This is a genomic window from Citrobacter sp. Cpo074, assembly GCF_030332745.1.
Taxonomy (GTDB): domain Bacteria; phylum Pseudomonadota; class Gammaproteobacteria; order Enterobacterales; family Enterobacteriaceae; genus Citrobacter; species Citrobacter portucalensis.
Genome location: NZ_JAOWHG010000034.1, coordinates 236,901 through 294,571, shown reverse-complemented (window position 1 = coordinate 294,571; position 57,671 = coordinate 236,901). Strand labels below are relative to the sequence as shown.

At 51.3% G+C, this 57,671-nt stretch carries 49 protein-coding genes and 1 pseudogene (3 of these 50 running past the window's edge); 33 read left to right on the top strand and 17 right to left on the bottom strand.

Annotated elements, in window-relative coordinates; translation table 11 throughout:
- Positions 1 to 1,624, top strand: partial view of a YgiQ family radical SAM protein gene (locus OGX83_RS19520; protein ID WP_003024532.1) — the 3' portion only. Its footprint begins 548 nt before the window's first position; the window shows 1,624 of its 2,172 coding nt (coding positions 549-2,172); its start codon lies beyond the left edge, outside the window; it ends in the stop codon at positions 1,622 to 1,624.
- 103 nt (positions 1,625 to 1,727) lie between these two features.
- On the opposite strand, the gene OGX83_RS19515 is transcribed toward OGX83_RS19520, so the two are convergent.
- The 4 genes from OGX83_RS19515 to yqhD all read right to left on the bottom strand — a co-directional run bounded on the left by OGX83_RS19515 (position 1,728) and on the right by yqhD (position 6,086).
- Complete coding sequence (locus OGX83_RS19515; RefSeq protein ID WP_008785817.1) at positions 1,728 to 2,183, bottom strand: HIT family protein; 456 nt, start codon at positions 2,181 to 2,183, stop codon at positions 1,728 to 1,730.
- A gap of 44 nt (positions 2,184 to 2,227) precedes the next feature.
- Entirely contained in the window at positions 2,228 to 3,682 is a 1,455-nt protein-coding gene (locus OGX83_RS19510) for a DASS family sodium-coupled anion symporter (protein ID WP_003828381.1), read from the bottom strand.
- Positions 3,683 to 3,870: 188 nt separating this feature from the next.
- Entirely contained in the window at positions 3,871 to 4,698 is an 828-nt protein-coding gene (gene dkgA, locus OGX83_RS19505) for a 2,5-didehydrogluconate reductase DkgA (protein WP_008785816.1), read from the bottom strand.
- Between the two features lie 224 nt (positions 4,699 to 4,922).
- The gene (gene yqhD, locus OGX83_RS19500) at positions 4,923 to 6,086 is read right to left on the bottom strand and encodes an alcohol dehydrogenase (protein WP_048215537.1); all 1,164 of its coding nucleotides are present in this window, start codon (positions 6,084 to 6,086) and stop codon (positions 4,923 to 4,925) included.
- 194 nt (positions 6,087 to 6,280) lie between these two features.
- Between yqhD and OGX83_RS19495 the strand changes: the two genes are divergently transcribed.
- A complete protein-coding gene (locus OGX83_RS19495; protein ID WP_286588922.1) occupies positions 6,281 to 7,180 on the top strand; it encodes an AraC family transcriptional regulator in 900 nt (299 codons plus the stop codon).
- A 70-nt stretch (positions 7,181 to 7,250) separates the two neighbouring features.
- Here the strand turns inward: OGX83_RS19495 and yghB are convergent, their stop codons facing one another.
- The gene (yghB, locus tag OGX83_RS19490; RefSeq protein ID WP_003024510.1) at positions 7,251 to 7,910 is read right to left on the bottom strand and encodes a DedA family general envelope maintenance protein YghB; all 660 of its coding nucleotides are present in this window, start codon (positions 7,908 to 7,910) and stop codon (positions 7,251 to 7,253) included.
- Between the two features lie 131 nt (positions 7,911 to 8,041).
- Positions 8,042 to 9,229, bottom strand: coding sequence for a cystathionine beta-lyase (metC, locus tag OGX83_RS19485; RefSeq protein ID WP_267442094.1), 1,188 nt, complete (start codon positions 9,227 to 9,229; stop codon positions 8,042 to 8,044).
- Between the two features lie 250 nt (positions 9,230 to 9,479).
- Here metC and exbB point away from each other — a divergent pair, with 250 nt between their 5' ends.
- Together exbB and exbD are read left to right on the top strand one after the other, a co-directional pair.
- Positions 9,480 to 10,214, top strand: a complete 735-nt coding sequence (gene exbB, locus OGX83_RS19480; protein WP_003024507.1) for a tol-pal system-associated acyl-CoA thioesterase — start codon at positions 9,480 to 9,482, stop codon at positions 10,212 to 10,214.
- A gap of 6 nt (positions 10,215 to 10,220) precedes the next feature.
- On the top strand, positions 10,221 to 10,646 hold the full coding sequence (gene exbD, locus OGX83_RS19475) for a TonB system transport protein ExbD (protein ID WP_008785812.1): 426 nt from the start codon (positions 10,221 to 10,223) through the stop codon (positions 10,644 to 10,646).
- A 77-nt stretch (positions 10,647 to 10,723) separates the two neighbouring features.
- Here exbD and OGX83_RS19470 read toward each other — a convergent pair whose 3' ends face one another.
- Both OGX83_RS19470 and OGX83_RS19465 read right to left on the bottom strand, forming a co-directional pair.
- Positions 10,724 to 11,131, bottom strand: coding sequence for a hypothetical protein (locus tag OGX83_RS19470; protein WP_008785811.1), 408 nt, complete (start codon positions 11,129 to 11,131; stop codon positions 10,724 to 10,726).
- Position 11,132: 1 nt separating this feature from the next.
- Entirely contained in the window at positions 11,133 to 11,537 is a 405-nt protein-coding gene (locus tag OGX83_RS19465) for a hypothetical protein (RefSeq protein WP_267448522.1), read from the bottom strand.
- Between the two features lie 104 nt (positions 11,538 to 11,641).
- On the opposite strand from OGX83_RS19465, the gene OGX83_RS19460 reads away from it, so the two are divergent.
- Positions 11,642 to 12,145, top strand: a complete 504-nt coding sequence (locus OGX83_RS19460; RefSeq protein WP_008785809.1) for an ESA_00282 family adhesion-associated protein — start codon at positions 11,642 to 11,644, stop codon at positions 12,143 to 12,145.
- Between the two features lie 68 nt (positions 12,146 to 12,213).
- Here the strand turns inward: OGX83_RS19460 and OGX83_RS19455 are convergent, their stop codons facing one another.
- Complete coding sequence (locus OGX83_RS19455; protein ID WP_286588918.1) at positions 12,214 to 13,254, bottom strand: aldo/keto reductase; 1,041 nt, start codon at positions 13,252 to 13,254, stop codon at positions 12,214 to 12,216.
- A gap of 155 nt (positions 13,255 to 13,409) precedes the next feature.
- Between OGX83_RS19455 and yghX the strand changes: the two genes are divergently transcribed.
- The 11 genes from yghX (at position 13,410) to hybG (ending at position 23,276) form a co-directional block, all read left to right on the top strand.
- Positions 13,410 to 14,297 carry a YghX family hydrolase gene (gene yghX, locus OGX83_RS19450; protein ID WP_020996329.1) on the top strand — a complete coding sequence of 296 codons (888 nt, stop codon included), beginning with the start codon at positions 13,410 to 13,412 and terminating at the stop codon, positions 14,295 to 14,297.
- Positions 14,298 to 14,512: 215 nt separating this feature from the next.
- On the top strand, positions 14,513 to 16,153 hold the full coding sequence (locus OGX83_RS19445; protein ID WP_008785806.1) for a methyl-accepting chemotaxis protein: 1,641 nt from the start codon (positions 14,513 to 14,515) through the stop codon (positions 16,151 to 16,153).
- Between the two features lie 83 nt (positions 16,154 to 16,236).
- A complete protein-coding gene (locus OGX83_RS19440; protein ID WP_003024490.1) occupies positions 16,237 to 16,524 on the top strand; it encodes a DUF2623 family protein in 288 nt (95 codons plus the stop codon).
- A 188-nt stretch (positions 16,525 to 16,712) separates the two neighbouring features.
- Entirely contained in the window at positions 16,713 to 17,831 is a 1,119-nt protein-coding gene (gene hybO, locus OGX83_RS19435) for a hydrogenase 2 small subunit (protein ID WP_003024486.1), read from the top strand.
- Between the two features lie 2 nt (positions 17,832 to 17,833).
- Positions 17,834 to 18,820: a hydrogenase 2 operon protein HybA gene (hybA, locus tag OGX83_RS19430; RefSeq protein ID WP_003828357.1), complete on the top strand. Its 987-nt coding sequence runs from the start codon at positions 17,834 to 17,836 to the stop codon at positions 18,818 to 18,820.
- A complete protein-coding gene (gene hybB, locus OGX83_RS19425) occupies positions 18,810 to 19,988 on the top strand; it encodes a Ni/Fe-hydrogenase cytochrome b subunit (RefSeq protein WP_003828354.1) in 1,179 nt (392 codons plus the stop codon). Before hybA ends, hybB begins: the two co-directional genes overlap by 11 nt.
- Positions 19,985 to 21,688 carry a hydrogenase 2 large subunit gene (gene hybC / locus OGX83_RS19420; protein ID WP_003828353.1) on the top strand — a complete coding sequence of 568 codons (1,704 nt, stop codon included), beginning with the start codon at positions 19,985 to 19,987 and terminating at the stop codon, positions 21,686 to 21,688. Before hybB ends, hybC begins: the two co-directional genes overlap by 4 nt.
- Positions 21,688 to 22,182, top strand: a complete 495-nt coding sequence (locus tag OGX83_RS19415; protein WP_032944999.1) for a HyaD/HybD family hydrogenase maturation endopeptidase — start codon at positions 21,688 to 21,690, stop codon at positions 22,180 to 22,182. Before hybC ends, OGX83_RS19415 begins: the two co-directional genes overlap by 1 nt.
- On the top strand, positions 22,175 to 22,663 hold the full coding sequence (gene hybE / locus OGX83_RS19410) for a hydrogenase-2 assembly chaperone (protein ID WP_003828350.1): 489 nt from the start codon (positions 22,175 to 22,177) through the stop codon (positions 22,661 to 22,663). The genes OGX83_RS19415 and hybE overlap by 8 nt, the downstream gene beginning before the upstream one ends.
- The gene (gene hypA / locus OGX83_RS19405; protein ID WP_003828349.1) at positions 22,656 to 22,997 is read left to right on the top strand and encodes a hydrogenase maturation nickel metallochaperone HypA; all 342 of its coding nucleotides are present in this window, start codon (positions 22,656 to 22,658) and stop codon (positions 22,995 to 22,997) included. Before hybE ends, hypA begins: the two co-directional genes overlap by 8 nt.
- Before the next feature lie 30 nt (positions 22,998 to 23,027).
- Positions 23,028 to 23,276, top strand: coding sequence for a hydrogenase maturation factor HybG (gene hybG, locus OGX83_RS19400; protein WP_003024459.1), 249 nt, complete (start codon positions 23,028 to 23,030; stop codon positions 23,274 to 23,276).
- A 95-nt stretch (positions 23,277 to 23,371) separates the two neighbouring features.
- Here the strand turns inward: hybG and yghU are convergent, their stop codons facing one another.
- A complete protein-coding gene (yghU, locus tag OGX83_RS19395) occupies positions 23,372 to 24,238 on the bottom strand; it encodes a glutathione-dependent disulfide-bond oxidoreductase (RefSeq protein ID WP_008785803.1) in 867 nt (288 codons plus the stop codon).
- A gap of 218 nt (positions 24,239 to 24,456) precedes the next feature.
- On the opposite strand from yghU, the gene OGX83_RS19390 reads away from it, so the two are divergent.
- Positions 24,457 to 26,745 carry an FdhF/YdeP family oxidoreductase gene (locus OGX83_RS19390; RefSeq protein ID WP_286588916.1) on the top strand — a complete coding sequence of 763 codons (2,289 nt, stop codon included), beginning with the start codon at positions 24,457 to 24,459 and terminating at the stop codon, positions 26,743 to 26,745.
- Between the two features lie 153 nt (positions 26,746 to 26,898).
- Complete coding sequence (gene gss, locus OGX83_RS19385; RefSeq protein WP_150388434.1) at positions 26,899 to 28,758, top strand: bifunctional glutathionylspermidine amidase/synthase; 1,860 nt, start codon at positions 26,899 to 26,901, stop codon at positions 28,756 to 28,758.
- 251 nt (positions 28,759 to 29,009) lie between these two features.
- Here the strand turns inward: gss and OGX83_RS19380 are convergent, their stop codons facing one another.
- The 7 genes from OGX83_RS19380 to OGX83_RS19350 all read right to left on the bottom strand — a co-directional run bounded on the left by OGX83_RS19380 (position 29,010) and on the right by OGX83_RS19350 (position 37,861).
- Positions 29,010 to 29,165: a hypothetical protein gene (locus OGX83_RS19380; RefSeq protein ID WP_186805001.1), complete on the bottom strand. Its 156-nt coding sequence runs from the start codon at positions 29,163 to 29,165 to the stop codon at positions 29,010 to 29,012.
- Between the two features lie 122 nt (positions 29,166 to 29,287).
- Positions 29,288 to 30,397 (bottom strand): hypothetical protein, encoded by a 1,110-nt coding sequence (locus tag OGX83_RS19375; RefSeq protein WP_071445523.1) that lies wholly within the window; start codon positions 30,395 to 30,397, stop codon positions 29,288 to 29,290.
- A 1,139-nt stretch (positions 30,398 to 31,536) separates the two neighbouring features.
- Complete coding sequence (locus OGX83_RS19370) at positions 31,537 to 31,926, bottom strand: hypothetical protein (RefSeq protein WP_071445520.1); 390 nt, start codon at positions 31,924 to 31,926, stop codon at positions 31,537 to 31,539.
- 539 nt (positions 31,927 to 32,465) lie between these two features.
- Complete coding sequence (locus OGX83_RS19365; protein WP_286585237.1) at positions 32,466 to 33,527, bottom strand: PAAR domain-containing protein; 1,062 nt, start codon at positions 33,525 to 33,527, stop codon at positions 32,466 to 32,468.
- A gap of 35 nt (positions 33,528 to 33,562) precedes the next feature.
- Positions 33,563 to 35,536: a type VI secretion system Vgr family protein gene (locus OGX83_RS19360; RefSeq protein WP_286588915.1), complete on the bottom strand. Its 1,974-nt coding sequence runs from the start codon at positions 35,534 to 35,536 to the stop codon at positions 33,563 to 33,565.
- A gap of 603 nt (positions 35,537 to 36,139) precedes the next feature.
- Positions 36,140 to 36,868 carry a peptidoglycan recognition protein family protein gene (locus tag OGX83_RS19355; RefSeq protein WP_071445514.1) on the bottom strand — a complete coding sequence of 243 codons (729 nt, stop codon included), beginning with the start codon at positions 36,866 to 36,868 and terminating at the stop codon, positions 36,140 to 36,142.
- Positions 36,869 to 37,342: 474 nt separating this feature from the next.
- Positions 37,343 to 37,861 carry an Hcp family type VI secretion system effector gene (locus OGX83_RS19350; RefSeq protein ID WP_047408665.1) on the bottom strand — a complete coding sequence of 173 codons (519 nt, stop codon included), beginning with the start codon at positions 37,859 to 37,861 and terminating at the stop codon, positions 37,343 to 37,345.
- 673 nt (positions 37,862 to 38,534) lie between these two features.
- Between OGX83_RS19350 and tssB the strand changes: the two genes are divergently transcribed.
- Positions 38,535 to 39,041 carry a type VI secretion system contractile sheath small subunit gene (tssB, locus tag OGX83_RS19345; RefSeq protein WP_071445512.1) on the top strand — a complete coding sequence of 169 codons (507 nt, stop codon included), beginning with the start codon at positions 38,535 to 38,537 and terminating at the stop codon, positions 39,039 to 39,041.
- A gap of 19 nt (positions 39,042 to 39,060) precedes the next feature.
- Positions 39,061 to 40,542 carry a type VI secretion system contractile sheath large subunit gene (tssC, locus tag OGX83_RS19340; protein WP_234096503.1) on the top strand — a complete coding sequence of 494 codons (1,482 nt, stop codon included), beginning with the start codon at positions 39,061 to 39,063 and terminating at the stop codon, positions 40,540 to 40,542.
- A gap of 5 nt (positions 40,543 to 40,547) precedes the next feature.
- Positions 40,548 to 40,970 carry a type VI secretion system baseplate subunit TssE gene (tssE, locus tag OGX83_RS19335; protein ID WP_286588914.1) on the top strand — a complete coding sequence of 141 codons (423 nt, stop codon included), beginning with the start codon at positions 40,548 to 40,550 and terminating at the stop codon, positions 40,968 to 40,970.
- Between the two features lie 5 nt (positions 40,971 to 40,975).
- Entirely contained in the window at positions 40,976 to 42,808 is a 1,833-nt protein-coding gene (gene tssF / locus OGX83_RS19330) for a type VI secretion system baseplate subunit TssF (protein WP_213753051.1), read from the top strand.
- Positions 42,775 to 43,818, top strand: coding sequence for a type VI secretion system baseplate subunit TssG (gene tssG, locus OGX83_RS19325; protein ID WP_071445502.1), 1,044 nt, complete (start codon positions 42,775 to 42,777; stop codon positions 43,816 to 43,818). Before tssF ends, tssG begins: the two co-directional genes overlap by 34 nt.
- A 28-nt stretch (positions 43,819 to 43,846) precedes the next feature.
- Positions 43,847 to 45,121 carry a type VI secretion system-associated FHA domain protein TagH gene (tagH, locus tag OGX83_RS19320; RefSeq protein ID WP_370766617.1) on the top strand — a complete coding sequence of 425 codons (1,275 nt, stop codon included), beginning with the start codon at positions 43,847 to 43,849 and terminating at the stop codon, positions 45,119 to 45,121.
- 23 nt (positions 45,122 to 45,144) lie between these two features.
- Positions 45,145 to 45,651 (top strand): type VI secretion system lipoprotein TssJ, encoded by a 507-nt coding sequence (tssJ, locus tag OGX83_RS19315; RefSeq protein WP_410724586.1) that lies wholly within the window; start codon positions 45,145 to 45,147, stop codon positions 45,649 to 45,651.
- Between the two features lie 2 nt (positions 45,652 to 45,653).
- Entirely contained in the window at positions 45,654 to 46,997 is a 1,344-nt protein-coding gene (gene tssK, locus OGX83_RS19310; protein ID WP_234096508.1) for a type VI secretion system baseplate subunit TssK, read from the top strand.
- 3 nt (positions 46,998 to 47,000) lie between these two features.
- Positions 47,001 to 47,810, top strand: coding sequence for a type IVB secretion system protein IcmH/DotU (gene icmH / locus OGX83_RS19305; RefSeq protein ID WP_286588910.1), 810 nt, complete (start codon positions 47,001 to 47,003; stop codon positions 47,808 to 47,810).
- A gap of 11 nt (positions 47,811 to 47,821) precedes the next feature.
- Complete coding sequence (tssH, locus tag OGX83_RS19300) at positions 47,822 to 50,563, top strand: type VI secretion system ATPase TssH (RefSeq protein WP_286588908.1); 2,742 nt, start codon at positions 47,822 to 47,824, stop codon at positions 50,561 to 50,563.
- Complete coding sequence (gene vasI / locus OGX83_RS19295) at positions 50,560 to 51,306, top strand: type VI secretion system-associated protein VasI (protein ID WP_186412996.1); 747 nt, start codon at positions 50,560 to 50,562, stop codon at positions 51,304 to 51,306. The genes tssH and vasI overlap by 4 nt, the downstream gene beginning before the upstream one ends.
- A 4-nt stretch (positions 51,307 to 51,310) precedes the next feature.
- On the top strand, positions 51,311 to 52,732 hold the full coding sequence (gene tssA, locus OGX83_RS19290) for a type VI secretion system protein TssA (protein WP_502873522.1): 1,422 nt from the start codon (positions 51,311 to 51,313) through the stop codon (positions 52,730 to 52,732).
- 51 nt (positions 52,733 to 52,783) lie between these two features.
- Positions 52,784 to 56,269, top strand: coding sequence for a type VI secretion system membrane subunit TssM (gene tssM / locus OGX83_RS19285; RefSeq protein WP_502873524.1), 3,486 nt, complete (start codon positions 52,784 to 52,786; stop codon positions 56,267 to 56,269).
- A 14-nt stretch (positions 56,270 to 56,283) separates the two neighbouring features.
- Positions 56,284 to 57,671: pseudogene (locus OGX83_RS19280) on the top strand (VasL domain-containing protein) (it continues 65 nt past the right edge of the window).
- Positions 57,648 to 57,671, top strand: partial view of an Hcp family type VI secretion system effector gene (locus OGX83_RS19275; protein ID WP_047408701.1) — the start only. The gene runs 456 nt beyond the window's last position; only the first 24 of its 480 coding nucleotides appear in the window; its start codon is at positions 57,648 to 57,650; its stop codon lies off the right edge, out of view. The pseudogene OGX83_RS19280 and the gene OGX83_RS19275 overlap by 89 nt, the downstream one beginning before the upstream one ends.

Here is a 57,671-nt window from a genome sequence, read left to right as displayed (position 1 = left end):
TCTGGTGGATTCCAAAGCCGACATGCTGATGTTCGGCAACGGCGAACGTCCGCTGGTGGAAGTGGCGCATCGTCTGGCGATGGGCGAAACCATCGATCAGATCCGCGACGTGCGTAACACTGCGATTATGGTTAAAGAAGCGCTGCCGGGCTGGAGTGGGGTGGATTCCACGCGCCTCGACACGCCGGGTAAGATTGACCCGATCCCGCATCCGTATGGTGAAGATCTGCCGTGTGCTGACAACAAGCCGGTCGCACCGAAAAAGCAGGAAGCGAAAGCGGTAACCGTACAGCCGCCGCGCCCGAAACCGTGGGAAAAAACCTACGTGCTGCTGCCGTCCTTCGAAAAAGTGAAGGGCGATAAAGTGCTGTATGCGCATGCGTCGCGTATCCTGCACCACGAAACCAACCCAGGCTGTGCGCGTGCGCTGATGCAAAAGCACGGCGATCGCTACATCTGGATCAACCCGCCAGCCATTCCGCTCTCTACCGAAGAGATGGATAGCGTCTTTGCGCTGCCGTACAAACGCGTGCCGCATCCGGCGTATGGCGACAGCCGCATTCCGGCCTATGAGATGATCCGTTTCTCGATCAACATTATGCGTGGTTGCTTTGGCGGCTGTTCGTTCTGTTCGATCACCGAGCACGAAGGGCGCATCATCCAGAGCCGCTCTGAAGACTCGATCATCAATGAAATCGAAGCCATTCGCGACACCGTTCCAGGCTTTACCGGCGTGATTTCCGACCTCGGCGGCCCAACGGCGAACATGTATATGCTGCGCTGTAAGTCACCGCGCGCGGAGCAAACTTGCCGTCGTCTGTCATGCGTTTACCCGGATATCTGTCCGCATATGGACACCAACCACGAACCGACGATTAACCTTTATCGTCGTGCGCGTGATTTGAAAGGCATTAAAAAGATCCTCATCGCTTCGGGCGTGCGTTACGACATCGCGGTTGAAGACCCGCGTTATATCAAAGAGCTGGCGACCCACCACGTTGGCGGCTACCTGAAGATTGCGCCAGAGCATACCGAAGAAGGCCCGCTGTCGAAGATGATGAAGCCGGGGATGGGCAGCTACGATCGCTTTAAGGAATTGTTCGATACCTACTCTAAGCAAGCGGGTAAAGAGCAATACCTGATCCCGTACTTTATTTCCGCGCACCCGGGTACGCGTGACGAAGATATGGTGAATCTGGCGTTGTGGTTGAAGCAACGTCGTTTCCGTCTGGATCAGGTGCAGAACTTCTATCCATCGCCGTTGGCGAACTCCACAACCATGTATTACACCGGGAAAAACCCGCTGGGTAAAATTGGTTATAAGAGTGAAGACGTGGTGGTGCCGAAAGGTGATAAGCAGCGTCGTTTGCATAAAGCCCTGCTGCGTTACCACGATCCAGCCAACTGGCCGTTAATCCGCCAGGCGCTGGAAGATATGGGTAAAAAGCATCTGATCGGCGGTCGTCGCGAATGTCTGGTCCCGGCGCCTACGCTGGAAGAGATGCGCGAAGCGCGTCGCCAAAACCGTCATACTCGCCCGGCATTGACCAAGCACACACCGGTGGCGCATCAGCGCCAGACGCCTGCCGCAAACAAAAAACGCGGGAAAGTGGCAGGGCGCTAATCTGCCTTGCCCGGTGGTGAAACGCTTATCAGGCCTACAAATAGCACGATTTTGTAGGCCGGATAAGGTGCTTGAACCGCCATCCGGCAGAGAGACTCAGTATTTATGCTTCACGAATTCTGGCCGCTAATGCGGCCAGTTTTGCATCATCCGCTCGTTCATGATCGTGTGACGAAAGATATCCTTCATACTGCTCGAAAAATTTGTTCTGCCGCGCTTCAATCGGTTTCCAGTGGGTTAGATCGCCAGTGCCATGCATGGGGCTTAATTTGCTGTGCACATGGTCTACGCCGAAACCTTCGAAGAACATCCCCGTACGACTGACATCCGGGAAAGCCTTATCCAGTTTCTTAGCCACTTTTTGGGTCGCCAGCATCAGATCAGCCAGTGCCTGCGGCGGCATATCGAAGGCATAGCTGGGATAATGCTTTTTCGGGATCACCACGGTAAAACCGTCGGTGTTCGGGAAAATCGACAGAAAAGCCAGATGATGCTCGTCTTCCCAGACCTTATGGCAGGGTGCTTTACCTTCAACTATTTGACAGAAAATACAGGTCATTCCTTTTCTCCGCAGATAAGGTGATTCGTCAGGACGCAGTCAGTTTAGTACAGACCCAACACCTTCCACCACATCAGACCCACGGTGATAAACACCGCCTGGTTAAACAAGCTGATGATAAATCCTGTACGCCACCAGACGCCTGTTGGAACGTACCCGGCACCAAACAGGATTGGACCGCGAGCGTGGGTGTACTGGGTGAGCGAGCAGTACAAACTGCTGGTGAAGGCCAGCATTAATGCCGTGGGGGCTGCTGGAATATTCAGATGCAGGCCGACACCAAGGAAAACGGCGTACAGCGCGGCAATCTGTGCATTACCGCTGGCAAAAAAGTAGTGGGTATAGAAGTAGGCGGCGTTCAACAGCAGCAGGACGATCACCCAACTGGTACCGTGCATAGTACTGCTCAGGCTATCGCCGATCAGATTGCCAAACCAGGTGGTGAAGCCCAGTTTTTTCAGTTGGTTCGCCATCATCAACAGCGCGGCAAACCAAATCAGTGTGTCCCATGCGCCTTTCTCGCTCTTCACATCTTCCCAGCTCAGAACGCCGCTTAGCAATAAAATGGACAGTCCCACGAACGAAGCAGTGGTGGCGTCGACGCCTAACGTATCGCCAAAAATCCACAGCACCAGCAGCACGCCGACGGTAGCCAGCATCAGCCATTCGCCGCGAGACATACTGCCCATTTCCGCCAGCTCTTTGCGCGCCAGGTTAGGGGCATCCGGCGTGTGTTTAATTTCCGGGCGCACGATCCAGTAGACCAGCAGTGGAACCAGCAGTAATGACACAAGGCATGGCAGCAGCGCCGCCATAAACCAGCCGCCCCAGGTCAGCGTGACGCCCGCATTGGCCGCCAGCTTCACCGCCAACAGGTTGCCGGTATAGCCGGTCATAAAGAGCGCGGCGGTGACGTCGTTGACGTTGCCAATACAGGTGATAAGAAAGGTACCGATTTTACTGCGGGACTCATCTTCCGGGTTCGAATGGAAACTGCGTGCAAGAGAGTCAGCAATCGGATAGATGACGCCGCCGCAGCGTGCTGTATTACTCGGCATTGCCGGGGAGAGGATCAGATCGGCAAAGGCCAGACCATAGGCGAGTCCCAGCGTGCGCTTGCCGAGCAGACGGATCATCTGCAGCGCAATGCGTCGTCCGAGGCCGGTTTTGATAAACCCGCGGGCAATCATAAAAGCCACGACGATAAGCCAGATAAGTGAACTGTTCAGCTCACTCAGTGCCGTGGTGATAGCGCCGCTGGCGGTTTTATCCCCGGCGGCATAGGCGAGTGCAAAAACCGTAATCCCAATAATGCCGACCGCGCCGATGGGTAAAACTTTTGCCACGATAGAGGCAATAGTCGCGACGAAAATGATTGCCGAATGCCAGGCTGGCGCACTTAGCCCGGAAGGTGGAGTAAGCTGCCACAGTCCGGCAGAAATGAATATTATAAGAATTAATGGGAGCCATTTGACTCCGCTACTTTTTTTCTCAGTCACGTTTACGCACCTATGGATATGGTGAATGTATTCATCAAATAAATATATTTATTTAATAATTAACAGGTTATATTGCGTAATGCTGCTCCAGCGACTGCAAGAAATACATCAATATATGTGTGTGAATTGTTTCCTGATATTTCAAATCAGTAAAGGCCCGACGAGAGTGTCGGGCTGGAGGGAAGGGGTTAACCGCCGAACTGATCCGGGTCTGGCCCCAGACGTTTGCCCTGATCGAGTTTCGCGATTTCGCCTAATTCGTCTTTATCCAGGCGGAAGTCCCAGACGTTAAAGTTTTCTGCGATACGCGCAGGGGTGACCGATTTTGGAATCACCACCAGCCCGCTATCTAGGTGCCAGCGGATGACAATCTGCGCCGGTGATTTGCCATATTTCTCAGCGAGGTCACGGATGATCTTTTGATCAAAGACGTCTTTGCCGCCCTGCGCCAGCGGGCTCCAGGATTCGGTCTGGATTTTATGCGTTGCGTTCCAGGCGTGCAGTTGGCGCTGTTGCATAAGCGGATGAAGTTCGATCTGGTTAATCACCGGAGGTACGCCGGTTTCATCCATCAACCGCTGGAGATGATTGATCTGAAAGTTGCACACGCCGATGCTCTTAATCAGCCCTTCTTTTTGCAGGTCGATCATGTTTTCCCACGCTTCAACGTAGTGGTCGATCGCCGGAACCGGCCAGTGCATCAGGTATAGATCGAGGTAATCAAGTTGGAGTTTTTCCATGCTTTCGAGCAAGGCTTCCCGGGGGCGTTTTTGGTCATCATTCCACAGCTTGGTGGTGATGAATAACTCGTCCCGTGGTACGCCAGCATCGCGTATTGCTTTGCCGACACCTTCTTCGTTTTTGTACGCCGCAGCGGTATCAATTGAGCGATACCCTACTTCCAGCGCTTTATGAATGGCGGTGATGACTTCTTCGTTGCTTGCCTTCCAGACCCCCAGGCCCAGTTGTGGCATGACGTTACCATCCTGTAGCTTGATAATGGTTGGACCGGTCATAATTCCCCCCCACACTTAATCCTTCAGGCTGCCTCTTTGTTGGCTGCTTGCGTTTACCCCGGTCACGTACTTATGTACGCTCCCGGGGATTCACTTAATTGCCGCCTCGATGCATCATGAATGATTGGGTGTAAATTGAGTTCACCGGAGCAAGCCCCGGTGAGTTAGGTGTGACTTAAGCCTGGTATAAATACCCAAAAACGAAAGGCGGAGGTTAAAAAACCTTAGCGGGCAGCTTCGTAAATCCGACGGCTGACTTCAAGCGTAATATCCTGATGTTCGCCCAGTTGCGTACCCCCGTGTGCTTCCAGTTTTTCCAGCAATGCCGGGATGGAGCTACCGTCCAGGCCATAGTCAGACAGGCGAGTGGGTACGCCCATTTGTTCGAAGAAAGCACGGGTAGCGGCAATGGCAGCGTCGATGCGCTGGTCGTCGGAACCTTCGGTGATATTCCAGATACGCTCTGCGTATTGCAGCAGTTTGGCACGCTTGGTATCACGTTTTTCATTCCACAGCGCTGGCAGAACGATGGCCAGCGTTTGAGCATGATCCAGACCGTGCATTGCGGTCAGTTCATGGCCCAGCATATGCGTTGCCCAGTCCTGCGGTACGCCTGCGCCAATCAGGCCGTTCAGCGCCTGGGTTGCCGCCCACATGACGTTCGCACGCACGTTGTAGTTTTCCGGCTCCTGCAAGGCTTTCGGACCTTCTTCTACCAGCGTGAGCAGAATGCCTTCGGCAAAGCGATCCTGAATTTTCCCGTCTACCGGATAAGTCACATACTGTTCCACGGTATGAACAAAAGCATCCACAACGCCGTTTGCAACCTGACGCGGCGGCAGGGTGTAGGTGTAAACCGGATCCAGAACGGCAAACACTGGCTGCACAAACGGGGTCATAAAGGCCAGTTTATCGCCGGTGGTTTTACGCGAAATTACCGCGCCGGAGTTAGATTCAGAGCCGGTTGCAGGCAGGGTTAATACGGATCCCATCGGGATGGCGCTTGTTACGTCGTTGCCATGGGTTTCCAGAATGCGCCATGGATCGATGCCGTCAGCGTACTGTGCCGCTGCCGCGATGAATTTGGTGCCGTCCAGCACTGAACCGCCACCTACCGCCAGCAGAAACGTCACTTTCTCATCACGCACGATTTTTACTGCGTTCATCAGCGTTTCGTAAGACGGGTTTGGCTCGATACCGCCAAACTCCAGCACATCCAGGCCTTTCAGCGCGTCCTGAACCTGTGCCAGGACGCCAGTTTTTTTCACGCTGCCGCCGCCATAGGTAACCAGTACGCGAGCGTCCTGAGGAATTTGATCGCGCAGCTCAGCAATCGCGCCTTTACCAAACAAAATACGTGTTGGGGTATGGAGATTAAAGTTGTTCATTGCTCGTTCCCTTTGGTGGGTAATAAAAGAGGGCAGGTGAGTGTCTGCCGGATGATGAACATTGTGGTCGCCCGCCGCGCTGCTCTCAATGCTCATTTCTGCCGATGTCTTGCCCATTTCTACAGACTGCTGGAGAAAACGGATAAATCTGCGCATTATGTCAGGGTCGAAAACCGATGATGAAATGGTGCCCCATGAACCGTGATGAGATCTGTCTTCTGCTGACAGATAAAATTAAGCAGCTGAAAAACAATGAAAATAGACTTAACGAACTGCTGCCAGATGTCCGCCTGCTACACGGTACGGAGCCGGCGGCGCGTACACCGGTCATGTATCAGCCAGGCATCATATTTCTCTTTTCGGGACATAAAATTGGTTACATCAATGAGCGCGTATTTCGCTATGACGCCAACGAATACCTGCTGCTAACCGTACCTTTACCCTTTGAATGTGAAACCTATGCGACGCCGGAGGTTCCTCTGGCCGGTATTTATCTGAATGTCGATATCCTGCAATTGCAGGAGCTGTTGATGGACATTGGGGAAGACGAGCTGTTCCTGCCCGCCATGGCGGCCAGCGGGATTAACTCTGCAACGCTCTCTGACGAAATTCTCTGCGCTGCTGAGCGCCTGCTGGATGTGATGGAGCGACCGCTGGATGCGCGCATCCTGGGGAAACAGATTATTCGCGAGATCCTCTACCATGTGCTGACCGGACCGCGCGGCGGCGCGTTACTTGCGCTGGTCAGTCGCCAGACGCATTTCAGTTTGATAAGCCGGGTACTGAAGCGGATTGAAACCAAGTACACCGAAAACCTCAATGTAGAACAGCTGGCGGCAGAGGCGAACATGAGCGTGTCGGCGTTTCATCATAATTTTAAAGCGGTGACCAGCACGTCGCCGCTGCAATATCTTAAGAGCTATCGCCTGCATAAAGCACGGATGATGATGGTTCACGATGGGATGAAGGCCAGTGCGGCTGCCATGCGCGTCGGCTATGAGAGCGCATCGCAATTCAGTCGGGAGTTCAAACGTTTCTTTGGTGTAACGCCGGGGGAAGATGCGGCAAGAATTCGTATGATGCAGGGGAGTTGATTTCTTGTAGGCCTTAAAGCCGCGCGCCATCAGGCATAATGCCGGGAATTACCCCGGCTACGGATAATACTCAGGCGCTACAGTATTTTTTTTTAATCACCACGAACAATGTTCCCAACAATCCTGCGGTTAACAGGGCAATCGGCAGGATCATTAGAAAGGTCATCACCTGATCTTCATGGCGTTTAACGAACGGGATCATGCTCAGCGCATAGCCGAAACTGGTGACGACGGTGACCCACAGCAGGCCACTCAGCCAGTTAAAAAACTGGAACCGACGGTTAGGAAGCCCTGAAATGCCCGCCATCGTTGGCAGCAAGGTGCGAACAAACGCCAGGAAACGCCCTGCCAGCAGCGCCATCAGACCGTGTTGGTCAAACATGCAGGTCGCGCGCTGATGGTATTTTTCCGGTAATTGCGCCAACCAGCCTTTCACCGTGCGCGTGTTGCCTAGCCAGCGTCCCTGAATATAACTCAGCCAGCAGCCCAGACTGGCTGCGGCCGTCAGAATAGCTATGGTAGGTAAAAAACTCATCACGTCCTGAGCGATCAGCGCTCCTGCCAGTAATAACAGGCTGTCTCCGGGTAAAAAGGAGGCGGGCAGCAGGCCATTTTCTAAAAACAGCGTGGCGAACATGACGAAGTACACCACGCTCACAACGTGCGGATCCGCCAGTGCGGCAAAATCGTGTTGCCAGAGCGCGGAGACAATATCTTGAATGACTACCATGGACTTTCCTGTGGAACAGCGTTTATGTGTGGATTGTACTCCTGAATTGCCCGGGATGCCTTGATCCCGGACGCAACAATTGCAGACTTTTCCACCAGAAGTGTCTGCATATATGTCCATCTGTGGCAATTTTACTCGATTCGGGCAAATCCTGCGGCCAAATCGGCAATCAGATCGTCAACATTCTCTAAACCGATATGTAAACGGATGAGCGTTCCGCTGAAATCCACCTCGCCTTGCGGACGGATTGCCGCAATGTGTTCCGGCTGGTTGGCGAGAATCAGCGACTCAAAACCGCCCCAGGAGTAGGCCATACTGAACAGGCTGAAGTGATCCAGATACGCAGCAAGCTCCTCATTATTGAGCTTCTTATTCAATACAAAGGAGAACAGGCCGCTGCTGCCGGTAAAATCACGCTTCCAGAATTCATGCCCTTTACTGCCGGGCTGTGCCGGGTGGTTCACGCGGGCGACCTGCGGATGGCTGGCCAGCCACTCGGCGACCTTTAAGCTGCTTTCATGGTGCTGACGCAGGCGAACGCTCAGCGTACGCAGTCCACGGCTGGTCATATAGGCGGTATCGGCGTCCAGCATTTGCCCCATCAGATAGGCATTTTCGCGCAGTTGATCCCAGCAGCGGGCATTAGATACCGCCGTGCCGACCATGCCGTCAGAATGACCAATCAGATATTTGGTGCCTGCCTGAATAGAGATATCAATGCCAAAATCCAACGCTTTGAACAGCACCCCGGCAGCCCAGGTGTTATCAATCATGATGATTGCATCCGGCGCGACGCTTCTGACGGCGGCAACAATAGCTGGAACATCATGCACTTCCATAGTGACAGAGCCGGGAGATTCCAGAAATACGACTTTCGTGTTCGGCTGTATGTGCTTAACGATATCGGCGCCAACCAGCGGATCGAACCAGCCGGTGGACACGCCGAGCTTGCCGAGAATTTTGGTGCAGAAATCCTGACTGGGTTCATAGGCGGTATTGGTCATCAGCACATGATCCCCTTGCTCCACAAAGGCAAGGATGGTGTTGGCAACGGCCGCCGCACCGCAGGGGAAGAGCGCGCAACCCGCACCACCTTCCAGTTCGCACATCGCTTCCTGCAGAGAGAAATGCGTCAGGGTTCCGCGACGCCCATAGAAAAGCGCACCGTTCGCCCGGTTGTGCGTGGCCTGTTTTTTGGCTTCTACGGTGTCAAATACCAGCGAAGAAGCGCGCTGGATCACGCTATTTACCGAGCCCAGCGTGTACTTTTTACTGCGTCCTGCGTGAACGAGTTTGGTTTCAAGTTGTTTATCTGCCATGTTGTCTTACCTGTTTTTATACGTCTGGATGTCTAAACTACCATGAATCAAAGATGACGCATCCTGCAGAACGGTCATACAGTAGAAAATAATCTCAAAATGCTTCTGGTGACTTTTTTACTGCGTAAGCGCAAGGAAAAGAAACCAAAGGTGCGGCAATATGTAAATAGTAATGAGAACGACTATCAATTCGACGTCGTTTTGATATGATTACGCTCAGATTTTGTGATTTGCGTCCTGGAGATACAGAGTGGGTAATAATTTGATGCAGACGGATCTTTCCGTCTGGGGTATGTATCAGCACGCCGATATCGTGGTTAAGTGCGTGATGATTGGGCTGATTTTGGCGTCAGTGGTCACCTGGGCTATCTTCTTTAGTAAGAGCCTTGAGTTCTTTACTCAGAAACGCCGCCTTAAGCGTGAACAGCAACTGCTGGCGGAAGCCCGCTCTTTAGATCAGGCAAGTGAAATTGCCGCAGGATTCGATGGCAAAAGCCTGGGCGCACAGTTGATTAACGAAGCGCAGAACGAGCTGGAACTGTCAGAAGGCAGCGACGATAACGAAGGCATTAAAGAGCGTACCGGCTTCCGTCTGGAGCGTCGTGTGGCGGCGGTAGGTCGTCATATGGGCCGCGGTAACGGATACCTGGCCACCATCGGGGCTATCTCTCCATTCGTCGGTCTGTTCGGTACCGTATGGGGCATCATGAATAGCTTCATTGGGATTGCGCAAACCCAAACGACCAACCTCGCCGTTGTTGCGCCGGGTATCGCAGAAGCGCTGTTAGCGACCGCAATTGGTCTGGTCGCAGCAATTCCAGCGGTTGTTATCTACAACATTTTCGCACGTCAGATTGGCAGCTATAAAGCGATGCTGGGCGACGTCGCGGCACAGGTGCTGTTGCTGCAAAGTCGCGATCTGGACCTGAATGCAAGCGCATCCGCGCATCCGGTACGTGCAGCGCAGAAATTACGTGTAGGATAATGTTCCATGGCAATGAGCTTTAATGAAAACCTGGACGATAACGGTGAAATGCATGAAATCAACGTGACGCCGTTTATCGACGTTATGTTGGTTTTATTGATCATCTTTATGGTTGCCGCGCCGTTGGCAACCGTAGATGTGAAGGTGAATCTCCCTGCCTCCACCAGCACGCCGCAGCCGCGTCCGGAAAAACCGGTTTACCTGTCAGTTAAAGCCGATAAGAGTATGTTTATTGGCAACAATCAGGTGACGGATGAAACCATGATTAACGAGCTAAATGCGTTAACTGACGGGAAGAAAGACACCACGATTTTCTTCCGGGCAGATAAAACCGTTGATTATGAGACCATGATGAAGGTGATGGATACGCTGCATCAGGCGGGCTTCCTGAAGATTGGTCTGGTTGGCGAAGAGACAGTGAAAGCGAAGTAATCTTCCTCATTGCCGGGTAATGGTTGCCGCCTTACCCGGCGTGTCTCTCCTGATTCAACTCCCTCGCACACTTGTTCTTATCTGTTCTCATCTAACGCGACCGTAGTTATCCTGGTGGGTTCGTAGTTCCCTTCAGACAGCTTTCGCGTCAGGCGTAAGGTGGCCGTTTCCCGCGCGAGTATATGCTGGTAGGTGCTTTCCAGTCGGGCCATGATTTTGTCCCGCAGTTCTGGTTGCTGCTCCATAATGGCTTCGATCGCGGCACCGTAGATCTCTTCTTTAGCCTGTAGCGAGTAAATTTCACGGCGATTTTGCCATTTCATCCGCACCAGTGCAGCGGGAATAGAGACTATCTCCTGAGCAACGCTTTCCAGTGTCGCGTTTTTATTGGCAATCAACACGGCTAAATTTTGCTTTAAGACAAACTCATCGCTTTTATGGTTATCTAAAGCCAAATAAACATTATTATCCTCAACATCTTTCATTTTATTTCTCTTCCAGAGAATAAAAAATAGGGTCGCTGGTTTCACGGGTAATTAAATTAAGCCAAATTTTGTTGCCCTGTTCATTTATGATGGCTGTTTTTTGAGTCAAAATTTTACTTAATTCTTGTGCATTAATGTCGCCTTCTGCCTGTAGTGAATTGAGCAGGCGAGAGAATGACTCAATTTTTGCTGCACGAAACAGGCGCTCTTTTAAATGGCGGTCGCACTCTTCAAATAGCATATTTCGTGACTGGCCGGTAGCAGCAGAGCTAATCAAAATATCGGATTCGTAATCGCTTAATGTTATCTTCCCCTGAGTCAAATTTTCACTATTATCTGTGGAGGTGATATTGTCAGGTGAACTGGATAAGTGAAAGCGCGAGGGAACAAGATGCTCGGGAAGCATGTTGAAATATCCTTTGATGCTAATGATATGTTGTTTTAAATAAACCATGCCGCGTTGACAATAGCATGGCGTAATTTTAAAATCAAAAAAAATGGAGCCAGTATATGAACAGTATATTTTATTCTGTTATTACCCTGCTATTGCTGACCTGCGGGGTACTTTTGTTGATGCGCAGTGCAAATAAAAACCGTAATGCAGAAAATGGATACGCTGAAAACCAGCCGGAAATACTGAGTAAAGAAGAGGGTGAAGATCATTTCTCGGTACTGATGAATTCGATTACTCCTGTTTGGTATTGGCGTGTCAATCACGAATATATCGATTTTATCCACTCGACGATCAAACGGATGACAATGGTGGAGCTGAATGAGACGCCAGGGCTATTTGATGCACAGCGGCGTTGCAGCGATCTCAACTCTGCGGTGTATAAATATTACGACAATATTAAAAAACGCTGTCTGAGTGGCGAGAAAGTCCCGCATGCCGATTTGGACGTGCTTAACTTACGTCAGTGCTTCAGGGAGTTCAGCCTGGAAGCCTATCCTGCACTTGTCGCGCTGGTGTGGCCGGAATATCAGCGCCCAGAAATCAAAGCAGAAGAGGTGTGAGGGACTGGCTGGCCCGTATTACGTACCGGGGAGGCTAACGCCGCCACCCGGCACGGTGTTACCTACGGTTATTTGTCAGATGAGGCCTGCCACAGGTTCAGCTTACCGTCCGCGACGTGCTTATCGATCTGCGCCAGTTCTTCGGCGCTGAACGTCAGATTCGCCAGCGCCTGAACGTTTTCTTCCAGTTGCCCCGGTCGACTGGCGCCAATCAATACCGACGTTACCCTGTTGTCTTTTAGCAGCCAGCTTAAGGCCATTTGTGCCATCGACTGTCCACGCTGTTGCGCCATCTCATTAAGCAAGCGCAGGCTGGTAAGGTTTTCTTCCGTCAGCATGTTTTCCGTTAACCCACGAACTTTTTTCCCTTCACGCTGCATGCGTGAACCTTCCGGAATACCGTTAAGGTATTTCCCCGTCAGCAGTCCCTGAGCCAGCGGCGTAAATGCGATGCAGCCCATACCGTTGGATTCCAGCGTATCCAGCAGGCCGCTGCTGTCTACCCAGCGGTTAAGCAGGTTGTAAGACGGCTGATGGATCAGCAATGGAATTTTCCATTCCCGCATCAACTCGGCCATTTTCTGCGTACGTTCCGGAGAATAGGATGAGATGCCGACATACAGCGCTTTACCGCTTTGCACGGCGTGGGCCAGCGCCGAGGCGGTCTCTTCCATTGGCGTATTTTCGTCAACGCGGTGAGAGTAGAAGATATCGACATAGTCGAGACCCATGCGTTTCAGACTCTGGTCGAGGCTGGCGAGCAGGTATTTGCGCGAACCGCCAGAACCGTATGGCCCAGGCCACATGTCATAGCCTGCCTTGGTGGAGATAATCAGTTCATCGCGATAGTGTGCAAAATCCTCGTGCAGTAATCGGCCAAAATTCTCTTCTGCGCTGCCTGGTGGCGGCCCATAGTTATTGGCTAAATCAAAATGCGTGATGCCTAAATCAAATGCTTTACGCAACAGGACGCGCTGTGAATCCAGCGCCTGAACGTGCCCAAAACTGTGCCATAAACCCAGCGATAGCGCGGGTAAACGCAAACCGCTGCGCCCACAGTAGCGATAGAGCATCTGCTCGTAACGTTCAGGATTGGCAAACCAGGCCATGAGATCTCCTTAGTGCAGGTGAATTTCGAAACAACGTTTCTATTCTAGCGGGTTCACGGTGAATATCCCGTTCACCAGGTCACACTGAGATGAAAAACTGGGCAAAAACAGGTCACTGTGCTTTGCTTAAAAAAACATCAATCAGGAGTGCGACGATGCCGCGTTTGACTGCCAAAGATTTTCCGCAAGAACTGCTCGACTACTATGACTATTACGCGCATGGCAAAATAACGAAACGCGAGTTTCTCAATCTGGCAGCGAAATATGCAGTGGGTGGCATGACGGCGTTGGCTTTATTCAATTTATTGAAACCCAATTATGCCCTCGCAACGCAGGTAGAATTTACCGATCCCGATATTCTGGCGGAATATATTACCTATCCTTCGCCTGAAGGGCATGGTGATGTGCGGGGATATTTAGTTAAACCTGCGAAGGTGACAGGGAAAGTTCCGGCGGTGGTGGTAGTGCATGAGAATCGTGGGCTGAATCCGTATATTGAAGATGTGGCGAGACGGGTGGCGAAGGCGGGCTTTATGGCACTTGCGCCGGATGGATTAAGTTCGGTAGGGGGATATCCTGGCAATGATGATAAAGGTCGGGAATTGCAGCAGCAGGTTGACCCCGTAAAGTTGATGAACGATTTTTTTGCCGCCATTGAATTTATGCAACATTATTCAGGGACGACGGGAAAGGTAGGTATCACCGGATTTTGCTACGGTGGTGGTGTGTCGAATGCCGCAGCTGTAGCTTTCCCTGAACTGGCCTGCGCGGTGCCTTTTTATGGGCGGCAGGTTCCTGCATCAGATGTCCCCAAAATAAACGCGCCTTTATTACTGCACTATGCGCAATTAGACACACGTATTAATGAGGGATGGCCTGCTTATGAAGCGGCGCTTAAGGCCAATAAGAAAGTCTATGAAGCCTATATCTATCCCGGGGTTAATCATGGCTTTCACAACGATTCGACCCCCCGTTATGATAAAGCTGCCGCTGATTTAGCCTGGGAACGTACTCTTGCATGGTTTAACAAATATTTGCGATAGAAAACAATAGATTATTTAATGCTTATAACTAATTACCTGAATAATAATGCTACCTAATTTCATTAGCATTCATATTGATATAGTGTGGAGAGAGAGTGGATGTACTTAAGAAAGTAAAAAAATAAAGAACGCATTATATCTTCTCTACTGCCTGCCGATAACAAGGATAAGTATCGCCTGATGGCGAATTCCTCATCAACGGCAAGGAAATTATTATGCGTTTGCTGAAAAACTTCACTATTCGTATTGTCATGTTGGCAATACTGGGACTTTTTTGCCTGCTCTGGTCGGGCGTGGGTTTATTCAGTCTTCATTCGTTATCAAAAATATCTGAAGGCAATGATATTGACCGTCATCTTGTCCATCAGATGACGGTTCTCAGTCAGGGCAACGATCAGTACTTTCGCTTCGTAACGCGCTTAAGTCGCGCCATGGATGTCAAAATGAGTGGCGGAACGCCTGATTTTGCGCCAGCGCAACAGTCCCTGGAGAATATGAGCAAAAAACTCCAGGAGATGAAAACATTATCTCCGGGCCCTATGGACCCTGACGTCGCTAACGCAGTACTGACGAAGTGGCAGGCGCTGCTGGACAACGGCGTGATCCCGCAAATGCAACTGGCGCAGCAGGGAACGCTTACGGCCTTTGCTGAGCATGCCAGCACTATTACACCCGCGTTGAGCCGTGAATTTGGCGCCAGTGCCGAGCGTTTTAACGCCACGGCAGGCGAGCGACTCGATACCACCCGCGTGATGGTCGATGGCAAAACCTCTATCATCCGGACGCTAATTATCACCGCCGTGATCCTTGGGATTGCCCTCCTTTTCTTTACCGACCGCTACCTTGTTTCCATGATGGTGAAACCGCTGGGACGTATTCGCCAACAGTTCCAGCAGATTGCGCAGGGCGATCTTAGCCATCCCATCGAAGATTTTGGTCGTAACTGTGTGGGTCAACTGGTGCCGTTATTGTGCGCGATGCAGGATAGCCTGCGTGAAGCCGTCAGTACCATCCGTTCAGGTAGTGACAACATCTGGCGAGGGGCGACGGAAATTTCGACCGGCAATAACGATCTCTCCTCACGTACTGAAGAGCAGGCTGCGGCTCTGGAAGAGACCGCTGCCAGCATGGAGCAACTGACCGCAACGGTAAAACTGAACGCAGAAAATGCGCGTGAAGCCAGCCAGCTTGCCGATACGGCCACAGAAACGGCAGGCAAAGGGAGCACGCTGGTTTCAGAAGTGGTTGAGACGATGGACGGCATTGCCGCCAGCTCTAAACAGATCGCGGAAATCACGTCAGTTATTAATAGCATTGCTTTCCAGACCAACATTCTGGCGCTGAACGCGGCGGTTGAAGCAGCCAGGGCAGGCGAGCAGGGGCGCGGTTTTGCCGTCGTCGCCGGTGAAGTACGTAACCTTGCCAGTCGCAGCGCCGGGGCGGCGAAAGAGATTGAGACGCTGATTGGCGAGTCATCGCGTCGTGTTGATCAGGGCGCTCGTCTGGTTAAAGAAACAGGATTAACCATGGAGGCGATTCTGCGTGGCGCCACCGAAGTGACTGTCATCATGAAGCAAATTGCCTCTGCTTCGGAAGAACAGAATAAGGGTATCTCGCAGGTGAGCGTGGCGATCACGCAGATGGACAGCGTAACGCAACAGAATGCTGCGCTGGTAGAACAAGTTTCCGCCGCGGCAGTGGCGCTGGAACGACAAACAGAGGAGCTGCAACGCTCGGTGCAACAGTTCCGCCTTTCCGCTAATGATGTGCAATACGCAGCCAGCCAAACCACTTCCTCTTCAGCAGACAGCAAAACGTCTGCGGCCGCTAAAACGGATGAATGGGTGTCCTTTTAAGCCGTTATAAAAAGTTGTGATACCTCTGGTCTTTGCTTAAAAAATCGCTATATAATTTATTATATAGCGATTGGAGGTTATGCATGGACAACCATTTTGGTAAAGGCCTGATGGCCGGATTAAACGCCTCAAGTGCGGACAGTGCACGCTCGGTGGCGAATTTTTGTGCGGATTATAAGCGTGGTTTTGTGCTGGGATTTTCACATCGAATGTTTGAAAAAACGGGCGATCGACAGCTCAGCGCGTGGGAAGCGGGGATCCTGACGCGCCGTTATGGGCTGGATAAAGAGATGGTGATGGATTTCTTTAAAGAGAACCAGTCCAGTACAACAATTCGGTTTTTCATGGCTGGCTATCGACTCGAAGCTTGATCCGAAAGGGGTATTATCTTGCTTTAATTAATTACACTATTGACCTACGCCTTCGTTTTGTTGCTCCGCCGAAGTATTATAATGCACATAACCATATAAAAAGTGTGGTAATGGCGCGCCGATCGCAATATGCAACATGCGAATGGTGCAAAATAAAAGCCAGGTCTTCGCAACGGAATAACTATAAAATGACTGGAGATAACTCTCTCATCAATTCGAGCGGCATTAATCGCCGTGATTTCATGAAGCTTTGTGCAGCACTGGCCGCTACCATGGGGCTCAGTAGCAAAGCCGCCGCAGAAATGGCCGAATCAGTTTCTCGTCCTCAGCGCCCACCGGTTATCTGGATTGGTGCTCAGGAGTGTACGGGTTGTACTGAATCGCTGCTTCGCGCGACACACCCTACAGTGGAAAACCTCGTTCTGGAGACAATCTCTCTGGAATACCATGAGGTGCTCTCTGCCGCCTTCGGCCATCAGGTCGAAGAGAACAAACATAACGCTCTGGAGAAGTACAAAGGGCAATATGTTCTGGTAGTAGATGGTTCTATCCCACTGAAAGATAATGGCATTTACTGCATGGTTGCCGGCGAGCCGATCGTGGATCACATCCGCCGGGCCGCAGAAGGCGCAGCCGCTATCATTGCCATCGGCTCTTGCGCCGCGTGGGGTGGTGTTGCTGCCGCTGGCGTTAACCCAACGGGTGCCGTCGGCCTGCAAGAAGTTCTGCCAGGCAAAACCATCATCAACATTCCCGGCTGTCCGCCGAACCCGCATAACTTCCTCGCAACGGTCGCGCATATCATCACTTATGGTAAGCCGCCGAAGCTGGATACCAAAAACCGTCCGACATTCGCCTATGGCCGTTTGATTCACGAACACTGCGAACGTCGCCCGCACTTCGATGCTGGTCGTTTTGCTAAAGAGTTTGGTGATGAAGGCCACCGCGAAGGTTGGTGCCTCTACCATCTGGGCTGTAAAGGACCAGAAACCTACGGCAACTGCTCAACGCTGCAATTCTGCGATGTGGGCGGCGTGTGGCCGGTGGCTATCGGTCACCCTTGCTACGGCTGTAACGAAGAAGGCGTCGGCTTCCATAAAGGTATTCACCAGCTTGCTCACGTGGAAAACCAAACGCCGCGTTCCGAGAAACCTGACGTCAACATGAAAGAAGGCGGCAATGTTTCTGCCGGAGCGATTGGACTGCTGGGTGGCGTAGTAGGACTGGTTGCCGGTGTCAGCGTGATGGCGGTTCGTGAACTGGGGCGTCAGCAGAAGAAAGATAACGCTGACTCACGGGGAGAATAACCGTGAACAGACGTAACTTTATTAAAGCAGCCTCCAGCGGGGCATTGCTGTTGGGCGCAGCGCCGTCCATCAGCCATGCGGCTGCAGAAAACCGTCCGCCGATCCCAGGTTCTCTTGGGATGCTCTATGACTCGACGCTGTGCGTAGGCTGCCAGGCCTGTGTCACCAAGTGTCAGGATATCAACTTCCCGGCGCGTAACCCGGAAGGCGAGCAAACCTGGTCGAACAACGACAAACTGTCGCCGTATACCAATAACATCATTCAGGTGTGGCGTAGCGGAACAGGCGTTAACAAAGACCAGGAAGAAAATGGTTACGCATACATCAAGAAACAGTGCATGCACTGTGTTGATCCGAACTGCGTTTCCGTTTGCCCGGTCTCCGCGCTGAAAAAAGATCCGAAAACCGGCATCGTCCATTATGACAAAGATGTCTGCACGGGCTGTCGTTACTGCATGGTCGCTTGCCCGTACAACGTGCCTAAGTACGACTACAACAACCCGTTTGGTGCGCTTCACAAATGTGAACTGTGTAACCAGAAAGGCGTTGAGCGTCTGGACAAAGGTGGTTTACCGGGTTGTGTTGAAGTGTGCCCAGCCGGTGCGGTGATTTTTGGTACGCGTGAAGAGCTGATGGCTGAGGCGAAAAAACGTCTCGCGCTGAAGCCTGGTAGCGAATACCACTATCCGCGTCAGACGGTGAAAGCAGGCGATACCTATCTGCATACGGTACCGAAGTACTACCCACACCTGTACGGTGAGAAAGAAGGTGGTGGTACGCAGGTTATGGTACTGACGGGTGTTCCTTACGAGGATTTGGATCTGCCGAAGCTGGATGATCTTTCAACTGGTGCGCGTTCCGAACATGTTCAACATTCCCTGTACAAGGGCATGATACTACCCCTGGCTGCGCTGGCGGGCTTAACCGTGCTGGTTCGTCGTAACACGAAAAACGACCATCACGATGGAGGAGACGATCATGAGTCATGATCCTAAACCGCTGGGCGGAAAAATAATCAGCAAACCGGTCATTATTTTTGGGCCGCTTATCGTCCTGTGTATGCTCCTGATCGTGAAACGTCTGGTCTTCGGACTGGGCTCAGTCTCCGATCTGAACGGCGGTTTCCCATGGGGTGTATGGATCGCGTTTGACCTGTTGATTGGTACTGGCTTCGCGTGCGGTGGTTGGGCGCTGGCGTGGGCGGTGTACGTTTTCAACAGAGGACAATACCATCCATTGGTTCGTCCGGCGCTGCTGGCGAGTCTGTTTGGCTACTCGTTGGGTGGTCTGTCGATCACCATTGACGTCGGTCGTTACTGGAACCTGCCGTATTTCTACATTCCGGGCCACTTCAACGTGAACTCGGTACTGTTCGAAACAGCGGTCTGTATGACCATCTATATCGGCATCATGGCGCTGGAATTTGCTCCGGCTCTGTTTGAACGTCTGGGGTGGAAAGTTTCCCTCAAACGTTTGAATAAAGTGATGTTCTTTATTATTGCCCTCGGCGCGCTGCTGCCAACCATGCACCAGTCTTCAATGGGTTCATTGATGATTTCTGCGGGTTATAAGGTGCATCCGCTATGGCAAGCTTATGAAATGCTGCCGCTTTTCTCGGTATTAACTGCCTTTATTATGGGCTTCTCGATCGTCATCTTTGAAGGCTCGTTGGTACAAGCCGGTCTGAAAGGTAACGGTCCGGACGAGAAAAGTTTGTTCATCAAGCTGACGAATACCATCAGCGTGCTGCTGGCTATTTTCGTCGTTCTGCGCTTTGGCGAACTGATCTATCGCGACAAGCTGTCCTATGCGTTCTCAGGCGATCTTTACTCCCTGATGTTCTGGCTTGAAGTCGTGCTGATGGTCTTCCCGCTGGTGGTGCTGCGTGTCACTAAGCTGCGTAATGACTCGCGCATGCTGTATCTGTCTGCGCTGAGCGCATTGCTGGGTTGTGCAACATGGCGTCTGTCCTATTCGCTGGTGGCGTTCAATCCTGGTGGTGGCTACCACTACTTCCCAACCTGGGAAGAGCTGTTGATTTCTATTGGTTTTGTGGCTATTGAGATTTGTGCATACATCGTACTCATTCGTCTACTGCCGATACTTCCTCCTTTAAAACAAAACGATCAAAATCGTCATGAGGCGAGCAAAGCATGAGCCAGAGAATTACTATTGATCCGGTAACCCGTATTGAGGGTCATTTACGCATCGACTGCGAAATCGAAAATGGCGTGGTATCTAAAGCATGGGCTTCCGGTACCATGTGGCGCGGCATGGAAGAGATCGTGAAAAACCGCGATCCGCGCGATGCCTGGATGATTGTGCAGCGTATCTGTGGCGTTTGTACGACCACTCACGCTATCTCTTCCGTTCGTGCAGCAGAAAGTGCGCTGAATATTGATGTTCCGGTGAACGCACAGTATATCCGTAACATCATTCTGGCCGCGCACACCACGCATGACCACATTGTTCACTTCTATCAGCTGTCTGCGCTGGACTGGGTGGATATCACTTCTGCCCTGAAAGCTGACCCAGCGAAAGCGTCTGCCATGCTGAACGGCGTGTCCTCCTGGCACCTGAACAGCGCAGAAGAGTTCACCAAGGTTCAGAACAAGATCAAAGATCTTGTTGCCAGCGGTCAGTTAGGCATTTTTGCTAACGGTTGCTGGGGTCACCCGGCAATGCAGCTTCCGCCGGAAGTGAACCTGATTGCGGTCGCACACTACCTGCAAGCGCTGGAATGCCAGCGTGATGCCAACCGCGTTGTGGCACTGTTGGGCGGTAAAACGCCGCACATCCAGAACCTGGCGGTAGGTGGGGTTGCTAACCCAATTAACCTTGACGGCCTCGGCGTGCTGAACCTTGAACGCCTGATGTACATCAAGTCCTTCATCGATAAGCTGAGCGACTTCGTTGAGCAGGTGTACAAGGTTGATACCGCGGTTATTGCTGCGTTCTATCCTGAGTGGCTGGAACGTGGTCAGGGTGCGGTTAACTACCTGAGTGCGCCGGAATTTCCGACAGACGGTAAAAACGGCAGCTTCCTGTTCCCGGGCGGTTATATCACCGATGCTGATCTGTCGACCTATCGTCCGATCACCTCTCACTCCGATGAGTACCTGATCAAAGGGATTCAGGAGAGTGCGAAACACGCGTGGTACAAAGATGAAGCGCCGCAGGCTCCGTGGGAAGGCACAACGGTTCCTGACTACACCGGTTGGTCAGACGACGGCAAATACTCCTGGGTTAAAGCGCCTACTTTCTACGGTAAAACGGTTGAAGTGGGTCCGCTGGCCAATATGCTGTGTAAACTGGCGGCCAAACGCGAGTCTACCCATGCCAAGCTGAATGAAATCATCGCGATTTACACCAAGCTGACCGGTAAAACTATCGAAGTGTCGCAGTTGCACTCTACGCTGGGCCGTATTATTGGCCGTACCGTTCACTGCTGTGAACTGCAGAACGTTCTGCAGGATCAGTACAATGCGCTGATTGTGAACATCGGTAAAGGCGACCACACCACCTTCGTGAAACCGGATATTCCGGCAACAGGCGAATTCAAAGGTGTTGGTTTCCTCGAAGCGCCACGCGGTATGCTGTCTCACTGGATGGTGATTAAAGACGGCATTATCAGCAACTACCAGGCGGTTGTACCGTCAACCTGGAACTCTGGCCCACGTAACTTTAATGATGAAGTGGGACCGTATGAGCGCTCGCTGGTAGGTACGCCGATTGCCGATCCAAACAAACCGCTGGAAGTGGTTCGTACCATTCACTCCTTCGACCCTTGTATGTCATGTGCGGTGCATGTGGTGGACGTTGACGGGAACGAAGTGGTCTCAGTTAAGGTTCTGTAATGCGGATATTAGTCTTAGGGGTCGGCAATATTTTGCTGACCGACGAAGCCATCGGGGTACGTATCGTTGAGGCATTAGAGCAACGGTACATCCTGCCAGACTTTGTTGATGTTCTGGACGGTGGTACGGCTGGGATGGAGCTTCTCGGCGATATGGCGAACAGAGATCATCTGATCATTGCTGACGCCATTGTGTCGAAGAAAAACACGCCAGGAACGATGATGGTCCTGCGGGATGAAGAGATCCCGGCGCTGTTTACTAACAAAATCTCACCGCACCAGCTTGGCCTGGCCGACGTATTGTCGGCCCTGCGTTTTACCGGCGAGTTTCCGAAAAAGCTGACCTTAGTCGGCGTTATTCCGGAATCGCTGGAACCGCATATCGGGCTAACGCCAACGGTTGAAGCGATGATTGAACCTGCGCTGGAGCAGGTTCTTGCCGCGCTTCGCGAATCAGGCGTTGAAGCGATCCCTCGGGAGGCGGCTCATGTCTGAGGAGTTTGTCGGTTTTCAGACGGCCCCGAAGACGCAGATTCAGGCAGCGTTTGAAGAGGTTGCCCGGCGTTCGATGCACGATCTCTCTTTCTTGCATCCGAACATGCCGGTATATGTCTCTGATTTTACGCTGTTTGAAGGACAGTGGACGGGGTGTGTTATCACACCCTGGATGCTCAGCGCACTGATTTTCCCCGGACCGGACCAGATCTGGCCGGTGCGTAAAGTCAGCGAAAAAATCGGGCTGCGTCTGCCGTATGGCGAGATGACCTTTACCGTTGGTGAACTGGATGGCGTATCGCAATACCTTTCCTGTTCACTGATGTCGCCGCTTTCGCACAGTATGTCGGCGCAAGAAGGTGTGCGTCTGACTGACGATTGCGCGCGCATGCTGTTATCGCTGCCGGTGAGCGATCCGAATGCGCCGCAGCTAAATCGCCGTGCGCTGCTGCTGGGTCGTCGGAACTGCGAAAATGCATGAGCTGTCCCTTTGTCAGAGCGCGGTTGAGATTGTTCAACAGCAGGCAGAGCAGCACGGTGTCAAACGTGTAACCGGCGTTTGGCTGGAAATCGGAGCGCTCTCGTGCGTTGAAGAGAGCGCCGTCCGTTTCAGTTTCGACATCGTCTGTCAGGGCACGCTGGCGCAAGGGTGTGAGCTGCATATTGATTACAAACCAGCCCAGGCATGGTGCTGGGATTGCAGTCAGGTTGTGGAAATCACCCAGCATGATGCGCAGTGTCCACTATGTCAGGGCGATCGTCTGCGGGTTGATGCAGGCGATTCACTGAAAGTGAAAAGTATTGAAGTCGAATAACCCATAGGTTGCTATGGGGCGGAGTCAGATATGTGTATTGGAGTCCCTGGTCAGGTTCTGGCCGTTGGTGAAGATATTCACCAGCTTGCGCAGGTTGAAGTGTGCGGCATCAAACGAGATGTCAATATTGCCCTGATTTGTGAAGGTGATACCGCTGAGCTGGTCGGGCAATGGGTGCTGGTGCACGTAGGGTTCGCCATGAGCATCATTGATGAAGATGAAGCTAAAGCCACGTTAGACGCACTTCGCCGCATGGAGTACGACGTCACCAGCGCGTGACAATCGGTTAGTGCCTGATGGCGTTACGCTTATCAGGCCTACGCCTTCTATGTAGGCCGGATAAGGCAATTTATGCCGCCATCCGGCATCTTGCGTTAACCCTGGCGCTTATCTTCGGTATTGGTGTCGAAGTCGCTGGCGTCATGACGTTCATGAAGCTGCTCGTTTAGCGGCCCGTTAGTGCGGTTTACAATACGACCTCGCTTAACTGCCGGACGCGCGGCAACCTCTTTTGCCCAGCGTTGCACGTGCTTGTAACTTCCTGCATCGAGGAACTCTGCCGCGTCGTACACGTTACCCAGCACCACATTGCCAAACCACGGCCAAACCGCCATATCGGCAATGGTGTATTCATCTCCTGCCACAAACTGATTTTGTGCTAACTGCTTATCCAGTACGTCGAGTAAGCGTTTGGCTTCCATCGTGAAGCGGTTAATAGCGTACTCAATTTTTACCGGCGCATAGTTATAGAAGTGACCAAAACCACCGCCGAGGAACGGCGCCGCGCCTTGTAGCCAGAACAGCCAGTTCAGCGTTTCGGTACGTTTTGCCAAATCTTGCGGCAGGAAATAACCATATTTTTCCGCCAGATAGAGCAGGATTGCGCCAGATTCGAATACGCGAACCGGTGGGTTTTGCGAGTGGTCACGCAGTGCCGGGATCTTCGAGTTCGGATTCACCTCAACAAAGCCGCTGGAAAACTGATCGCCATCGCCAATGCGGATAATCCAGGCATCATATTCCGCGCCCTTCACACCCTGCGCCAGTAACTCCTCCAGCATAATCGTCACTTTCTGCCCGTTTGGCGTCCCCAACGAATAGAGCTGTAGCGGATGCTTGCCAACCGGCAGCGTCTTCTCGTGGGTGGCGCCGGAAATCGGGCGGTTGATATTGGCGAATGCGCCGCCGTTCGATTTTTCCCACGTCCAGACTTTCGCGGGCTGATAGGTATTGTCTGACATATTGACCTGCCTTCTGAGTGGTTGTGTTGATGCAGTGTAGCAGTTAGGTAGAACTCAATTTAACAGATTGGGACTTTATGTCGCTTTGTGCTGAAAGGGGAAGATAAATCTAACCCATTCATTGTACCTGGCCCGTACTCCATGAAGAGGAAATCAATGTTGGACGGAAATTGCTACCGTATTCACCATCAAAAATTGGCGGTGAATAAGCAGTAATAATGAAAAATGGTGTTCCAGGAGTAAGCGGTTATCAGGGCCCTGCGGGTGGGTGGGGTGCGGTAAAAGCCGTCACTGCTTCGGTGTTTTCGCAAAAGGCTGTCGCGCGCGACATTATCGCGATGTTCAAAATGAACCAGGTGAAAGGGTTCGACTGTCCGGGCTGTGCGTGGCCGGACCCCGGGCATCGTGCGCCAATGGAGCTGTGCGAAAATGGCGTTAAGGCGGTTTCCTGGGAGACAACCAGTAAGAAAGCGTCACCGGAATTTTTCAGTCGTCACCCGGTTTCCACACTTTGGCACTACAGCGATTATGAACTGGAAAACATTGGTCGTTTGACGCATCCAATGAAATACGATGCAGTGTCAGACACCTGGCAGGCGGTGGATTGGGATGTCGCCTTCCAGGAGATCGGCGAGCGTCTGCGCAGCTATGATTCAGCACAACAGGTTGAGTTTTACACCTCCGGCAGAACGTCAAATGAGGCGGCGTTCCTGTATCAGCTGTTTGCCCGCGAATATGGTAGCAGCAACTTTCCTGATTGCTCAAACATGTGCCACGGACCGACCAGCGCAGGGCTAACGCCGGCCATTGGCCTTGGGAAAGGGACCGTTGAACTTGATGATTTTGACCACTGCGATCTGGTGATTTGTATCGGGCATAACCCAGGTACTAACCATCCACGCATGCTGACCACCTTGCGCGACGTTGCCAAACGTGGTGCCAAAATTATCTCCATCAACCCGCTGAACGAAAGGGGGCTTGAGCGCTTTAGCTTCCCGCAAAGCGCGAAAGAGATGTTCACCGGTCAGGCGACGGAGCTGAGCAACGACTACTACCAGGTAAAAATGGGCGGTGACGCCTCATTGCTCAAAGGCATAATGAAGGCGCTGATCGAAATGGACGAAGCGCGGATCCTACTGGATCAACAGCCGACGCTCGATCATGCGTTTATCGACCAACATACCGCGGGATATGCAGCGCTGTATGACGACTTACGTCAGCATAACTGGGCGGAGCTGGAACAGGACTCGGGTCTGACGCGCAGTCAGATGGAAGATCTGGCGCACAGCTACAGTAAATCCAGCGCCACGATTGTTTGTTATGGTCTGGGCATCACTCAGCATAAAAACGGCACCGAGAACGTCCAGCAGCTGGTAAATCTGTTGTTGCTGAAAGGCAATATGGGTAAGCCCGGCGCGGGGATCTGCCCGTTACGCGGCCATTCTAACGTGCAGGGCGATCGTTCTGTGGGGATCAACGAAGCGGCGTCCGAAGACTTCCTGCAACGACTGGAGAAGCATTTTTCTATCCGCGTTCCGCGCAAACATGGACGCTCCAGCGTGGAGAGCATTCGGGCCATCGAGCGGGGAGATGCAAAAGCGCTCATCTGCATGGGCGGCAATCTGGCGGTAGCGATGCCCCAGCCGCAGCGTACCTTTGCGGCGATGAAAAATCTGGATCTGCAGGTCCATGTGGCGACCAAACTGAACAGATCGCATCTGCTGCTGGCAAAGCATAACTACCTGCTACCTGCATTAGGCCGAACGGAGCGCGACATGCAGACGACGGGGATCCAGTCGGTGACCGTCGAAGATTCTATGTCGATGGTCCACGCTTCCTGTGGCGCGCTGAAGCCGGCTTCCCGCTGGCTAAAATCGGAGCCCGCGATTGTGGCGGGCATGGCGCGTGCCACGCTGCCGCATTCTCCGATCAACTGGGAAGCATTTACCGGGGACTACGCGTTGATCCGTGATGCCATTGAAGCCGTGATCCCGGCGTTCCACGATTACAACGCACGTATTGCCGAGCCGGGCGGATTTCGTATGGATACGCCTGCTTCGCGCCGTGAATGGCGAACGGAGAATGGCAAAGCCAACTTTATCGTCAGCCATCAGCGGGCGGTAGAGCGGGAACATCAGCCTGCTGATGCACTGGTTCTGGCAACGCTGCGTAGCCACGATCAGTACAACACCACGATTTATGGTATGAACGATCGCTATCGTGGCATTACTGGCCGTCGGGATGTGGTGTTTTTAAGCGCCGAAGAAGCGACGAGCCGCGGTCTGAGCCAGGGTGATGTGGTCAACGTTCAGGCGCTGGACGACAACGGTCAGCCCTGCGCGGATCGCATCATGTACGGCTTAACGGTGGTGATTTACAACATGGCGGCTGGCTCAATTGGCGCTTATCTGCCTGAAGCGAATGTCCTGCTTTCGCTGGATGCAGTAGATACACAAAGTTTGACTCCGGCGTATAAAAGCGTACCGGTCACCCTGACCAAAGCGTAGTTCCTGCTGTGAATTTTTCGCCTCTGAGCGCCAGCCGCTGCGTTGAGGTGTATGATGATGTCGACCTCTGTCCGGTTAGTGTCGCAGAGCAGGCAATCAGAGCGAAAAATTCACGCCAACCTGCTCAGGCTGTATTGTTTTGAGGTAAGGTGCATGAGCAAAGGAACGACCAGTCAGGATGCCCCATTCGGGACATTATTGGGCTATGCCCCAGGTGGCGTAGCAATCTACTCTTCAGATTACAGCTCCCTCGACCCACGGGACTACGACGATGATGCAGCATTTCGCAGCTATATCGACGATGAATACATGGGCCACAAATGGCAGTGCGTAGAGTTCGCACGCCGCTTTCTCTTCCTTAACTATGGCATGGTCTTCACCGATGTGGGTATGGCCTGGGAGATCTTCTCCTTACGCTTCCTGCGCGAAGTAGTGAATGACAACATCCTACCGTTACAGGCATTTCCGAATGGTTCGCCCCGCGCGCCGGTAGCAGGCGCTCTGCTTATCTGGCAAAAAGGCGGTGAATTTAAAGATACCGGGCATGTGGCGGTCGTCACCCAGTTGCTGGAAAACAAAATCCGTATTGCCGAACAGAACGTGCTCCATACGCCGCTGCCTCCCGGACAGCAGTGGACCCGCGAACTGGAGATGGTGGTTGAGAACGGTTGTTACACCCTGCGTGATACCTTTGACGACACGACCATTCTTGGTTGGATGATCCAGACCGATGATACCCGTTTCAGCCTGCCGCAGCCGGAGATCGCCAATGACTCGCTGAAAATTGGCGGCGCGCGACTGGAAGATAACGGGCAATTTGACGGTAAATGGCTGAATGAGCAGGATCCGCTGCAAAAAGCCTACGTGCTGGCGAACGGCCATGTGATTAATCAGGACCCGCATCAATACTTCACCATTACCGAGAGCGCCGAGCAGGAGCTGATTAAAGCCACCAACGAGCTGCACCTGATGTATCTGCATGCGACCGATAAGGTGCTGAAAGACGACAACCTGCTGGCGCTGTTTGATATCCCGAAAATCCTCTGGCCGCGCCTGCGCCTTTCCTGGCAGCGTCGTCGGCATCATATGATTACGGGGCGTATGGATTTCTGTATGGATGAACGTGGACTGAAGGTGTATGAGTACAACGCCGATTCCGCATCGTGCCATACCGAAGCCGGTTTGATCCTCGAAAGATGGGCCGAGCGTGGTTACACAGGGCAGGGACACAACCCGGCTGAAGGGTTGATCAACGAACTGGCAGGGGCCTGGAAGCACAGCCGCGCACGTCCGTTTGTCCACATCATGCAGGATAAGGATATCGAGGAAAACTATCACGCGCAGTTTATGCAGCAGGCGCTGCGTCAGGCCGGGTTTGACAGCAAAATTCTGCGAGGTCTGGATGAACTGCGCTGGGATGACGCCGGTCAATTGATTGACGGGGACGGCCGTCTGGTGAACTGCGTCTGGAAGACCTGGGCGTGGGAAACCGCAATTGAACAGGTGCGCGAGGTCAGCGAAACGGAGTACGCCGCGGTGCCAATTCGTACCGGGCATACGAATCAGGAAGTGCGCTTAATCGATGTGTTGCTGCGCCCGGAAGTGCTGGTCTTCGAACCTCTGTGGACGGTTATCCCTGGCAACAAAGCGATTCTGCCGATCCTCTGGCAACTGTTCCCGCACCACCGTTATCTGCTTGATACGGATTTCACTGTTAATGAAGAGCTGGCGCAAACCGGTTATGCGGTGAAACCTATTGCAGGACGTTGTGGCAGCAACATCGATCTGGTGAGTCATCAGGAAGAGCTACTGGATAAAACCAGCGGTAAGTTTGCCGAGCAGAAGAACATTTATCAGCAGCTTTGGTGTCTGCCAAAAGTTGCCGGTAAATATATCCAGGTTTGTACCTTTACCGTAGGTGGTAACTATGGCGGTACCTGCCTGCGTGGTGACGAGTCGCTGGTGATTAAAAAAGAGAGCGATATTGAACCGCTGATTGTGGTGAAGGAATAACCGCTCAACCCCTGTGATGGTGATGTTGCCATCACGGGGGCTTTTGACCTGCGCTGATTTTTACTCATGCCAAATCGATAGCATTGGAAATACGCCAACTTAGTATCATCAAATAAGTCAGCGCTTTCGCTGATTCAGGCTGATTGTAAGCCTTATTATAAGGGTCGCAAAATCCAGGGCAAGATTACGAAACCCCGCAAGGATTGACGCGAGGTACTCTCTGTCCATTGCCGCTCTTTCGTGATCTTGCCCTAAGCTGCCACCAGGTCCGGAAGCCCGCTGGCGATGTCCACTTTGAGGGCAAAAGGAGTGGAATGTGGCTGGTAAAGGCCGAAGCCCACCACTGCGGTGGCTGTCTCCGGCAGTCCGTCCACGTTCAGCGTAAAACGCAATTCTTTTAATGACATGTTGTTCTCCCTGGTGTTTACAGGAATAAAGACATTCCGCTGTTCAGCGGCAGTACAGTGTTACGCTTGTGTTCAGGCACGCTACCTACTCTGCTAAATTATTGGGTCTATTGAGTGTTATATCAATGCTCAATATAAAACTGATCTTCATACTCTAAGTCGTAGTTATTAAGTGAATTTAAGATAATATCTATTGCTCGTTTTCCCGCGGCCCAGGAACCGAAATGTTGTTTTTGTAGAGCAAATGACCCAATTATATAGAACCAACTTTCCTGAATCTTTCCGGCAAAAACAACTAACATGCCTTCTCCATTTCTTGCATTCTTTACTTTTAACTCACCAGTCCATAATTCCGTAATGTTCTTATTGAAGATATCTTTGCGTTCTCTTAGTGAAATTTCATCAATTTCAAGGTGATTATTTTCTTTTAGTTGACTGACAATTAGTTTACAAACCTGTTCTTTATTGATTGCCGCATCATGGTATAAAAAATAGCCATCAATAATGCCATGAACGTTACTTTCTTCTTTTAAAGATAACGAATAGTAGCTCATCTTTTCGTTATTATATCGTTCTGAATATAGCCATGAGGCAGGGTAATAAAAGGAATGGTTTGCAGGTACATCCAGATTTATACTCTTTAGTTCTTCTGCCAAATGCCATTTTGAGTCATTAATTAAAGTGAAAAAATTCACACAATGAAAGAGATCCTCAGCCAGCGATTCATAATCCTTCCAGTTGCAACAGGCTTTTACCATTATCACATTGGCCCTGTTGTTTTCAAAATCATAATTTTTAAATACTCTGATTCTTGATGTGATGGTTTCGTTATCGATATCTTTTTTTGTCAAAAAATCAGCATATCGACCACTAACGCTATAATAATATTTACAGTAAAGGATTTCTTCACCTAAAAGGTCTAATATATATTCTCCCCAGTCACTGGCATCGATGTCGTTATTTATATGTTCATAGACTACATCAACTTCTGTAAAGGGGTATTTTGCTCCAGAAATGGTCTGATAGCAGCCAATAGCATAGAGGTTATTGGTTCCTGCGATTAGCTCAGGTTTAATGCTGACCGGTTTTACATCTAGTGGGAGTAATATCTTGTAATATAAGCTTGTTACTTCTGAGGATGTATAGCGGCATCGCCAAAAATGCTCTTTTTGGTATTCAAAACTATATGTCACTGCCCTTGGGATGGATGGTTTGTTATTGCTTTCTCTCATTATAATAACTCTCTCTGGATTATCTACATTTCGTTTTTTAACATAAAATACATCACAACTAGAAAACCCAAATTAAAAGCCAATTTATATCCTTTAGATACCAGATTCTCTCCTTCAATGAAATTTTTAAGAAGTGATTTTTTGATATTTTCTTGGTTATATTTTTGATGGAACGATACTATATTATTGACGCCAGCATCAATAAGAGAAAATACAAAAAAATACAAAAACAGATAACAGCCGATAAGAAAGCATATAGTTGACAATCGAGTGTATTGTAAATCATCATTTAACATAACACTAATGCAGGAAAGTAGTAAAAAAGCTACAACCCCAAATAACATTCTAAACATTCTATTGTATTGGTTCATTTAACCTCCAATGATAACAGTTGCTACACCTGAATGGAATAATTCCACATTACCGATAGTTGAATCGATAAGAGAAAAAAGTAACAACCAATAAAAACAAGCGTTCGCCAAGCCAGTGTCCATTGGCATAGTGCCAACTTGGGTTAATAATAAAAACCATCTTTCTAGGTGATGTTTTAAAAATTTTGTCACATTGGCTAATTTAAATCTGAAATATTCATTGTTTATTATAAAATGTTTTTAATATTTAAGTATTATGAAATTAAAAACCATGTAAATATAAAATAAAAACACACAGCTTCAGAGAGATATTTATCGTGTATTTATGCCTCGCGAATGAAGAAATTAGCTTTTTATTAATATTATCATTGTTAAATTTGATATGGAAGGAGTATATTTTTCAATCCCAATGTCGACTAATGAAAATGCGCTATAGTAAAAAACATAAATCCTGATAACGCCACAAGAAATTTAACAAGTATAATGCTATGTACATGATGTATGTTTTTAATCAATAAAAAGCAAATCAGAGATGACAATGCAATACCAAAATAAAATCTAAAAATTTGTTATGATACACCTTGATAATATTGCTTAAAGTTTCATAGAAGAACAATACTAACCTCCAATGATGACGTTTGTTTTTCCAGTCAATATAACACCTGATGTTGAAATTGCCAACCCCAGTAATACAGGCCAAGGGGTTTCAGTGAAGGGGCCTATTTGTATATCTTCCTCCCAATCAATTCCAATAACCAGTGCAAGCTTTCATGCCAGCTTTACTCTGAACATGAGATTATCTGTATCCCACCAAACCCCACTTTTCAGGCCTCCCCCTACTGAGCCAGCACTTACAGCAAGGGAACTTTTTTGTTTTAAATATTTAGATTCCAGAGCACTTGATAATTCGCCTTTTGCGGCAGCTGCTTCAGCCCCCAATTCAAAAGCAGCGCCTCCTTGATGCTTATCCTCACCATTAATTAATGTTTCAGAGGCTTTTGCTTCAGCAGTTCCAAATGTTCCTTCTATTTTTATATCTTTAAAATCACCCGAATTTTCCTTTCCAAAACTAACCCCCGTATTTATAGAAAAACCGGTAGCCTTTACACCATATGTTCCTGATAACTGTTTATCGTTTGAGATAGTACCTGCATTCATTTCTACTTTACCAACAACAGTTCCTAAATTTTCTATCTTATCATTTTTTTCATAATAATATTTCTGAGTTGTCTTGGTTGTATTTATAAAGTTTGATGTGCAGAATGAATAAGGATTTAAAATTAGCCATTGCTTAAATGTTGCTATGAGTGGTGGTTGTCAATTATGGTATGTACATAAGATACATGAAACACGCATATATATATATAAAGACAAATATGAGCTTAAGGAATCTTGATATGTTAAATTGATTGGATAAATACCATTTTATTGGTTGTCTGTCGATGTTGGTACTATTATTTTTTATATGAAATGCAGCTAATCGTTTAGCACCACCATCTATCATTGAAAAAATAGTATAGTAAAAAAAAGCATAAATACCAAGTAGGTGTACTATTTTTAATGATGTTATATTTCGAACGTGATGAAATATAATATATACTGAAAGGAGGTATAGGGCAATACCTAAAAAAAATCTAAATACAAGATTATTGTATAATGGAAAGACAGATTCTGATATGCGAATAATTTTACTCATATTATCCCCCAATAGTAACAGTAGATGCACCTGATAGCACTATACCAGATTTGGAAGAGGTAAATCCAAGTCGCTCTTGAATAGGGACGCTAGTAAATGGTCCAAGCTGGATATCAATATCGCCCCCTAATCCTAATATAAATGCTATTTTCCCTGACAATTGAACTTTTACCATTATATTATCAAAATCCACCCATGCCCCTCCTCCCAATCCTAAACCTGCCGACCCAGCAGTTCCATCAACGGAACCTTTCAATTTAAAATATTTTGAGTCTATAGCACCTGAAAGCTGCCCTTTTGCAACAGCTGCCTCTGCTCCAAGTTCAAAGGCGGCACCAACTCTTGCTTCGTCAAGATCGTGTGTTAAATTATAGTTGCCTTTTCCTTCAGCTAACCCGATTGTACCTTCAGCTTTTGCCTCCACATAGTCACCAGATCCTGCTTTTCCTGAACTGAGGTCTACATTCCCAGAAATACCCTCTAACTTTGCATCAACCGAGCTGGAATGTACATCCTCATTTGCAACTGTCCCTGCCTTCATTTCAGCCTTGCCAACAGTACCTCCGAGACTAATGTTCGTCCCACTTTCTCCAATCGGATGATTTAGTTGAAAATCTATAATGCCTGCTTTTAAGTCACTCGTATCATATTGACCATCACCATCACCATCACCATCACCATCACCATCCGTTAGAGCTGACACTGCGTATCCAGTATATAATTTAAACTCATCTGAGCCATTTGGATTTTTTACCGAGCCATCTTCATTTCTATTTTTAACTATTGTTATAGAATGATATTCAGGAAGTTTAGGTCCTGTTGTCGGTGGTAATGATTTTTTACCACAAACTACCTTATCCCCTTTTCTGGCGGCAGGTATTCCATTTATTGTAACTGTTTTAGAACCTTCACTGATTACACCGGGCCCATGCTCTTTACAAACAAAAGTATCCCCCATTCGAGCAGCCGGAAAACCTCCTGTTGAGACATTACTACTGCCTGATGTTATTGGCCCATCATGTCCGGCTGTATCTGCCGTTTGTCTTGCTGCATCCTTACCCATATCGCATTCTCTTATGTGGCAATTAACTAATTTAATTATGGATTTAATTTTAACATGCCACCGGTCAGCACCTGTTCCTCGCTACCATCTGCTGATAATTTTTTGGTATTGACATGATATTCATCTTTCGCAGTATTCTTAATTATTTTTCCACTAATCGTAATTTCTCCATTCTCCAACAAGGTAATGCTCGACTCTCCACAAATAAACTCGATCTTCTCTTCTGAAGAAACGCTGATGGTTTTTTTTACCTTTATTGTTTGCTTCCCTTCATGAAGGGTAATTTCCTGATCTCCTTTATCTATATCGGTTGTTTTATTTCCTTCAGTAACTTCGGTGATCTGATTATTAACTACCGTTGTTTTTTGATCATTAGCTACCGTCACCGTCTGGTCATGACCACCTGCCTTTTTACTGCCCACCTTCACTGTTTGCCCCACAACCACCGTCTCCGTATGGTTGTTGTTTACCGTCGTGGTCCGGTCGTGCAGCACCTCCGTATCCATGTTCTTCTGCGCATGGATATACACCCGCTCCTTTCCGGTGGCGTCATCAAACGTCAGCTCGTTAAATCCGCCGCCTTTATAGGTTTTCGAGCGGATGGTCATCTGCGTTTTCGTGCCCGGCAGACTGCCCGGTGGGCGGTTGTCCTGGTGGTAGGTGCGTCCCATGATGATGGGCTGGTCCGGGTCGCCGTTGAGGAAGTCCACAATAACCTCCTGGCCCACACGCGGAATGGCGAGATTGCCAAATCCCGTTCCCGCCCACACCTGCGATACCCGTACCCAGCACGAACTGTCCTCATTCCCCGGACAGTAACGGTCCCAGTGAAAACGTATCCGCACCCGGCCATGTTCGTCACAGAAGATTTCTTCCCCGGCCGGGCCGGTGACGATGGCGCTCTGTGGGCCGTCTACGGAGGGCTTCGGCAGGGGAGGGACACGCCATGTTCTGTCGGCCGGGATAACCTCGAAACGATTGCTGAGAGTGGTTCCTGTTCCCTGACTGCCATGCAGTGCCTGCGGCTGGTCTCCTGCCAGTACGCTACCCACAATCTGCCATTCCCTGTTCAGCGATACTGATGGATGTCCTGTCAGGGTAAAGCGCTTCCCCGGCCACATTTTTGGTGAGTTACTGTAACCTGTTGCTGTCTCTGCATTATGTCTCCGGCCCTCAATCTGGTAGCGGGCAAACGCCTGTCCGTGGGATTCGTCTTTGAAACGTCCGGGATAATCGAAGATTTCATACTGCGTGAGTTGGCCGTTCAGGTTCTCAGCAGCGCGGTTGTAATAGCCGGGCCAGGCGGGCGTTTTGAAGGTGTAGTCCTGAGTTTCGACGGATGAAGGCCGTATCTGCGCATGATATCTGAACTGGCTGATGTGTTCGGTGGATGCCTCGGCCGTCGTATTCGGATTAAATGGCATGGATCCCAGTGACGATACTCCTGCCACATCATCGCAAAGTACCAGCTTTTGCTCTGTCCCTTCCGGAGTGCACCAGTCAAAATAAAAGATGCCTTCTTCTGACCACAGGCGGTTCAGGAAGGCAAGGTCAGTCTCACCGTACTGCACGCAGAACTCGCGTGCCGGGTGCGGCTCATAAAATACCGGGGTCCACCCGGTGATACCATTTTCACTGAGCAGGGTGGAGGAGATGGCTTTGATATCCTGCTGCTGGAAGATGCGGAAGTTCTGGCGTAAACCGCTTCTCCAGAGTGGTGGTGAGATAATTATATGGTATCCCATCTGCCAGTGATTGTTTTCACTGAGGGTTACGGCAGAGACAATACCACTGATATAGCGTAATGGCTCCATTCCCTGCCAGATGGTCAGTACGGCATTTTTTTCCAGGAAATCAGTTGCGGTCAGGTCAGAAAGACCGCTGGCAATATCCACTATTAGCTGGAAAGGTTTTGAGTAATGCTGAGTAAGTCGAAAACTGACCACCGCGGTGGTCATTTCCGACAGACCGTCCACTGCCAGTGTGAAGCGCAGTCCTTTTAACGACATATTACCTCCTGATGGTGATTGTCAACGGATTTACCTCAAATTCTCTTACAATGCTTTTATTAATTTGGTTGTTTAGTAGAGGAGTGAAACATCAGATAACTATATCCTGTAAGTTTAATTTTTCATCAATGTTTATTCTGTAACTCATGTTAATTCTTATCTTGCATTTTGTTAGCAGAAAATACATGTCTCCTGGATTTATCTGGGCCGTTATATTAGACGGTCGTGTCATTCAGTCGGGTATATAGAATCCATTAGTAAGAAGTTTTTTCTTTATTGTTTTTCTACATTCCGATAGTTGTTTTCCATACCTTACTTGGCAGTAATTATACAATTTATCATTCTCATTTTTGGTTGTTGGTGAATCTCTTAGAATGTCAGAAGGCGAGACAGGTAATTCAAAAAATAAAGTTGATGATATGGTGTGTTTAATGAAAGGAATTGGTATCCAGGGCATGTCGCCTTCTTCATAGTATAGCTGTTTATCTATTCCAAGTAGAAAATATAAAAAAATAGATAAGATGATAAATTTATGGAATGAATGGGATCGCATATATAATATTGTACTCGAGAAAAATTTTCATTCGAAAACAAGTGTTAATTTCAGGGGGCACTTAACTTGAACTTTGTTCTGAGATTGGCAGCAATCTGAAGACCATAAGTTCCTGGACAAGCACGACCTAAGCCATTTAAAGAGGCAAACTCCCTATGTCCTCCTAACTGTGTGATTGGGAAAAATTTTATAAGAGTCCTAACTAAGACGTTAATAGCATTTTTCTGTTTATCGGTAGGTATATCAACGGATATATCCCAGTCATCCTTAACTTGTCCGGCAAACTCACTTAATGATCCCCATCGGGATGGTCCAAATTGTGAGGCTTCACCTGGTAAACTAAAATCTGATAAAAAAACTATACCAATTTTTCCTGTGTTTGCCCCTTTTAGGTGAGCGCCTTTTTCTCTTATATCCAGAGCTTCATAAACTACACCTGTGCAATCTATAGCATAATGATAACTTAAGTGATTAAAACTTTTGATGTCGGTTTCTTCAGCCTGGCGCATTTTAGCTTCCCCATCTTTAGTACATGAGTAACTATTTCCAGCATGATGTATTACAATTGCAGGATAGTCCCAGTCTTCACCATCACTTCCTGGGGTGGTTTTTGCTTTCCAATCACTTCGTTTTCTGACAGTTATTCCTGCTTCATGCAAGTCAGAAAATATAGATTCCCTTACCTCGTTCTTTTTTTTACGTTCTTTTATGGACTTTGATATTGCATCAAGCCCTGTATGAATCAACTCTTCAGTTACTTTATAATAATCGTTTTCCATATTAAGACCGTTTGAATGTAATTGATGACTAAATGCTCATGAATTTATAAATTAACGTGTTGATTTTATTGTGAATTTTATGATGACCATCGTGCGGGAAATATACTTCTCTTATGTGTTCACACTGCAAAATCATCACAGCCATAGGTCTACGTGCGTTACGTACTACCCGGCCTGCTTTCCCTTTAATTACTCTACTATTTGGCACTGCTATCTATTCTGCTTCCATTGTAAAACTCTGTCCTTTTAACGACATATCAACCTCCCTAAAGTATGACTCTCGCTATTTAGTGACTGTGACGGTACGTACAGTGTTACGCTTGCGTTCAGGCACGCTACCGCCGAAGTTTCCGGCGTCCGCCATCTCCCGTAAAAACGTAATTCCTTACTGACAGCCTTCTTCTTTATTGATTGCCTGTGGCGCAATACAAAAACAGCACCCTGCCCGTGAGGGCCGGATGCTGTGGTTTTAACTTATGCTTCCAGCGGTGCACGCCAGTCGTCAGCACCGGAAGTACCGGACTTGATGTGTTCCCACTCGACTTTACGGTACGCCAGTGATACGGCGAGCAGTTGAGTGAACTCACGCTGTGTCGGGTCCTGGCAGTGCGGCATATGCAGGTTCATATCCACAATCGTTGAGTCCGTCAGGCGGGTAGTGAAGTAATGTTCCTGCTTACCTTCGACAGAAGTGCGCCACCAGTGCAGTTCAACTTTTGGCAGCATCTCACCGGACGCCAGCGCGTTATACAGTAGCGGAACGGCTTTATTCAGCGCCACGGTAAAGATGAATGGCTTGTGGGCACGCTGGCCTGCGGGCTGACCGGACTGTGGGTCGGTTGGCACGGTGACGTTGTGCAAAAACTCCTGCACCAGCATTTCGTCTTCGTGGCCCTGCACATAGATGTTACCGACAGAATCGGCGGTGAATGCGCCAGCGGTGATATTGCCCTGAGTCTGGCCTGTTATTGAAATGTAACATGGGGTTGGCATTTGTCGTGCTCCTTGTGGGTGTTGTTAACAACTATTTCCGGTGGTCTGCCGTTAATTCCCGACAGGCCGATAATAATGCGGCTCACTCCAGGAGTCGCATTATGCTTCTGCATCCGGCTTACGAACAAACCGAAGATGTGGTAACTCGATGAATGATATTTAATATTTATTAATTATGTTTTTAATTTAATCTAAATATATATTGTCAACTATTGCAATTCATTTTCTCAGATGCCTATGTCTGGAAATGGACATTGGTTAATCATGAATAATATTATATTCGCTGCATTTTATTGAGAAAAGTCTGTGAGGTGTTTCTTAATATGTTTCATCCTTTTATCCATAAGTTTTATACATAGCAATCCATTATAATTATTCCTGATAATGCATAAAATAAATTCATTTAAATTCAATGCGTTATGGTTTTGCATTGTGCGATTTGTGTTGCTTTTGTTTCTTCTGTACTTATATCTATCGAGCGGATAATAAAATCATACCCTTCTTTCAATTGAAGAAAAAGATCTTTTAAAATTTATCATTGAGCGTAAAATGCGGAGCATGAAGGGTGTGGAATTTATCTTTTACTGCCACTGGAACGGCATTGTTAGTAATTTTTTGTAGTAACGAAAATGCTGTGTTCATGGCTCGAGCGACAATCTTACGGACTATTTTTATGAGCAGCAGAAAAAATGACAGCAGTGGCAGTATTGCCCCTAAAGAACGTGTAAATATTAAATTTCAGCCGAAAACAGGAAACCAGACAGCAGAAGTGGAACTGCCGCTTAATTTATTAGTAACCGGCAATCTGACAGGTGGAACAGATGACACTCCGCTGGACGAACGCCAGCCTGTTGCTATTAATCGTAACAATTTTAACGCCGTGCTGGATCAGGCGGATATCGGGCGTGATTTTACAGTGCCCTCTGCGCTTAGCGAAGCTTCTGATGTACGTATGAACGTCAATCTGAAAGTGAAATCACTGGCCGATCTGTCACCGGACAATATTGCCGCCCAGGTTCCGGAGATGCGCAAAATGCTGGAACTGCGCGAAGCGCTGGTTGCACTCCGGGGGCCAATGGGCAATATGCCAGCCTTCCGTGCGCAACTTCAGGCTCTGCTTGCTGACGAAAAGAGCCGCGAACAACTGATTGCGGAGCTGGGCCTCGCTGGCCGGAAATAACTTGTACAAGGATTTCAGTATGTCAGAAACCACCTTACCGGAAGCGCTTGCTTCCACTGCATCTGTCGCCGCACCCAGCCTGCTGGATGAGATCATGGCGCAGACCCGTTTTAAACCAGAATCAGAAAGCTACGATATCGCCCGTCAAGGTGTGACTGCCTTTATCACCGCACTGTTGCAGGATGATGAGGCAGAATCAGTCGATATCCTGGCCGTTAACGGCATGATTGCTGATATTGATGCGCGTATGGGCCGCCAGATGGATCTGATCCTCCATGCCCCGGAGTTTCAAGAGATGGAGTCGTTCCTACGCTCACTGAAGCTGCTGGTTGACCATGCCGATCCGCGTGAAAACATCAAAATTCACATCATGCACGCTACTAAAGAAGAGCTGTTAGATGACTTTGAATTTTCAGCGGAAATAACCCAGTCTGGGTTCTATCGGCATGTCTATTCCAGCGGTTTTGGTCAGTTTGGCGGTGAGCCGTTTGCCGCAGTGATTGGCAATTACGCTTTTAACAATACCGCTGCTGATATGAAGCTGCTGAAGTATGTTAGCGCCGTCAGTGCGATGAGCCACTGCCCATTTCTGTCTTCCGTATCACCGGAGTTCTTTGGTCTGGATTCGTTTACCGAACTTCCTGGCATTAAAGACGTTGCTGCTATTTTTGAAGGCCCGGCCTACACCAAATGGCGTTCGTTGCGCGAGTCCGAAGATTCCCGCAATCTGGGCCTGACAGCACCGCGTTTCCTGCTGCGTCATCCTTATGCACCGGATGAAAACCCGGTTAAGAGCTTTAACTACCATGAAAACGTCAGCAAAAATCATGAGCATTATCTGTGGGGAAACACGGCTTTTTTGCTTGCGGCAAACATGGCTGAAAGTTTCATGTCCACCCGCTGGTGCCCAAATATCGTCGGTCCGCAGAGCGGTGGCGCGGTAAAAGATTTGCCGGTGCATTTATATGAAGCCATGGGCCAGCTTCAGGCCAAAGTTCCGACCGAAATTCTCATTACCGACCGGCGGGAGTATGAACTGGCGGAGCAGGGCTTTATTACTCTGACAATGCGCAAAGGCTCTGATAATGCGGCATTTTTCTCTGCCAATTCGGTTCAGAAACCCAAAGTGTTCCCTAACACGGTGGAAGGGAAGGAGGCTGAAACCAACTACAAACTTGGTACGCAGCTCCCTTATCTTTTCATCATTAACCGACTGGCGCACTACATCAAAGTATTGCAACGCGAACAGCTTGGTTCATGGAAAGAAAGAGGGGATCTGGAGCGTGAGCTGAACGGCTGGATACGCCAGTACGTAGCTGACCAGGAGAACCCGCCTTCTGACGTGCGCAGCCGTAAACCGCTGCGTCAGGCGAAGATTGAAGTCTCTGATGTGGAAGGTGAACCAGGCTGGTACCAGGTTGCTCTGAGCGTCCGTCCGCACTTTAAGTACATGGGGGCATCATTTGAGTTGTCCCTGGTCGGGCGTCTGGATAAAGAGTAGTCACCATGATAATGGAGCGGGAGTCTGGGGGGAGTCTGTTTGAACGTATCGGGGAGGCGGCAAAACCATCTTCACGCCAGTGCCCAAAGACGGCGCTGTTGCATTCTATACGCGATAACCTGCGCAATATCCTCAACACCCGTTCCGGTAGCTGTTATGGCTCACCGGAGCTGGGGATCACGGATTTTATCGACAGGCCACCCGAGCGCCAGAACATCCGGGAATGGATGGTTCAGGCGATCCAGAACTGTATTCTGCGTTACGAACCCCGGATATCGGATGTGGCGGTGACTGCTGCCACAGAGGATAGCCATGCGCCACTGAACCTGCGTTTTCATATTGTGGCATATATGGATTTCAGCGACAGGCAGGATGTCCTGGAGTTTGACATTCTGCTGGATAACCACCAGCACTGGTGCGTGGAGTAAACCTGATGGCCTTCGAAGAGCGTTATTACCGCGAAGAACTGGACTATCTGCGTCAACTGGGCAAACTTCTTGGTCGTGAAAAACCCCATCTTGCCCGTTTTCTGGCCGAGAAAGAGGGCGATCCTGATGTGGAACGCCTGATGGAGGCATTTGCTTTCCTTTCTGGTGGCCTGCGGCAAAAGCTGGAGGATGAGTTCCCGGAGTTTACGCACAGCCTGATTAATATGCTGTGGCCCAATTATTTACGTCCTGTGCCGTCAATGGCCGTGGTTGAATACAACCCTGTTGCGACACAGTTTTCTGCGCCCGTTCAGGTTTGTCGTGATGAACTGATTTGCTCAGGCCCGGTTCGCGTGACGTCTTCGGGACGTAAGATTCTGGCCGGGGATGATGCTACCCAGTCTCCTGTATGCCATTTTACTCTGGCACGCGATACCTGGCTGCAACCGTTACATATTCGCGATGTGCGTAACACCAGCACGCTGAAAAAAGGGTACGTTGACATTGATTTTTTCACCGAAGGTAGTGTTTCTCCCGACACATTGGATCTGAATAAACTCACTTTCTGGCTGGGAAACGGAGATGACTATACCCGCCAGCAACTCTATTTATGGTTCAGTGAGCGGTTAATGGATGCGGAACTGGTGGCTGGAGAGCGGCGTATTCCCCTACCGGATTTGTGGCTGAACGCAGCTGGGTTTGAACGGGAAGATGCACTATTGCCGTGGCCGAAAAACGTCCATAGTGGCTATCGCGTGCTTCAGGAGTATTTTTGCTACCCGGAGAGCTTTTTCTTCTTTCATTTACAGGGGGCCACGTCGCTACCGGCAGACTTCCCGGTCGGCGCGTTTACACTGCGTTTGCATTTTAATCTGCCATTACCTGTGGATATCAAGCTTCGCAAAGATTCACTGCGCCTGTACTGTACGCCGGTGGTGAATTTATTCGCTCACCATTCTGAGCCTGTCAGGCCGGACGACAGTTCACCGCAATATGCGTTACGGGCCAGTCAACAGAACCCGGAACACTATGATGTTTTCCAGGTGAAGACGGTTTCCAGTAAGGTTGCAGCGTCGGATAAAACTCCCGGTCCTGATGAAGCAATACATATCTGGCCTGAGTTTGAAGGGTTTCAGCATCAGATCGAGTACAGCCGTCAGCGTGAAGTTGTCTACTGGCACCACCGCACCAGAACCTCCCTGTTTCATCGTGGTCTGGAACACGCCATTGCCTTTGTTCACGCCGATGGCAATCAGCCCGACCCTTCCCGACTGAACGGTGAAGTATTCACCGCTTCGCTGGTGTGCACTAACCGAATGTTACCTGCGTCACTGCATACCGGCGATATCTGCGTTCCTGTTAACAAAAATCCAGCGGTGGCATCGTTCAGCAACGTTACGCGCCCGACCCGTCCTCTGTATCCAGTAACGGATGGCGATATGCACTGGTCGCTGATTTCCTGCATGAACCTGAACTACCTTTCGCTGTTGGACCGGGAGGCGCTGATCCAGGTGTTGCGTACCTTCGATATGCCGGGTATCCACCATCCACAGCAGGCACGGCTTTCCTCACAGAAGCTCGATGCCATCGAAAAAATGGAATCCCGCCCGGTTGACCGTCTGTTTAAAGGCGTCCCGGTTCGCGGTCTGTCCACCACGCTGTGGATCAATCCCGCCCCCTTTGTCTGTGAAGGCGAGATCTACCTGTTGGGTACCGTACTGTCATACTTTTTTGCGCTGTACGCCAGCATCAACTCATTTCACTGCCTCAAAATTATTAACACGGAAAGTCAGGAGTCCTGGGAATGGCAACACACAGGCCAGCACGCCCTGATGTAGGGGAAACGCTACCGCTCCCGGATGTGCGCGGGATGAATTTTTATGTGCTGATGGAGTCACTGTACCGCCAGTATGGTGAGCCGGGCTGTGAACCATCCCTGCGCACCGAACCGGAGCATGAAGTGGCGCTGTTCAAATCTGATGCCAGTATTGCCTTTCCGGGCAGCGATCTGAGTACGCTTGAACGCAGTGACAGCGGGCAGTTTATCCTGACGACAAAATTCCTGGGCTTCTCCGGCAGTCAGTCGCCGCTGCCCGGCTATTACCTGGATCGGATGGCGCGCGAATCTGCGCAAAATGAAGAGGGGCTGAAAGCGTTCCTCGATCTGTTCAGCCACCGCTGGACGCAGTTTGCTTACCATGCCTGGCGCAAATACCGCTATTACGTCTGTTTTCGCAACGGTGGAACTGATGTCTTTTCACAGCGGATGTATGCGCTGGTGGGCCTGGGCAATCAAAGCGTGCGAGACAAACTCGCCATCAATCACAGCAAAATGCTGGCCTACGCCGGGATACTGGCAACACCTGGGCGCTCGCCGGACGTGGTAAGTAACCTGGTCAGCCACTGCTTCGATTTACCTGATGTCAGCATCGAAAATTGGCAGTTGCGTAAGGTAGTCCTTGAACCCGCGCAACAAAACCGGCTGGGCGTGCGTAATCCTAAACGGAAAACGGCCGGGTATGTGCCGGGCCGCTCGGTGATCGGCGTTAATTTTACCCTCGGTGCCAGAGTGCCGGATCGCAGTGGAAAATTTCTGTTGCGGATCGGTAATCTCTCGATGGCGCGCTACCTCTCTTTTTTACCGGAAGGCGAAAACCACCAGGCGCTGACGATGTTTGTCTCCTTTCTGCTACGCGATCAGTTCGCCTGGGATCTGCGGCTTGATCTCGCACCGGACCAGGCGAAGGGAATGCGGCTGGGCGATCGCTCTCGATCCTGTATCGGACGCACGGCGTTTATCGGCCAGCCGAAAATGCCGCCAACCGTCACCCTCCATATTAGGGATTAATTTAATGGAAACGCAAATGGCTGAGGAAATAACGCACGCTCCCGTACTCTCACTGACGCTACAGGTGATGAACGGTAACGAACTGGAGAGCGGACGCGCCGCAAAATGTCTGTTTACCGCCGATGGCGGGGAAATTGGCAACGCATCCACCTGCCACTGGCCGGTGCAGGATAGGGCGGGTTCTGTTGCCGAACGCGCCTGTCAGGTGGTGATGCATGACGGCACATTTTGTCTGAAAAGCCTGGTATCGGGGCTGATGATTAACCTGGCACCGGTGTCCACGGAGACCGGGCTGGTGCGCCTGCGGCAGGGCGATGAGGTCGTTCTGGGGGCGCTGGCGCTGAAGGTATTTATCCACAATGGACAGCTGGTCAGCTACAGCGAACAGATGGCGGCACCGGAAACCATCGTCACCAACCGTGACCGCCTGGCAGACGCGCTGCTGACGACGAACGGTCAGCCTGCGTATCCGGGCATGCCCCGAATGCACCAGCTTGCGGATACCGTGGTCAACAGCTTTTCCGCCGATCCGCTTCAAGCACTCCAGATGGAAAGTCTGACAGTGGCAGGCGATCCGCTTGCGGGGATTGTCCCTGTCCGCTCTTCTGTTCCTGACAGGGATGGCGTGATCGACACCCCGTTTATGGATTTACCGCCGCGGTATTCCGATCAACAGACTCGCTACGAGGATGCGGCATCACCGACAGATACTGCCCAGCTCCATCTTGCCGTGACCCCGCTGTTGCGTGGGCTGGGCGGCTCGCTTGCCGTGCGTAACTCACAGGATGCCGATGATTTTCTGGAAGAAGCAGGGCGGACGTTGCAGGCGGCGATAAAAGGTCTGCTTGAGCTACAACAGCGCCGCAACAGTCTGTCGGACAAGCATCTGCGCCCGCTGGAAGATAACCCGCTGCGCCTGAATATGGACTATACCACCGCCCTTGACGTGATGTTTGCCGAAGGCAAAAGTCCAGTGCATCTGGCTGCACCCGCTGCCGTTGGTGAGAGTCTGCGCAATATCCGTCATCACGAAGAGGCCAACCGCGCCGCGATTGTCGAATCGCTGCGCGTGTTGCTGGATGCGTTCTCGCCGCAGAGCTTGATGCGCCGCTTTGTGCAGTACCGGCGCAGCCATGAACTGCGAAAGCCGCTGGATGATGCCGGTTCCTGGCAAATGTACTGCGATTACTACGACGAACTGGCCTCCAGCCGCCAGCAGGGTTTTGAAATGCTGTTTAACGAAGTCTATGCCCAGGTGTATGACCGGGTACTGCGCGAAAAACAGCGGGAGCCGGAAGCATGACAGGACGTTTTTTTCGTTTCTGCATGGTGATGTTGCTTTTCAGCCTCACCCTGACAGGCTGCGAAATGGTGAAAAAGCTCGGCCAGGTGATTAAGAACCCGGATGTTCAGGTCGGGAAACTGGCAGATCAGTCATCGGAGGTAACGGTCACGTTACTGACCGAGCCTGACACGAATATCAATGTGGACGGTGAGGCGGCTGCGGTCGATGTGCAACTGATTTATATGAGCGATGACTCGAAGTTGCAGGCGGCTGACTACGACATGGTTGCCAGCACGCCGCTGCCGGAGGTACTGGGGAAAAATTATATCGACCACCAGGACTTTAACCTGCTGCCGGATACCATAAAAACGTTGCCGCCAGTGAAACTGGATGAAAAAACGCAGTTCATTGGTGTGGTAGCGTACTTCTCTGATGACCAGGCCAATGAGTGGAAGCAAATCGAACCAGTAGAAGGGGTGGGTCATCACTACCGTCTGCTGGTGCATGTACGACAGGGCAGTATCGAAATGAAGAAAGAGGACAACTGAGAATGGCGACCATGAAAAACAGGGTGATCTGGCAGGAAGGTCTGTTTGCCCTGCCGCAGCACTTCCAGCAGCAGCAGCGTCATCAGGAATATTTGCTGAACCAGCGTATGAGTGCGCAGGATGATTTTGCCTGGGGATTCACCTCGTTGTCGATCAATACCGAGCTGCTTGCCCAGGGGAAACTGATGCTGGACTACGCGACGGGTTGTATGCCGGATGGCACGGTGTTCAGCATTCCGGAGCAGGATCAACTCCCTCTGCCGTACCAGCCGCTCGATCTCTCCCGATCCGGCAGCAATGATATTTATTTGGCATTGCCCGTTATCAGTGATATCACCTGTGAAATTGAAGGTCGCCGGAGTGCTGGGCAGGGAACAGAGCGTTACCGCCTGACCCAGGCCGATACCCGCGATTTGCATTCCGATGATGGCGACGTGCAGCCTATCGTGCTGGGACAACTGGCACCGAAAATCGTCAGCGGCGCGGACGATCTCAGCGCCATGGTCACGCTGCCGCTGTGCCGTATCCGCAGCCAGCAATCTGGTGGCGCACTGGTGCTGGATGACAGCTTTATCCCGACCAGTCAGGCCATCCGCGTAAGCCCCGTGCTGAACGGATTTGCTGGCGATGTGCAGGGGCTTCTCAGCAACCGCGCCAGCGAGCTGGCAAAACGTATCGGTTCGCCGGAGCAGAGCGGTATCGCAGATGTGGCTGAGTTCATGATGTTGCAGATGCTTAACCGCAGCCAGATGCACTTTACTCATCGTACCCACCTACACACCCTGCACCCGGAAACGTTTTATCTGGATCTGGTCCGCTTACTGGGGGAACTGATGACCTTTACGGAAGACAGTCGTCTGCCTTGTCCGGTGGAGCCCTACGACCACCGTAATCTTACGCAGTCGTTTAATTCCGTAATCCCGGAGCTGCGCCGGGCGCTCAACACCGTACTGATGCCGCGTGCGCAGAATCTGCCACTCGTCTTCTCTGACGGGTTTTATGTTGCCACGGTTAACGATCCGACCCTGTTGCGCTCCGGCACATTCATTCTGGCGGTGCGCTCACGGATGCCGCACAGCCAGCTTATTCACCAGTTTACCCAGCAGTCAAAAATCGCGGCCACCAACAAAATCCGCGATATGGTCAGTGTGCAGGTACCAGGTGTACCGCTGACGCCGCGAACTGCCGCCCCGCGCCAGTTACCGTACCACGACGGTTTTGTTTACTTCGAGCTGGACAAAGGTGCTGCTGCCTGGTTGGACGTGGTGAAAGCCGGTGCGCTGGCGCTGCATATTTCCGGCACCTTTCCGGATCTGGGGATACAGTTGTGGGCGATAAGGGGTTAATCCATGAATGAGTCGTTCGTTCCGTCCATTGACAGTCTGACCACAGGGAACCCGTCGGGAAAGGTCAATACTGCGCCGCAGCTCGCGGACGAAGGTCTCTCTGGTCGCCAGTACCGATTGGCTCTGCGCGGCAACAGCATAAACCCGATGATTGACGCCGCCACACCCCTGCTGGGGATGGTGATGCGCGTGGACGGGATGAACAGCCAGAGTATGCCGGAACACCTTTTTGCGCAGGTGGTGACGGACGTTCAGGCTGTGGAGCAACTGCTACAGGAACAGGGCTACGAGCCGGGCGTGATTGTCTCGTTTCGTTATGTTCTCTGCACCTTTATTGATGAAGCTGCACTGGGGAACGGCTGGTCGAACAAAAACGAATGGATCAAACAGTCGTTACTTGTGCATTTCCATAACGAAGCCTGGGGCGGTGAAAAAGTGTTCATCCTGCTGGAGCGCCTGATTCGTGAGCCAAAGCGCTATCAGGATCTGCTTGAGTTTTTATTTCTGTGCTTTTCGCTGGGATTTCGCGGGCGCTACAGGGTGGCTGCGCAGGATCAAGGGGAGTTTGAACAGATATATCGCCGCCTGCATCACGTTTTGCATCAGCTTCGTGGCGATGCGCCTTTTCCGCTGCTGCATCAGGATAAAAAAACGCAGGGCGGACGCTATCAGCTTATCAAACGATTGACCATCCGACATATTCTCTGCGGCGGCATCGTCGTGCTGGCGCTGTTTTATTTCTTTTATCTGCTGCGGCTGGACAGCCAGACGCAGGATATTCTGCATCAACTGAACCGGCTGCTTGCCAGGTAAGGACACGACATATGATCCAGATTAATCTGGCCTCTCTGGTTAAGCATCTTAACCCGTTTTCCCGCCAGGCGCTGGAGGCGGCGGCAGCAGAGTGTATGAGCCAGCAGGCAACGGAAATCACCGTGGCACATGTGCTGTTGCAGATGCTGGCAGCGGTGCGCAGTGACGTGAGGGTGATTGCTGACCGGGCAGAAATTGATACAAATGCGCTTCGCCAGGCACTGAAGGTGGAAAATTACACGACGTCGCGAGCGACAGACAGCTACCCGGCATTTTCGCCGATGCTGGTCGAGTGGCTGAAAGAGGGCTGGCTGCTGGCCTCTGCCGAGATGCAGCATAGCGAGCTGCGCGGTGGAACACTGCTGCTGGCTCTGCTGCATTCGCCGCTACGCTATGTCCCGTCTGCCGCTGCCCGGTTGCTCATCGGCATCAACCGCGATCGCCTGCAACAGGACTTTGCTGAGTGGACGCGCGAGTCGGCGGAGTCAGTCGTACCGGATGCTGGCGGGCGGACCGTCAGTACTAAAAACGATACCGGCGACAGCCTGCTTGGCCGCTACGCCAAAAACATGACCGCAGACGCCCGTAACGGCAAACTCGATCCGGTCCTGTGCCGCGATAATGAAATCGACCTGATGATCGATATTCTCTGCCGTCGCCGCAAAAATAACCCGGTCGTGGTCGGTGAGGCGGGCGTCGGTAAGAGTGCGCTCATTGAAGGACTGGCGCTTCGTATTGTCGCAGGCCTGGTGCCGGACAAGTTGCGCGATACCGATATTATGACGCTCGATCTTGGCGCATTGCAGGCGGGCGCATCCGTTAAGGGTGAGTTCGAGAAGCGTTTTAAGGGGCTGATGGCAGAAGTCATTCAGTCACCCAACCCCGTCATTCTGTTTATCGACGAAGCCCACACGCTGATTGGCGCGGGGAATCAGCAGGGCGGGCTGGATATCTCTAACCTGCTCAAACCGGCGCTGGCACGCGGCGAGCTGAAAACCATCGCCGCCACCACCTGGAGCGAGTACAAAAAATATTTCGAGAAAGACGCCGCCCTGTCGCGCCGTTTCCAGCTGGTGAAAGTCAGTGAACCCACGGCAGCAGAAGCGACCATTATTCTGCGCGGCCTGTCGGCGGTATATGAGCAATCGCACGGCGTATTGATTGATGATGAAGCCTTACAGGCAGCGGCGACGTTAAGCGAGCGTTACCTCTCTGGTCGTCAGTTGCCGGATAAAGCCATCGACGTACTGGACACAGCCTGTGCCCGCGTGGCGATTAACCTCTCGTCGCCGCCGAAGCAAATTTCGGCGCTGACCACCCTGCGTCACCAGTGCGAGGCGGAAATGCGCCAGCTTGAGCGTGAAATCCGCATCGGCCTGCGGTCGGATACCTCACGACTGACTGAAGTTATCGTCCAGTATGACGAAACGTTGACCGAACTGGATGAACTGGAAGCGGCATGGCACCAGCAGCAGGCGCTTGTGCAGAAGATTATTTCGCTGCGTAAAGGGCTGCTGGAAGAAGAAACGGAAGCCAACAGCAGTGAAGACATCATGCTACCGGACGCTGACGATAACGTCGTATCAACGGATGAACCCGAGGCCGAGCAGACGGGCGCGGAACCTGAAATCCCTCCTGCTGTTCGTCTCGTGCAGCTAACTGCTGAACTGGAGACGTTGCACCATACGCAACTGCTGATTTCCCCGCACGTCGATAAAAAACAGATTGCCGCCGTGATTGCCGAATGGACTGGCGTGCCGCTTAACCGCCTGTCGCAAAACGAAATGTTAGTGATTACTGACTTACCTCAGTGGCTGGGTGAGACCATAAAAGGCCAGGATCTGGCGATCAGGCACCTGCATAAACACCTGTTGACCGCCCGCGCCGATCTGCGCCGTCCGGGACGACCGCTTGGCGCATTCCTGCTGGCTGGCCCCAGCGGTGTGGGTAAAACCGAAACCGTACTACAGCTGGCAGAACTGCTTTATGGCGGTCGCCAGTACCTCACCACCATCAATATGTCGGAATTCCAGGAGAAACACACCGTTTCGCGCCTGATTGGCTCCCCTCCGGGCTATGTCGGCTACGGTGAGGGTGGCGTACTGACCGAAGCGATTCGCCAGAAACCCTACTCTGTGGTGCTGCTCGACGAGGTGGAAAAAGCGCACCCGGATGTGCTCAATCTTTTTTACCAGGCGTTCGACAAGGGCGAGATGGCCGATGGTGAAGGCCGGTTGATCGACTGCAAAAATATCGTCTTTTTCCTGACGTCTAACCTCGGATACCAGGTGATTGTCGAACATGCCGACAATCTGGAATTAATGCAGGACGCGCTGTACCCGGTGCTGGCGGACTTCTTCAAACCCGCGCTGCTGGCGCGTATGGAAGTGGTGCCTTACCTGCCGTTATCTAAAGAAACGCTCTCGGTCATTATCGCCGGGAAGCTGGCAAGGCTGGATAACGTGCTGCGAACCCGCTTTAACGCGGAAGTGGTGATTGCATCGGCTGTCACTGACGAAATCATGCAGCGCGTTACCCGCGCCGAAAACGGTGCGCGAATGCTGGAATCGGTTATCGACGGCGAGATGCTGCCGCCACTGTCCCTGTTGCTGTTGCAGAAAATGGTGGCGAGCATCGCCATTGCCTGCATTACGCTGGACGTAGTGGACGGCGCATTTACTGCTGACATTGAAGATGTGCCGGATGAGGATACTCAGTCCGAACTCAAAACAGAGGACGAAGCTGTTTTATGAGCAGAATGCAGACGCTCCGGCAAACCGGACTGCTGATGGCTGGCCTGCTGGCAGGATTGTCTGCGGGTATTTCGTTCGCGAAAACGCCACCCGTACCCGGCGTCGTGGCCGCGCTGAGCAGCACCACATCCCCCGAGCCGGATACACAGACCACGCTGAAAGCGATGCAGTCCTGTCGCCGGGAGCCTGCGGCGCTGGAACGACTCGACTGCTATGACCATATTTTGGCTCCGGGGCAATCCGGTTTTGATGGCGCGCTGGTAAAGGCCCGTTATGAAGGTGAGGCCTGGAAACGGGCTTTTGCTCAGGAAAAACAGCGTCCGGACAACTCCACCGCATTGATGATAACGCAAAGCGACGGAGAATATCCGATGGTGATTATCACCACGCCCGCTATCGGCAACGTCCCGCCGCGTCCGGTACTGATGTTCAGTTGCGTGGACAACATCAGCCGGATGCAGGTGGCGCTGACACATTCCATGACGTCCAGTGATATCGCCGTGACGCTGACTACTGATCACGGGCGCTTTCAGTCTCGCTGGTTTATCCGTGAAAACGGCACCCTGCTGGAGTCCAGCCGGGGATTATCCGGAATCGACGAAATTAAACAGCTTTTTGGTGCAAAAACGCTGACCATCGACACGGGTACGGACAGTGCGGCCGGGAAACTGACCTTTAATATTGACGGGCTGGCGAAAACCATCGCGCCGCTGCGCGATGCCTGTCACTGGGCGGGAGAATAATAAAATGGCAATGGACTTATGTAACCCGGATACCTGGATATCGCATCTGCTGGAAAATCTGCCGGAAGACAAACTGACCTCTGTGCTGAAAGATGATAATCCTGACTGGGAATATATTGACGGCGACATGCTTAAACTCGGCTCTCTGGCTCACAGCCAACTGGATATCCCGGAAATTCAGCGCCGGGGGTTGACGCTCCTGGCCTCTAAAAGCAAGGATTTTCGCCTGCTGACCCATCTTTTACGTACCCTGCAGCACGCCGGTGATCCGCTGCTGGCGCTGCGTTTGCTGGCGCTTTATGTGGAGCATTACTGGACGGTGGCAGCACCGGGAATGGCGCATAAAAAACGTTTTGCCGCCCAGGTCATAAAGCGTTTTGAGGCGGGCATTTCCGGTTTTGCAGAGAATGCTGCTGCGACGCAGCGCGATCTGTTGTTGGGGGAACTGGCAAAACTGGCGCTACTGTGGCAGGACAATAACGCGACTGAACTGGCGCAGGCAACGGACGATGTTGCTGCGCTGTACATGCGGGCATTTCGCGACAGCGAACCTGCCGCAACACCCGTTGCAGCACAATCTGCCGTCGCTTCTGTACCGCTTTCTACTGCGCCGGTCGCATCTGCACCTGCGCCATCTTCGGTAGCCCCCGCACCGGTGATGAATATTGACAGCCATGACGACAAAGCCTGGCGCGATACGTTGCTGAAAGTCGCTGCCATTTTATGCGAACGCCAGCCGGACGTGCCGCTTGGCTACTGTCTGCGTCGCCATGCGCTGTGGCTGGCAATTACCTCCGCGCCGCAGGCTGAAAGTAACGGACGCACACCGCTGGCCGCGTTCCCTGCCGATATGATGGATGATTTTCATGCGCGTCTGAACAATGCCGACATGACGCTGTGGCAACAGGTAGAGAAAAGCGCACTTCTGGCGCCCTATTGGTTTGACGGTCATTACCTTTCAGCGCAGGTTGCGCAGCGGCTGGGCTACACCGCCGTGGCAGAGGCTATCCGTGAAGAAGCTATCGGTTTTCTTACCCGTTTGCCCCAGCTTTCCACTCTGCTGTTTAACGACCATACGCCCTTTATCAGCAGTCAGACAAAACAGTGGATGACCGCCTCGCCGTCCTCCGCTCAGCCCGTATCAGCACAGCAATCCGGCGAGGAATGGCAGAACGCCTTGGCCTGTTTTACTGAACAGGGGCTGGAGGCTGCATTACGGTATCTGGATACGCTGCCCGAAGGTTCCCCCCGTGACCAGTTTTACCGTCAGTATTTTGGCGCACAACTGATGGACGATGCTGGAATGGCAAAAATGGCGCAGCAACAGTTTCGGATGCTGTTCAACACCGGCTTGCGAATAGTGCTGGCAGAGTGGGAACCATCGCTACTTGAGCAGCTTGAACAGAAGTTCACGGCAGAACAGTAAGAGATAACAGGAGTTTTTGTGAGAATACCGACCCCCCGACTGTTTAGTGGCATGAAATCAGTTCTGCGACCCGCGATGCCACGGTTTAAGGTCTCCGCGTTCTGGCTGCTGGTGCTGGCATGGGTTTTCCTGCTGGTGTGGATCTGGTGGAAAGGCCCGTCATGGTCGTTGTATGACGAGCTGTGGCTTAAACCGCTGTCCAATCGCTGGCTGGCGACGTCGGCATGGGGGATTATCGCCCTGGGGTGGCTCACCGTCCGGGTGATGAAGCGCCTGCAACAGCTTGAGAAACAACAAAAACAACAACGTAAGGAAGCGCAAGACCCGCTGAGCGTCGAGCTGAATGCGCAACAGCGTTACCTCGACCGGTGGTTACTGCGCCTGCAACGCCATCTCGACAACCATCGTTATCTGTGGCAACTACCGTGGTATATGGTCATCGGCCCTGCCGGGAGCGGTAAAACCGCACTGTTACGTGAGGGATTTCCGTCCGATATCATTTATACGCCGGAAACGGTACGTGGTGCAGAGCAACGTGTGTACCTGACGCCGCATGTCGGCAAACAGGCGGTGATTTTTGATATTGATGGCACGCTCTGTGAACAGCCGGATGCTGATGTCCTGCACCGTCGATTATGGGAGCACGTTCTGGACTGGCTGGTGGAAAAACGTGCCCGCCAGCCGCTGAACGGGATCATTATCACTCTCGACTTACCTGACCTGCTGACGGCTGACAAACGCCGTCGTGAGCATCTGTTGCAGACGCTGCGCAGCCGTTTGCAGGATATGCGCCAGCACCTCCACTGTCAGCTACCGGTTTACGTGGTGCTGACGCGGCTGGATTTGTTACACGGCTTTGCCGCCCTGTTTCAGTCACTGAACAAAAAAGATCGCGATACGATTCTGGGTGTTACCTTCACCCGCTGCGCTCATGAAAACGAGGACTGGCGCGCGGAGCTGGATGCTTTCTGGCAGACATGGTGCGATCAAATGAACCATGCCTTGCCGGATCTCATGCTCTCGCAGACGCATATGCGCAGTTCCCTGTTCAGTTTTTCCCGCCAGATACAGGGAAGCCGGGACTACCTGGTCGCCCTGCTCGACAGCCTGCTGGACGGTGAAAATATGGATGTGATGCTGCGTGGGGTATACCTCACTTCGTCACTGCAACGGGGCCAAATGGATGACATCTTTACGCAATCTGCCGCCCGGCAGTATCGGCTGGATGGCAGTCCGCTGAACGCCTGGCCGCTGGTGGATACCGCATCTTACTTTACCCGCAATCTGTTTCCACAAGCGCTGCTGGCCGAGCCAAATCTGGCTGGAGAAAGCCGCACCTGGCTGATAAACAGCCGTCGCCGTCTTACGGCTTTTTCCGCAGTGGGTGGGGTGGCGACATTACTGCTCATCACCGGATGGCACCATTATTATAATAATAACTACGCCTCCGGCGTACAGGTGCTGAAACAGGCGGAAGCCTTTATGGCGATCACGCCTCCGCAAGGGATTGATGACTACGGTAATATGCAACTACCGCTGCTGAACCCGGTGCGCGACGCGACGCTGGCCTATGGAAACTGGGATGACCGCAGTCGCCTGGCGGATATGGGATTGTATCAGGGACGGCGCGTCGGGCCGTATGTCGAACAAACCTATCTGCAACTGTTGGATCAGCGCTTTTTGCCTGCGCTGTTTAACGGTCTGGTGAAAGAAATGAATGCTGCACCGCCAGAGAGCGAAGAAAAACTCGCCGTGTTGCGTGTGATGAGAATGCTGGAGGATAAAAGCGGACGTAATCATGAAGTGGTCAAGCAGTACATGGCGAAGCGCTGGAGTGACGAGTTCCACGGCAAGCAGGACATCCAGGCGCAACTGATGTCGCACCTCGACTACGCGTTGAAGCACACCGACTGGCACGCAGAGCGTACAGCGGGCGACGGGGATGTCATCAGCCGCTGGACACCGTATGACGGTCCGGTGGTGGCTGCACAGAAAGAGTTAAGTAAACTACCTGTTTACCAGCGTGTTTACCAAAGTCTGAAAACACGGGCGCTTGGTGTCCTGCCTGCCGATCTGAACCTGCGCGATCAGATTGGTCCGACGTTCGATCAGATCTTCGTTGCCCCTGATGACAACAAACTGGTGATTCCGCAGTTTCTCACCCGCTATGGCCTGCAAAGTTATTTTGTGAAGCAACGTGATGCGCTGGTAGAACTGACAGCGATGGATTCCTGGGTGTTGAATCTTACCCAAAGTGTCAAATACAGCCAAGCCGATCGTGCTGAAATTCAGCGCCAGTTGACCGAGCAGTATATCAGCGACTATACCGCCACCTGGCGGGCGGGGATGGACAACCTCAATGTGCGCGATTATGAATCCATTGTACAACTGACCGGCTCACTGGAGCAGGTTATCAGCGGCGATCAGCCGTTGCAGCGTGCGCTGACGGCGCTGCGGGATAATACGCAGCCAGCCATTCTCTCTGAAAAGCTCTCTGATAAAGAGCGAGAAGATATGCAGGCAGAGCCGGATTATCGCCTGCTGACGCGTCTCGGACATGAGTTCGCACCGGAAAACGCTACCCTGGCAGTGCAGAATAACAAGGAAAATACCTTACAGGCGGTCTATCAGCAGCTAACGGAACTGCATCGCTACCTGCTGGCTATCCAGAATGCGCCGGTACCGGGGAAATCGGCGCTGAAAGCTGTTCAGCTCCGCCTTGACCAGAACAGCAGTGACCCTATATTTGCTACCCGCCAGATGGCGAAAACGCTTCCTGCACCACTTAATCGCTGGGTGGGTAAACTCGCCGACCAGGCCTGGCATGTGGTGATGGTGGAAGCGGTTCACTATATGGAAATTGACTGGCGTGACAACGTGGTGAAACCGTTCAACGAACAGCTTGCAAATAACTATCCGTTTAATCCACGTTCATCCCAAGATGCCTCGCTGGATGCATTTGAACGTTTCTTTAAACCGGACGGTGTGCTGGATACCTTTTATCAGCAGAACCTGAAACTGTTTATTGAGAATGATTTAAGTCGTGACGGGGGGGACGGCGTGATTATCCGTGAGGACATCATCCGGCAACTGGATACCGCGCAGAAAGTCCGTGACATATTCTTCAGTAAGCAGAATGGCCTGGGAACACAGTTTGCGGTGGAGACCGTCTCGCTTTCCGGCAATAAGCGCCGCAGTGTACTGAATCTGGACGGGCAATTAATTGACTACAGCCAAGGGCGTAATTACACCGCTCATCTGGTCTGGCCGAACAACATGCGGGAAGGTAATGAAAGCAAACTGACGCTGGTTAGCACCAATGGTGGGGCACCGCGAAGTATCAGTTTCAGTGGGCCGTGGGCGCAGTTCCGGCTATTTGGCGCAGGCCAGTTAACCAGCGTGGAAGAGGGGACATTCAGCGTGCGCTTTAACGTGGACAGTGGCGCGATGGTCTACCGGATACACGCTGATACTGAAGACAACCCGTTTAGTGGTGGACTGTTCAGTCAGTTCCGGCTAACGGACACGCTGTACTGAGGAAGGAGACCGGGATGAGCAACGACGCACTCATACAAACTATCGTCACTGGCAGTGATCCGCGTAATCTGCCGGAGTTCATCGCTATTCGCGAGGAAATCAACAAGGCTAGCCACCCGTCTCAGCCGGAAATGAACTGGAGGCTGGTGGAATCGCTGGCGCTGACAATTTTTAAGGCTAATGGCGTGGATTTGCACACGGTCACTTACTACACCCTGGCGCGTACCCGCACGCAGGGGGTGGTCGGTTTTTGTGAAGGAGCCGAACTGCTGGCGGCAATGATTACCCATGAATGGGACAAATTCTGGCCGCAGGGTGGATCTGCTCGTACTGATATGCTGGACTGGCTTAACACCCGTAGCGGAAATATCCTGCGCCAGCAGACCTCCTTTGCGGAAAGCGACCTACCTCTGCTGTACCGTACCGAACGGGCCTTACAGCTTATCTGTGACAAACTCCAGCAGGTGGAGCTTAAACACCCGCCGCGTGTGGAGAATCTGCTTTATTTTATACAGAACACGCGCAAACGGCTGGAGCCGCAACCCCGGAATAATACAGATGCTGTCCCACAGGCCACCGTCAGAACGCTGGTCTATGCCCCGGAAAGTAATGCGCCCATGGTTACTGAGACACTCTCTTCTCTCCCCGAATTGCCGGAGATGAGGGTGGAAGTCCGTGGTCTGGCGGATAATGGGTGTATTGCCGATCAGGGCAGTCCGGTGAAAGGTTTTATGGCCGGTATCGCCGCTACTGCGGTTATCGCCGCAGTACTCTGGTGGTGGCAGGTGTACCCGATGCAACAGCAACTGGCACAGGTCAGGGATACGGCACAGGGCGCGGCAACGGTCTGGCTGACATCACCGGACCTGGACAGTTACGGACAACAGTTGCAACTGCTTCCTGATACGTCGCCATTACAACTGCTGGAGACCGGGATGCAGATGATGCGCACAGCGGACACTCGCTGGCCGGAAAGCCTGCAACAACAACAGGCCTCTGCTCAGTGGAGTGAAACCCTGAAAACTCGAGCACAGAACAGTCCACAGCTACGGGGCTGGTTACAGACTCGCCAGGATTTACACGCCTTTGCTGACCTTGTGATGCAGAGCGAGAAAGAAGGACTGACACTTTCTTATATAAAAAATGTCATCTGGCAGGCCGAGCGTAGGCTGGGGCAGGAGACACCGCTGGAATCATTACTGACGCAGTACCATGACGCTCGGACACAGGGTCAGAACACGCAGGCGCTGGAAAAACAGATTAATGAGCGACTGGACGGCGTGTTAAGCCGCTGGATGCTGCTGAAAAACGGCGAAATGCCGGAAGCGACAACTGAAATCAAATCCGGAAAATAACGACGAAATAAAAGGAGTTTACTATGGCAAATCCGGTTTATATGACA

What these genes read in the sequence shown, in the direction of transcription:
- yghX (WP_020996329.1), top strand. Translation starts at nt 13,410, where the DNA reads ATGCCGCGTTTGACTGCCAAAGATTTTCCGCAAGAACTGCTCGACTAC.
- OGX83_RS19495 (WP_286588922.1), top strand. Translation starts at nt 6,281, where the DNA reads ATGAACCGTGATGAGATCTGTCTTCTGCTGACAGATAAAATTAAGCAG.
- hybO (WP_003024486.1), top strand. Translation starts at nt 16,713, where the DNA reads ATGACTGGAGATAACTCTCTCATCAATTCGAGCGGCATTAATCGCCGT.
- tssE (WP_286588914.1), top strand. Translation starts at nt 40,548, where the DNA reads ATGATAATGGAGCGGGAGTCTGGGGGGAGTCTGTTTGAACGTATCGGG.
- yghU (WP_008785803.1), bottom strand. Translation starts at nt 24,238, where the DNA reads ATGTCAGACAATACCTATCAGCCCGCGAAAGTCTGGACGTGGGAAAAA.
- hybC (WP_003828353.1), top strand. Translation starts at nt 19,985, where the DNA reads ATGAGCCAGAGAATTACTATTGATCCGGTAACCCGTATTGAGGGTCAT.
- OGX83_RS19445 (WP_008785806.1), top strand. Translation starts at nt 14,513, where the DNA reads ATGCGTTTGCTGAAAAACTTCACTATTCGTATTGTCATGTTGGCAATA.
- tssF (WP_213753051.1), top strand. Translation starts at nt 40,976, where the DNA reads ATGGCCTTCGAAGAGCGTTATTACCGCGAAGAACTGGACTATCTGCGT.
- OGX83_RS19350 (WP_047408665.1), bottom strand. Translation starts at nt 37,861, where the DNA reads ATGCCAACCCCATGTTACATTTCAATAACAGGCCAGACTCAGGGCAAT.
- tssJ (WP_410724586.1), top strand. Translation starts at nt 45,145, where the DNA reads ATGGTGATGTTGCTTTTCAGCCTCACCCTGACAGGCTGCGAAATGGTG.
- exbD (WP_008785812.1), top strand. Translation starts at nt 10,221, where the DNA reads ATGGCAATGAGCTTTAATGAAAACCTGGACGATAACGGTGAAATGCAT.
- hybB (WP_003828354.1), top strand. Translation starts at nt 18,810, where the DNA reads ATGAGTCATGATCCTAAACCGCTGGGCGGAAAAATAATCAGCAAACCG.
- icmH (WP_286588910.1), top strand. Translation starts at nt 47,001, where the DNA reads ATGAATGAGTCGTTCGTTCCGTCCATTGACAGTCTGACCACAGGGAAC.
- yqhD (WP_048215537.1), bottom strand. Translation starts at nt 6,086, where the DNA reads ATGAACAACTTTAATCTCCATACCCCAACACGTATTTTGTTTGGTAAA.
- OGX83_RS19365 (WP_286585237.1), bottom strand. Translation starts at nt 33,527, where the DNA reads ATGGGTAAGGATGCAGCAAGACAAACGGCAGATACAGCCGGACATGAT.
- hybE (WP_003828350.1), top strand. Translation starts at nt 22,175, where the DNA reads ATGTCTGAGGAGTTTGTCGGTTTTCAGACGGCCCCGAAGACGCAGATT.
- tssA (WP_502873522.1), top strand. Translation starts at nt 51,311, where the DNA reads ATGGCAATGGACTTATGTAACCCGGATACCTGGATATCGCATCTGCTG.
- OGX83_RS19470 (WP_008785811.1), bottom strand. Translation starts at nt 11,131, where the DNA reads ATGAAAGATGTTGAGGATAATAATGTTTATTTGGCTTTAGATAACCAT.
- tssK (WP_234096508.1), top strand. Translation starts at nt 45,654, where the DNA reads ATGGCGACCATGAAAAACAGGGTGATCTGGCAGGAAGGTCTGTTTGCC.
- OGX83_RS19515 (WP_008785817.1), bottom strand. Translation starts at nt 2,183, where the DNA reads ATGACCTGTATTTTCTGTCAAATAGTTGAAGGTAAAGCACCCTGCCAT.
- tssM (WP_502873524.1), top strand. Translation starts at nt 52,784, where the DNA reads ATGAAATCAGTTCTGCGACCCGCGATGCCACGGTTTAAGGTCTCCGCG.
- dkgA (WP_008785816.1), bottom strand. Translation starts at nt 4,698, where the DNA reads ATGACCGGTCCAACCATTATCAAGCTACAGGATGGTAACGTCATGCCA.
- vasI (WP_186412996.1), top strand. Translation starts at nt 50,560, where the DNA reads ATGAGCAGAATGCAGACGCTCCGGCAAACCGGACTGCTGATGGCTGGC.
- hybG (WP_003024459.1), top strand. Translation starts at nt 23,028, where the DNA reads ATGTGTATTGGAGTCCCTGGTCAGGTTCTGGCCGTTGGTGAAGATATT.
- OGX83_RS19360 (WP_286588915.1), bottom strand. Translation starts at nt 35,536, where the DNA reads ATGTCGTTAAAAGGACTGCGCTTCACACTGGCAGTGGACGGTCTGTCG.
- metC (WP_267442094.1), bottom strand. Translation starts at nt 9,229, where the DNA reads ATGGCAGATAAACAACTTGAAACCAAACTCGTTCACGCAGGACGCAGT.
- OGX83_RS19355 (WP_071445514.1), bottom strand. Translation starts at nt 36,868, where the DNA reads ATGGAAAACGATTATTATAAAGTAACTGAAGAGTTGATTCATACAGGG.
- gss (WP_150388434.1), top strand. Translation starts at nt 26,899, where the DNA reads ATGAGCAAAGGAACGACCAGTCAGGATGCCCCATTCGGGACATTATTG.
- OGX83_RS19370 (WP_071445520.1), bottom strand. Translation starts at nt 31,926, where the DNA reads ATGAATGCAGGTACTATCTCAAACGATAAACAGTTATCAGGAACATAT.
- OGX83_RS19440 (WP_003024490.1), top strand. Translation starts at nt 16,237, where the DNA reads ATGGACAACCATTTTGGTAAAGGCCTGATGGCCGGATTAAACGCCTCA.
- yghB (WP_003024510.1), bottom strand. Translation starts at nt 7,910, where the DNA reads ATGGTAGTCATTCAAGATATTGTCTCCGCGCTCTGGCAACACGATTTT.
- OGX83_RS19380 (WP_186805001.1), bottom strand. Translation starts at nt 29,165, where the DNA reads ATGTCATTAAAAGAATTGCGTTTTACGCTGAACGTGGACGGACTGCCG.
- tssC (WP_234096503.1), top strand. Translation starts at nt 39,061, where the DNA reads ATGTCAGAAACCACCTTACCGGAAGCGCTTGCTTCCACTGCATCTGTC.
- tssB (WP_071445512.1), top strand. Translation starts at nt 38,535, where the DNA reads ATGAGCAGCAGAAAAAATGACAGCAGTGGCAGTATTGCCCCTAAAGAA.
- OGX83_RS19390 (WP_286588916.1), top strand. Translation starts at nt 24,457, where the DNA reads ATGAAAAATGGTGTTCCAGGAGTAAGCGGTTATCAGGGCCCTGCGGGT.
- OGX83_RS19455 (WP_286588918.1), bottom strand. Translation starts at nt 13,254, where the DNA reads ATGGCCTGGTTTGCCAATCCTGAACGTTACGAGCAGATGCTCTATCGC.
- tssG (WP_071445502.1), top strand. Translation starts at nt 42,775, where the DNA reads ATGGCAACACACAGGCCAGCACGCCCTGATGTAGGGGAAACGCTACCG.
- OGX83_RS19415 (WP_032944999.1), top strand. Translation starts at nt 21,688, where the DNA reads ATGCGGATATTAGTCTTAGGGGTCGGCAATATTTTGCTGACCGACGAA.
- OGX83_RS19460 (WP_008785809.1), top strand. Translation starts at nt 11,642, where the DNA reads ATGAACAGTATATTTTATTCTGTTATTACCCTGCTATTGCTGACCTGC.
- hypA (WP_003828349.1), top strand. Translation starts at nt 22,656, where the DNA reads ATGCATGAGCTGTCCCTTTGTCAGAGCGCGGTTGAGATTGTTCAACAG.
- OGX83_RS19375 (WP_071445523.1), bottom strand. Translation starts at nt 30,397, where the DNA reads ATGAGAGAAAGCAATAACAAACCATCCATCCCAAGGGCAGTGACATAT.
- OGX83_RS19465 (WP_267448522.1), bottom strand. Translation starts at nt 11,537, where the DNA reads ATGCTTCCCGAGCATCTTGTTCCCTCGCGCTTTCACTTATCCAGTTCA.
- tssH (WP_286588908.1), top strand. Translation starts at nt 47,822, where the DNA reads ATGATCCAGATTAATCTGGCCTCTCTGGTTAAGCATCTTAACCCGTTT.